This window comes from Actinomadura craniellae, from assembly GCF_003289645.1.
GTDB classification, from domain to species: Bacteria; Actinomycetota; Actinomycetes; order Streptosporangiales; family Streptosporangiaceae; genus Actinomadura_D; species Actinomadura_D craniellae.
Window position 1 is genome coordinate 171,493 of sequence record NZ_QLYX01000012.1, and the last position, 55,723, is coordinate 227,215.

Here is a 55,723-nt window from a genome sequence, read left to right on the forward strand (position 1 = left end):
GCAGGTTGCGCGGGTCCGCGTCGACGCCGATCGGCCTGCCGCCGTCGTCGAGGCGCATCCCGCCGCGCGTCGCGAGAACGACGCCGTCCCGCCGCCCCGCGATCGCCCGGCCGACGAGCCGCTCGACCCTGCCTCCGGCGAAGAAGTCGGCCGTGTCGACCATGATTGTTCCGGTCTCGACCGCGCTGCGAATCACCCGTACGCTGGCGGCGTCGTCGATCGCACCGTAGGCACCGGTGAGCGCGAGCGTGCCGAAGCCCGTCCCGGAGCGGTAGATCGCCGATTTCCGCACACGCTCTGACATTATTTGTTACCTCTGGTCATCTCCACTGTCTGCTTGAGCTGGACGTCACAGGCTGTCGGTGCACGCTCGCGTTTCGTTGGAGGGGCCCTCCGGTCGGAATGTGGCCTGCGGATCGTGTGATACCGACGGGGATAACTTTCGATCGCCTGACTCGACCCTCCGGCTAGTGGGGCGCGACCCTTGGGCCACGTGTCTTGCCGGTTGCTCGTCGCAATGATTAGTTTCGACCTTATCTGCACCGGATCTTGAGTTTTGGGGACCTTATGGATTTCCGTGTGCTCGGCCCTGCAGAAGTACTCGCCAACGGACGCAATATCATCCCTTCCGCGCCCAAGCCCCGCCAGGTGATCTCGCTGCTCATCCTGCGCAGGAACACGGTCGTCCGCACCGACGAGCTCATCGACGAGCTGTGGGAGGGCGGCCCTCCGGTAAGTGCGATGACAACCCTCCAGACCTACATCTACAAGCTCCGTAAAATTCTGCTCGATCATGGTGCCGAGGAAATTCTGGGCACCAGGCCAGGTGGTTATCTGCTGGCAGTTCCGGATTCCGCCATTGACCTGCACCGGTTCGAGCAGGACGTCACCACCGGTCAGGAACTGCTGGAGGCCGGTGAGCCCGTCGAGGCCGCGCGGATCATGAGTGGTGCGCTGGCCATGTGGCGCGGCCAGGCGCTGGCCGATGTCGAGCAGGGACCCCTGCTGTCCTCGTACGCGACCCGGCTCGAAGAGCTCAGATCCCGGACGCTGGAGCTGCGGATCGAAGCCGATCTGCGGCTGGGGCGCCACCGCGAGCTGATCAGCGAGCTCAAGTCCCTGGTCCTGACCCACCAGTTGCACGAGCACCTGCACGCCTCGCTGATGATCGCCCTGTACCGCTCGGGACGGCGGTACGAGGCGCTCGAGGTCTACCAGACCCTGCGCGGAAACATGATCGAGGACCTGGGGCTCGAACCGGGCCGGGAGCTCAAACGGCTCCATCAGGCGCTGCTGACCGACTCTCCACCCGGACAGCCGTTCGACCACGGAGAGCCCGCCACGCCCGGGCCACCCGGCCTGGACGCTCCCGCCCCACGCCCCGCTCCCGCCCCGCGTCCCGCGCCCGCAGCGCCCGCACCGCGGGCCCGGGTCGAACCCGCGCCACCGGCCGCCGGGCAGGCCCGGGGCGAACCGCCGGCGGGCGCCCTCGCCCCGCCGGCGCAGTTGCCCCCCGACATCGCGGACTTCACCGGCCGCAAGCGGATCATCAACGAGGTCCTGGCCGGATTCGCACCGGAGGAGGGCGCGGCCGCCCGCACCGCCACCCCGATCGTGGTGATCTCGGGGATGCCGGGCGTGGGCAAGACCGCTCTGGCGATCCACCTGGCCCACCGGCTGCGTCGCCGCTTCCCGGACGGGCAGCTCTACGCGGAACTGCGCGGCTCGACCGGTGCGCCCCGGGAGGTCACCGGGATCCTCCGCGGCTTCCTGCGGGCGCTGGGAGCCACCGAGGCGCAGATACCGGAAGGGGCGGAGGAACGCGCCGCCCTGCTCCGCTCGATGACCGCCGGCCGCCGGCTCCTGATGGTCCTGGACGACGCCGCGCGCCCGGCCGACCTGTGGCCGCTGCTGCCCGGCGACCCGCGCTGCGCGGTCGTCGTCACCAGCCGGCCCCGGCCGCACGGCATGGCCGGCGTGCGCGACCTCGGCCTGGACGCGATGACCCCGGCGGAGGGCGTCGAGTTGCTGGCCCACATGACCGGGCGGGACCGGCTGGAACAGGCGCCGCACGCGGCGCGGCGCCTGGTCGGGTTGGGCGGCGGCCTGCCGTTCGCGCTGCGCTGCATCGGCAGCCGGATCGCCATGATGCCGGGCCTGGCGCTCGACGAGGTGGCCGGGCAACTGGAACGGGCGCCCCTGGACCTGCTGCGCATCGGGGATCTGGACATCCGGGCCGCCTACGACGCCGGCTACGACCGGCTCCGCCCGATGGAGCAGGGCGTCTTCCGGCTGCTGAGCATGCTGCCCGAGGGCGGCTTCACCACGGAAGAGGCGGCCGGGCTGCTGGGCTGGGAACCCGACGGCGTACGACCGGTCCTCGAACGCCTCGCCGACGGGCATCTGATCGTGGTGGTGCCCCGCGGCGACGGAGAGATCCGCTACCGGTTCCCCACCCTGACGCTGGCCTATGCCCGCGAGCGCCTGACCTCGACGCTGGCACGCGTGCCGCAGGAGTTGCCCGTGCCCGGCCACGAGTCCGTCCGGCCGGGAGGAGGCGAGCGGATCGCCGGATAGCGGACGCTCCTTCGAGCGGGGATCGACCCGCCGTGCGGTGCGGGCCGGTAGACAGCAGACGGGCACAGCGACGGGAACGGGGTGAACGATGACCGTACCGATGACCGGGACCGCCACGGAGGTGGACCCGCGCGATCCGTTCCACCGGCTGGCACGGCTGCTGGACACCGGCACCGGTGTGCCGCTGCACCAGCCGGACGGCAGCGGCGTGCTGACGATGCGCGGGCTGGTGGGCGGGATCGAGGTCGTCGCCTACTGCACCGACGCGACCGTCATGGGCGGTGCCATGGGCGCCGCCGGCTGCCGCCGCATCGCGGCGGCGATCGACACGGCGGTGGCCGAGCGCCGCCCGGTCATCGGCGTCTGGCACTGCGGCGGCGCCCGGCTGGCCGAGGGAGTGGAGTCGCTCGAAGGCGTCGGGCAGGTGTTCGCCGCGATGGTCCGGGCCTCCGGCCGTGTGCCGCAGCTGTCGGTCGTGGTGGGCCCGGCGGCCGGCGGCGCGGCCTACGGCCCCGCGCTGACCGACCTGGTGATCATGGCTCCGGCCGGGCGGGTGTTCGTGACCGGTCCCGACGTGGTGCGCCGGGTCACCGGCGAACAGGTCGACATGGCCGAGCTCGGCGGAGCGGAGGCGCACGGGCGCCGGTCAGGCGTGGTGCACGTGGTGGCCGCGTCCGAGGACGACGCCTACCGCCGGGCCCGGAGCATCACCGGGCTGCTGGGCCGGCAGGGCTCGTTCGACCTGCGGGCGGTGGGCGGCGAGGACGACCTCCGCCGGTTGCTGCCCGACCGGCCCGCCCGCGCCTACGACGTCAAGCCGCTGGTGCGCCGGATCCTGGACCCGGGAGCGGACGGCGCCGCGGCGTTCGAGGAACTCCAGGCCAAGTGGGCGCCGAACGTCGTGGTGGGCCTCGGCCGGCTCGGCGGCCGCACCGTGGGCGTGGTCGCGAACAACCCGCTGCGCAAGGGCGGCTGCCTCGACTCGCTGTCGGCGGAGAAGGCGGCCAGGTTCGTGCGCATGTGCGATGCGTTCGGCGTCCCGCTGCTGGTCGTCGTGGACGTTCCGGGTTACCTGCCGGGCGTGAGCCAGGAGTGGGAGGGCGTCGTGCGCCGCGGTGCGAAACTGCTGCACGCGTTCGCCGAGGCCGTCGTGCCCCGGGTGACGCTGGTGACGCGCAAGTCCTACGGCGGCGCCTATGTCGCCATGAACTCGCGCTCGCTCGGCGCGACGGCCGTGCTCGCCTGGCCGGAGGCGGAGACCGCGGTGATGGGGGCCACCGCCGCGGTGGACATCCTGCATCGCAAGCGGCTCGCCGCCGCCCCCGAGGAGGAGCGCGAGGCGCTGCGGTCGCGGCTCGCCGAGGAGCACGAGCGCACCTCCGGCGGGCTGCGCCGGGCCGTGGCGATCGGGGCGGTCGACGAGGTCATCGACCCGGCGCGGACCCGCCGCCGGCTCGCCGAAGCCTTCGCCGCCGCCCCGGCACTGCGGGGCAGTCACGGCAACATCCCGCTCTGAGCCGGCCCGCCCGTGTTACCGTCAGGAGCCCTGACAGCGAGCGGCCCCATGCGGATGACCTCCATGCACCAGCCGGCCCCGCCCATCGCGTACCTGCTCGCCTGCGCCAGCACGCTGGCCGCGCGCCGGGCCGACGAGAAGCTCCGGCCCCACGGCCTGACGATCCGCCAGTTCGGGCTGCTCCACCAGCTCCGGCTCGAACCGGAACTCACCATGTCCGAGCTCGCCCAGCAGCTCGGCATCGCGCGGCAGTCCGTGCACCAGCTGATCAACGAGCTGGAGCAGGCGGGCCACCTGCGCCGGCTGCCGGGGGCGTCGTACCGGACCAGGCGGCTGGAGGTCACCGACACCGCGCAGTACCTGCTGTCCCGGATGTCCGGGGCGCTGGACGGCGCCGAGACCGGCCTGCTCGGCGGCCTCGACCCCGACGAGGTCGAGACGCTGCGCCTGCTGCTGCGGCGGCTGCTGGCCCATGCCACCGACGACGAGACCTGGATGTCGGACGGCTGACCCGTCCCCGCGACCCCGCCGCGAGAGCGGTTCGAGCACCGCCGCCTAGGTTGGCGCGCATGACGGCCGACGTGACGGGGCGATGACCATGCGGGTGCTGTTCGTGACGGTGGCCGCCGGCTCGCATCTGGGGGCCCAGGTTCCGCTGGCCTGGGCGCTGCGGGCCGCGGGCCACCAGGTGTGCGTCGCCAGCCAGCCGGACCTGGAGGACGAGATCGTCGCCGCCGGGCTCGCCGCGGTGCCGGTCGGCCCGCCGCTCGACCAGGAGGGGTCGGTTGAGGAGCTGCGCCGGCGGCGGGAGGAGGAGGCGCGGCGGCTGGACGGCGAGCCGCCCGACGCGCAGGAGCTGATGCGCGTCGGCGACCTGAGCCCCGACCGGCTCGGCTACGACCGGCTGCACGGGACCGTCACCGTGATGACGTCGGCGATCTTCCAGAACTTCTCCGCCAGGGAGACGGTCGATGACCTCGTGGGCTTCGCCCGGCACTGGCGGCCGGACCTGGTCGTCTGGGACACCATGCTGATGGCCGGCGCGGTCGCCGCGCGGGCCTGCGGCGCGGCCCACGCCCGGCTGCTGTACGGCCTCGACCTCGTCGGCCGGATGCGGGAGGAGTACCTGGCGGAGGTGGCCCGCAGGCCCGCGGACCTGCGCGAGGACCCGCTGGCCGAGTGGCTGGGCTGGACCATGGCCCGGTACGGCGGCGCGTTCGGCGAGGACCTGGTGGTCGGCCAGTGGACCATCGATCCGATCCCGTCGTCGATGCGGCTGGCGGTGGACCACCACTACGTGCCGATGGGGTACGTGCCCTTCAACGGCCGTGCCGTGATCCCGTCCTGGCTGCGCGAGCCGCCCGCGCGCCGCCGGGTGTGCCTGACCCTGGGAGTCTCGTTCCGCGAGGTGATGGGCGGCGACCAGGCCTCGATCGGGGCCCTGCTGGAGGCGCTGGCGGGCCTGGACGTCGAGGTGGTCGCGACGCTGGACGCCGACCAGCTCGCCACGGTGGACCGGGTGCCCGGCAACGTGCGGGTGGTCGACTTCGTCGCGCTGAACGAGCTGCTGCCGAGCTGTTCGGCGATCGTCCACCAGGGCGGGTTCGGGACGGCGCAGACCGCGCTGGCCCACGGCGTCCCCCAGGTCATCGTCCCGAGTGACATGTGGGACGCGATCGCCAGGGCGCAGCGCGTGCAGCGCTCGGGCGCCGGCCTGTGCGTGTCCGACGACGGGCGGCCGCCCGCGGTCGCCGAGCTGCGGGACGCGCTGGTGCGCGTCCTGGCGGAGCCGTCGTTCGCCCGGGCCGCGGCCGGGATGCGCGCCGAGGTCCGCGGCGCCCCGGCCCCGGCCGACCTCGTCCCGCTGCTGGAGAAGCTGACCGCCCGGCACCGCGGCTGACCGTCAGGCGCCGCGGCCCGCCGTGGCCGCGGCCTGGCCGAACCGGCTCAGCGCCTCGTGCAGCGCGCCGCGCCAGTCGCGCAGCGGCTCCATGCCGACGTCCTTCCAGCGGTCGTGCCCGAGCACGGTGTAGGCGGGGCGCGGGGCCGGGGTGCGGTACACCTCGCTGGTGGTGGGCCGTACCCGCGCGGGGTCCGCGCCGACCAGCCGGAAGACCTCGCGGGCGAGGTCGAACCAGGTGGCCTCCCCGGAGTTGGTCGCATGGAAGATCCCGGCCGCGCCCGGCGTGCGGGCGAGCGCGACGACCCGCCCGGCGACGTCGGCCGACCAGCTGGGCTGCCCGTACTGGTCGGCCACGACGTGGACGCTGTCGCACCGGGACTCCAGGTCGATCATGGTGCGGACGAAGCTGCGGCCGTGGGCGCCGTAGAGCCAGGCGGTACGGACGATCGCCGCCGAACCGGGCAGCAGGGCCGACACCGCCCGCTCGCCCGCGAGCTTGCCGCGGCCGTAGGCGTTGCGCGGCGCGGGCGGGTGATCCTCGGAGTAGGGGGTGCGGGCGTCGCCGGGGAAGACGTAGTCGGTGGAGATGTGCACCAGCCGCACGCCGTGCTCGGCACAGGCCACGGCCAGGTTCCGCGGCCCGTCACCGTTGATCCGCAACGCCAGCGACTCGTGGGACTCGGCGTCGTTCACGGCCGTGTAGGCGGCACAGTTGACGACGACCTCGGGCCGGTGCTCGGCGAAGGCCGCGCGCACCGCCGCGAGATCGGTGACGTCCAACCCCGCGCGGTCCAGCGCGGCGACCTGGTCACCGCCGGGGTCACGGTCGGGGTCACCGCCGGGCGCGTCGCCCGCCAGCCGCGCCACCACGTCGCGCCCGAGCAGCCCGCCCGCCCCGGTGACCAGCCACCTCACCGCACCGCCTGGATCTGCGTGCGCAGCTTCGCGCGCGCCTTCAGCGGCTCCCACCAGTCCCGGTTCTCCCGGTACCAGGCGACGGTGGCCTCCAGCCCGCGCCGGAAGTCCTGCCGCGGCCGGTACCCGAGCTCCTCGCGCGCCTTGCGGCAGTCGACCGAGTAGCGCAGGTCGTGGCCCTTGCGGTCCCGTACGTGCTCGACGCTGTCCCAGCCGGCCCCGCAGGCCGCCAGCAGCAGCTCGGTCAGCTCGCGGTTGGTCAGCTCGGTACCGCCGCCGATGTTGTAGATCTCGCCGGCGCGCCCCCGCGTGCGCACCAGCTCCACGCCGCGGCAGTGGTCCTCGACGTGCAGCCACTCGCGGACGTTGGACCCGTCGCCGTACAGCGGGACCTTCCGCCCGTCCAGCAGGTGGGTGACGAACAGTGGGATGATCTTCTCGGGGAACTGGCGCGGGCCGTAGGTGTTGGAACAGCGGGTCACCCGCACGTCCAGCCCGTGGGTGCGGTGGTAGGCCAGCGCGAACAGGTCCGAGGAGGCCTTGGACGCCGAGTAGGGGGAGTTGGGCTGGACCGGATGGTCCTCCGGCCACGAGCCGGTCGCGATGGAGCCGTAGACCTCGTCGGTCGACACGTGCACGAACGGGCCGACGCCGTGCTGCAGCGCCGCGTCCAGCAGGACCTGGGTGCCCAGCACGTTGGTGAGCACGAAGTCCTCGGCTCCCTCGATCGAGCGGTCCACGTGCGACTCGGCCGCGAAGTGCACGATCTGGTCGGCCTCCGACATCAGCTTGTCGACCAGTTCGGCGTCGCGGATGTCGCCCTGTACGAACCGCAGCCGGGGATGGCCGATGGCCAGGTTGGCCGGGTTCGCGGCGTAGGTCAGCTTGTCCAGCACCGTGATCTGCGGCTCGCGCGCGTCGGCGAGCATCATCCGGACATAGGCGGAACCGACGAAGCCGGCCGCTCCGGTCACCAGGAGGTTCACACCAGGCAGGTTGCCGGAGCCCCGTCGAAGACCATCTGAGAACGGGTGGGGTCCCGGGGGGCGCGCCCGCTCCACCGGATCTCGACGCGTTGACGATCGGGGGCGGTGACCCTCGGATACCGGTGAACCCGTTCCACCGCAGGAGGAGCCAATGGCATTGTTCGCCGTGCTGGCGACGCAGGCACCGACCGGGATCAGCGCGGATGAGTTCCGGCGCCGACTGCCCGAGGGATTCGCCTACACCCGGAACCTGGTCGACAAGGGCATCATCAAGCACAACTGGATCCGCGTCGGGGCGTCGGGGGGCCTGCTCATCTACGACGTCGAGTCGCACGAGCGGCTCAACACCCTGCTGTACGAGAACCCGATCAGCCCGCACCTCAGGTTCGAGGTCATTCCGCTGGCCGTGGTCGGCGGCTTCGACCCGAGGGCCTTCGAAAATACCGCAAACACCGAAAACACCGCGGGCGAGCCCGAATAGCCCGCCCTCACTCGCCGAGCATGGCCACCGCGAGGCTCCGGTAGAAGGCCAGGACCCCGGGCTCCTTGGGGCTGAGGTGGCCACGCCCGGCGAACCGCGCCCCGGCGCACCGCTGGACGGCCTCCATGCCCGCCCGGTCCTCGTCGTTGACCACGGCCGCCCCCTCCTCGCTCTCCGCGCGCAGGGCCGCGCGGTCCGCGCCCTCGACCATCGCGGCCGGTAGGAGCGCCCCGCCGCGCACCTGGGTGCGGTCGGCGGTCAGCGGGATCAGGCTGATCCAGATGACCGAGTCCCCGAAGGCCGCGACGCTGCCGCAGGGGAAGACGCAGCAGTTGTACATGTTGGCCTTGTACTCGTCGTCGAGCGCGAGCACCACCGGTTCCATCGGCTCCCGGAACGGGCTGAGCAGGCGGGTCACCCAGCGCGAGTCGGCGCGCACCGCCATGTCGGCGCCGGGCGGCGTGAGGAGCGCCACGGTGTTCGGGTGCAGCCCCATGGCGTGGTAGTTCTCGTGCGCGTTCTGCACGGCCAGCTTCCAGTTGCAGCGCCATTCCTCCAGCCAGCCGCCGACCTGGACCATCTCGTCCAGCCGGTGGCCGGCCAGCTCCGCCCCGACCCGCGCCAGGTGCGGGGCCAGCGGTTCGGCGCCGGCGTCGAGGTTCACGAACACCAGCCCGTTCCACTGCTCGACCCGGGGTGCCGGCCGGCGGCGGCCGGGCGGCGTTCCGCGCAGCGCGCCGTCGTCGCCGCGGACGACCTCCACCGGCTCGCCCGCCACCGACAGCGCCACCCGGGACCCGGGGGCGGCGAGCTCGTCGGCGTGCGCCACCAGCACCCACGACCGCCCGAACACCCGGGCCCGTTCCAGCTCCCACAGCTCCGCCGAGACGAACGCCCTCGGCGGCAGGCTCAGCGCGGGCGCGCCGGGTTCGCGGTAACGTCCCAGCTCCGCCAGGAGCGCCGAGGTCTCCGCGGTCATGATCGTCATGTTTCCTCGCGATGTGCGGCGGTCAGTTTCTCGATGGCCGGGACGGCGTCGTTCGGCGGGTCCATGGCCAGGATCTCCTGCCGCAGCCGCCGCGCGTTCTCGGTGAAGGACGGCTCGGTCAGCACCCGCACGACCTTCTCGCGGAACAGTTCGGCGCTGAACTCGCGCAGCGGGATGGCCAGCAGCGTGCCCTGCTCCTCGTAGGCGTGGCCCATGGCCTCGGAGACCCACTCCCAGCCGGTGAGGACGACCTGCGGGACGCCGTGGAACTCCCCGGTGGCCTTGGTCTGGTAACCGGCGTGGTGGATCACGAGAGCGCAGGTGGGCAGCAGGTCGTTCATCGGTACGAAGTCCACGACGCGGACGTTCTCTCCGAGCTCGGGGAGGTGCTCGCGCTGCTCGGCGGCGATCGCCGCGACGACCTCGACGTCCAGTTCCGCCAGCGTCCGCAACATCGCGGCGAGCAGGGAGCCGAGGTCCCACAGCCGGTACTCGTCGGTGATGCTCACCCCGAGGGTGAGGCAGACGCGGGGCCTGGCCGGCGGTTCGCGCAGCCAGCGCGGGACGACGCTGCGGCCGTTGTAGGGGAGGTACCGCACCGGCACGGTCTCCAGGCCGAGGTCCTCGCGCTGGCTCGGCGGCCTGGTGTCGATCGTGAACTGGCCGGTCAGCATCGTCTCGTCGAACCGGCGCGCGGACCCCAGCCGCTCCAGCGTCCAGTCCAGCCACTCGGCGGTGGGGTCCTCGCGGTGCTCGGGCTCCTGCTCCAGCGCCCGCCGGAGGAAGTGCCGCCTGGTGGTGATCTGCATGGCCTGCTCGGGCCCGGAGACCAGGCGGGCGTGGGCCGCGCCCACGGCCACCGCGGCCACCGCCCCGGCGATGCACAGGGTCTCCCAGATCACCAGGTCCGGCCGCCAGGCGCGGGCCAGACCGACCAGCTCGTCGATCATTTCGTCGGAGTTCAGCGGCATGTTGAGCGCCGGGGTGATGATGGTCTCGTAGGCCAGGTGGTCTTCCCAGCTCTCCTCGGCCTCGTCGACCCCCGTCGTGTCGAGCGTGTTGTAGTAGGCGATCGCCTCGTGGTGGAACTCGCCGAGCAGCTCGTGCCACGGCGGGCACTCGATCGGCTCGGCGGCCAGCCCCGCCCGGGTGACGGTCTCCACCAGTTCGGGCTTGCAGGCCGTCCTGACCTCGTGGCCGGCGGTCCGCAGCGCCCAGGCCATCGGCACCAGCAGCTGGAAATGGCTGCCTTCGAGCGAGGTGATCAGGATTCTCATCCTGACCTCAGGCCGGGCGGATGAGCGGGAACTTCTCGCCCGCGACCGGCTCTCCCGGCCGCAGGTGCGCGACGGGATGGTCCTGGACCCCCGGGCGGTAGGTGGCGTCGGCGTCCATGTAGACGACGCCGTAGGCCAGGCGCCGTTCGGAGTCGGTGTTGACCCCGGCCAGGTGGACGGTGCGGAAGTGGTGGAAGATGACGTCGCCCGCCCGGGCCGGGACGGTGACCCGCGGCGCGTACGGGAAGTCCGGCCAGACCTCCTCCATGGGCCGGTAGTGCTCGAAGCCCGCCAGGTGCACCTGCCGCTCGGTCTCCGGGCGCAGGTGCGAGCCGGGAACGTAGATGAGGCTGCCGCGGTCCGCCGGGACGTCGACCAGCGGGGTCCAGGCCGTCAGCGTCCGGGACAGGCCCGCCAGCGGGAGGCCCGGCTCGTCGTCGTGGATGACGGTCGGCAGGTGCACGTGCGGGTCCTTCTTCAGCACGTCGGTGCCGTAGAGGCGCAGCGGCCCGCCGGAGAGCCGCTCGGCGATCTCCGTGATCACCGGGTGCAGGGCGAGCCGGCGCAGGTCCGGGTGCTTGAGCCAGGCCGCCTCGACGTAGTGGACCTGGGTCTCCTCCGCCGAGGCGCCCCAGATCTCCGGGCCCTCCTTGTCCAGCAGTTCCTCCGCGGCCGCCCGGAAGGTCGCCACCTCCTCCGGGGAGAGGACCTGGGGGAGGTGGACGAACCCCCGGTCGTGGTAACTGCGGACGGTCTCGTCGGTCAGGGATTCGGCCGTGGTCGGGTCGCCGAGGGCCACCATGTCGCTCATTCCTCGTGTCCTGTGGGGTGTCCTGTGGGGTGTCTCGTGGATGTCTCGTGGGCGTACCGGGCGGGCGTCAGCGGGCCAGGCCGGCCAGCCGGGCCACCAGGTCGGCCGGGGCCGGCATCGACAGCAGCTCGTCGCGCGCCTGCCGGGCCGCGTCCCGCAGCGCCTCGTCCTTGAGCAGGGTCTGGCATTCGGTGACCCCCACCGACTCGGGCTCGGAGACGATCCCGATGCCGCGGCGGGGTAGCAGGTCACCGCCGGTCTGCTGGTAGGAGCCGCGCGGCAGCACGCACTGCGGTATGCCGGCGGCCACCGCGGTCATCGTCGTCCCGCTGCCGCCGTGGTGGATGACGGCCGAGCAGGTCTCCAGCAGGACGTCGAGCGGGGCCCACTCCACGATGCGGACGTTGGGCGGCAGTTCGCCCAGCAGCGCGGCGTCGCCGCCGCCGAGTGTGACCGCGAACTCCGCGTCCACCCCGCCGGCCGCCGCCAGCAGCGGGGCCAGCATCGCGATGCCGCCCCACTGGGCCTCGATGGTGCCGAGGGTGACCGCGATCCGCGGCTTCTCGGCCGGCCGCAGCAGCCAGTCGGGCAGGACGGCCCCGCCGTTGTAGGGCACGTACCGCATCGGCCAGGCGCCGGGCGAGCGCCGCTGCTCGGGCAGCAGCGCCTGGAAGCTGGGCGGGAACATCGTGATCTGCGCCCGCGCCCGCGGCTCGCCGGTGACGCCGTGCCGGTCGTAGTGCGCGGCCATGGCGGCGCGGACCGTCTCGGCGAGCCGCGCGCCGCTGTCGTAGGAGCCGAGCCTGAGCTCGACGTGCGGCAGGTTCAGCGCGGCCGCGACGAGCGGCCCCGCCCCCTGGAGCGGCGGGGAGATGACCAGGTCGGGAGACCAGGACCGGGCCGCCGCGAGCGTGCCGTCGACCATGACCCCCGAGACCCGGCCGAACAGCTTGGCCAGGGCGAGGTCGTCGGGGTCGTCGGCGAACATCGGGTTGGCGGCATCGGCCTCGCCGTCCGCCTCGTCGGGCATGTAGACCTTCAGGTAGTCCAGCCCGGGCGTGACGTCCATGACGTCCAGCCCGGCGTCCGAGACGGCCAGGCTTAGCCCGCCCGTCGCGTAGCGGACCTCGTGCCCCGCCGCGCGGAGCGCCTGTGCCAGCGGCACGGTCGGAAAGAGATGGCCGAGCCCGGGAGAGGTGACGAACAGTGCACGCATGATTGCCCCACCAAAAAGACGCCTTGGTTCCGACACCGCGTCACCGTGCCAGGCGGCCCTCTCACCGGGATCGACGGACGCTGGAGACCCGGTCACCGCCGGGCACCGACGAACAGCCCGCGGCCGGAGTGCAGGCCCGCGACGTACTCCACGGCGAACCCGGCGGCGTCGAAGGCCGCCTCGTACTGCGCCCGGGTGTACAGCCTGATGAGGTGCGTCTCGGCGAAGTGCCGCGCGCCCGACCGCGCATCGGCGACGACGTAGTGCACGTTCATCCGGGAGGCGTCGCCCTCGCGGGTCGAGTGGGAGACCCGGGCGACGGTCCGCTCGTCCACGGTCGTCACGTCGGCGGACACGTATCCGTCGAGGTAGGTCTCGGAGAACCACCAGGGGTCGATGGCGACGACCCCGCCGGCCGCCAGGTGCCGCGCGAACCCGCGCAGCGTCGACTCCAGCTCGGTGACGCCGGCGGTGTAACCGATCGACCCGAACATGCAGGTGATCACGTCGAAGGTCCGGCCGAGGTCGAAGGCGCGCATGTCACCGGCGTTGACCGTGACGCCGGGCAGCCGCCCGCGCGCCGCCTCGACCATCGGGTCCGACAGTTCGAGCCCTTCCACATGGTCGAACAGCCCGGCGAAGTGCCGCAGGTGCGCGCCGGTGCCGCAGGCGACGTCCAGCAGCGACCGGGCCCCGGGCAGCAGGGATCGCGCCCGCCGGGCGATCTCCTCGGTCTCGGCCTGGTAGTCCTTGCCGCGGCCCTGGTGGATCAGTTCGTAGATCTCGGTGATTTCGGTGCCGTACATGAGGGGGACGGTGCGCCGTCCGGCTGGAGGACGCCCGGGCATCCGGTGGAGGGCGTTCCAGCGATCCTGCACCGGTTCACCAGCGGCGGCGGGCAGTGTCGGCGGCGGACCGAACCCGAGCCCACGAGGGGAGCCCGGCCATGACCGCTGCGGACACTTCGGCGCTGCTGGACGAGCTGGGGGACTACCTGCGGGAGGACGCGCCGGCGCTGAGCCTGCCGCCGGAGGCGTTCGTGTCGCCGGAGCTGTGGGAGCTGGAGCGGACGCGGGTGTTCGGGCGGTCGTGGGTGCTGGTGGCGCACGCCGACGAGCTGGCCGAGCCGGGCTCGTACGTGGCCCTGTCGGTGGCCGGTGAACCGGTGGTGGTGACCCGGGACCGCGACGGCGAGCTGCACGCGCTGTCCCCGATCTGCCGGCACCGGATGATGCCGGTGGTGGAGGAGGGGTCCGGCCGCGCCGACTCGTTCACCTGCCCGTACCACCTGTGGCGGTACGGGCTGGACGGGCGGCTGATCGGGGCCACGTTCATGAAGGGCAACCCCGACTTCGACCCGAAGACCTGCCGTCTGCCGCGGTTCGCGGTGGCGCAGTGGCAGGGGTTCGTGCATGTCAACCTGGATGCCGGCGCCGAGCCGCTGGCTCCGCACCTGGCGCGGGTCGGCGAGGACCTGGCCAACTACCGGCTGGACGAGATGGTGCAGGTCGGCGGCTGGGTCGAGGAGTGGAACTGCAACTGGAAGGTCGCCGTCGAGAACGCCCACGAGAACTACCACGTCCTGGGCTTCCACCCGGAGACCCTGCAACCGTCCACCCCCGGCGGGGCCGAGACGTCGGTGCGGGCCGACTCGCCCTGGGCGAACATCATGCGCGTCCGCTACACCGAGCCCCTGGAGGCGGCGATCCTGCCGCTCACCGAGGAGGAGAAGGCGCATCTGTACGCCTTCTTCGTCTTCCCGTCCGGCAGCCTCGCGGCCTCCGGTGAGATGGTGGTCTGGCTCAGCCTCATCCCGCAGTCCATCGACCGCACCCAGGTGCGCGGCGGCGTGCTCATGCCCGCCGCGCTGATCGAGGGCGCCGATCGGGACACGATCCGCAAGGAGAGCGAGGGCTACGCCGCCATGATCAACGCCGAGGACCGGCACGGGCTGGAGGCCGTGCAGCGCTCGGTGGGCTCGCGGTTCGCCGGCCGCGGCCACCTCAGCCCCAAGGAGCCGGGCGTGCTGCTCTTCTACCAGAACCTGGCGCGGGCCCTGCTGCGCGAGGACGGGGCGTGGCCCGGCCAGCTCTGAAACACCGCGGAACACCGCCGGACGCGGCGCCCCCACGGGAGGGGGCGCCGCGTTCAGCGGTACTCGGCCGTCAGCCTCTCCAGCACCGGGACGAGCTCGCGCGGCGACGGGGTGCCGAGCATTTCGGCGCGCACCCGCGCCGCGTTCCGGGCGAAGGACGGCTCCTCCAGGACGCGCGTCACCATGGTCCGCAGCCGGTCGGCCGTCAGCTCCTCCGGCTCGCAGCACAACGCGATCCCCGAGTCCCGGGCCAGGTCCGCCCGCGGCCCGTTGCACCACATCCTGGTCGGCACGATGACCTGCGGAACCCCGTGCGCCAGGGCGGTCATGAACGTGCCGGAACCGCTGTGATGGATGATCGCCGAGCAGCTCGGCAGGAGCAGGTCGAGGGGGACGAAGTCGACCGCGCGCACGTTGTCCGGGAGCCCGCGCGCCGCGTCGAGCTGCTCGGCGTTCAGGGTCGCCACCACCTCGACGTCCAGGTCGGCGACGGCCTCCAGCAACTCGTTGACCGAGGCCCGGTCACCGCCGGCGACCTCGCGGAACGAGACGCCCAGGGTGAGGCAGACCCGGCGCCGCCCGGGCGCCTCGCGCAGCCAGCCGGGGACCGTGGTCCGGCCGTTGTGCGGGACGTACCGGACCGGCAGGTACGGGTGCCGCACCGGCAGCCGCAGCGAGGACGGCACGGGGTCGATGGTCCACTGGCCGACCACCATGTCCTCGGTGAACTCCAGGCCGTACCGGTCGAGCGCGCGGCCCAGCCACTCCTCCAGCGGGTCGTCGCGCAGCTCCGGCGGCAGCCGGTCCAGCCGCCCCCGGTAGTGCTCGCGCATCAGGCCGACCAGGTCGAGGCCGAACATCAGCCGCGCATGCGCCGCGCCGCAGGCCCGCGCGGCCACCGGCCCGGCGAAGGTCATCGTGTCCCAGACCACCAGGTCCGGACGCCAGCGCCGGGCGAAGTCGACCAGCTCGTCGATCATCGCGTCCGGGATCGTGTTCTGGTACACCATCGGCGTCCACGCGGCGAAGAGGGCCTGGAGATGGTCGTGCGGCGGCGGGTCGAGGCCGATCCGGCCGGGGTCCAGGACGCCGAGCCAGGACTGGTCCCGGATCTCCTCGATCTCGTCGCCGTCGTCCGGGTTCATCTTGGCGCCCACGTCGAGCGTCTCGCCGACCGGCACCGCGGTGAGGCCGGCGCGCGTGATGTCGTCCACGACGTCCGGCTGGGCGGCGACGCACACCTCGTGCCCGGCGCTGCGCAGCGCCCACGCCAACGGGACCTGCGTGTTGACGTGGGTGCTCGCGGCGAAGGGCTGGAACAGGACCCGCATCGGCTCAGGTGAGGGACAGCGCGCCGTCGACCGGCAGCACCATCCCGTTGGCGTAGGCGGCCTCCGGGCTCGTCAGCTGCACGATCCACCAGGCGACCTCTTCGGGGGTGCCGACGCGCCCGGCCGGCGCCTGGGTGCTGATCTGCTGGAGGAAGCCCGCGTACTGCTCCGGCGTCATGCCCATCTGGGGGCCCGAGGCGGTGTCGATGACGCCGGGGGCGATGCCCACCACCCTGATGCCGCGCGGCCCCAGCTCGACGGCCCAGGTCCGGGTGAGGAAGTCGAGCGCGACCTTCGCGGCGCCGTAGAGGCTGTTGTTGGGCCAGGACCGCAGGCCGAGCGAGCCGGCCGTGCTGAGGTTCACCACGGTCCCGCCGGTGGCCTCCAGCGGGTCCAGCGCGCGTTGCGTCAGGAAGATCGGCGCGACCAGGTTGGTGCCCAGCTGCCGGTCGGCCAGGTCGCGGTCGATGTGCGGCAGCGGCCGGTAGCCGAGCACGGCGGCGTTGTTCACCAGGACGTCGAGCCGGCCGAACTCGCGCACCGCGGTGTCCACGACGAGCCGGGGGACCTCGGGGTCGGTGATGTCGGCGGCGAGCACCCGGATGCCGGGATGCTCCTTGGCGGTTTCGATCAGGGTCGATTCGGTGCGCCCGACGATGAGTACCTGGGCGCCCTGCCGGGCGAAGGCCCGGGCGGTCGCCCGGCCGATGCCGGTGCCGCCACCGGTGACGATCACGCCGCGTGCCGCGGGGTCCTCGGATGTCGCAGTCATGCCCGCACCGTAGGCGCGGGCACTGGAGCCGGGGTGGTCCGGCCACGGGCGCCGCGCGACGGGGGATCGAGCACCGTGCGAGCGGCACCGGATACGGTGAACGGCGTTCAGCCCGCGGCCAGGCGCTCCAGGGTGCCGACGAGTTCGGCGGGGGTGGGGGCCGCCATGATCTCCTCGCGGAGCTTGCCCGCGGCGGCCTGGTAGGAGTCGTCGTCGAGCAGGGCCCGTACCCCGGCGCGGATGCGCTCCGGGTCGGCCTGGTCGCCCGGGAGGTGCAGGCCCACGCCCGAGGCCGCGACCCGCCTGCCGGTGACGGCCTGCTCGGCGGCGAAGGTCGCGATGAGCTGCGGGACGGCCGACCACAGGGAGGTCAGCGAGCTGCCGCTGCCCCCGTGGTGCACGACGGCCGCGCAGCCGGGCAGGAAGGTCGCCAGCGGTACGTGTTCCACCGCGCGCGCGTTCGCGGGCACGTCGCCGAGGGCGGCCACGTCGTGTGCGGTGGCGGTGACGACGACCTCGCAGTCCAGGTCGCCGAGCCCCTGGAGGATCGCGGGCAGCAGGTAGGAGCCGGGTCCGGAAACCGTTGACAGCGCGGTCGACCAGGTCACGCAGACCCGGCGCCGGCGCGCCGGCTCCAGCGTCCAGGCCGGCACCGGCTTGGACCCGTTGTAGGGCACGTACCGGACCGGCAGCCGGGTGGCGTGCACCGGCACGTCCAGCGAAGGCGGGTTCGGGTCCACCACGTTCTCGATCATGTCGAGCGCGAACTCGCCCAGGCCGTGCCGGGGGAAGGCGCCGCTGTGGTCGGTCGGCACGATGCGCATGTGCTCGGGGTCGTGGACGCTCGCCGGACCCCACAGGCACAGCGCGGCCGGAACCCCCGTCGCCCTGGCCGCCAGCAGCCCTTCCAGGCTGCCGGGGTCGTGCAGGACGAGTTGGGGGCGCCAGCCCCGGGCGAACTCCACGGCCGCGTCGAAGGACCGGTCCGCCCGCTCGGCGAGGGCCGGGGCGACGTCCGCGTCGAAGCCGGCCGGGTCGAAGTCGGCGAGGTCGTCCATGGGCTCGCCCGTCAGCGGGTGCGGCGGCAGCCACGTGTACGGCCAGATGCCCGTCACGGCCTCCCAGTAGTACTGGAGACGGAGCCGCATGACCTCCTCCATGCCGTCCAGGACGGGGACGGGGAGCAGGCCGGCCTGGCTGACGGGCCCCACCTGCGAGGCGGCGCACAGCACCCGCACCTCGTGGCCGGCCGCCTGCAGGGCCCAGCCCAGCGGCACCATCGCCGAGTACTGGGTGGGCCACGAGGACACGGTGAAGAGCACGCGCACGGCGGTTCCTTCCAGGTTTCCGGCGGGGTTTCCGGTCGGTTTACTCGGCTTACTTGGCGCCCAGCGCCTCCCAGGCGTCGGCGTGCATCCACGCGGGGAGGGTGTCCTCGCCGTTGACGCCTTTCTCCACGAAGGCGATGTTGTGGTAGACGTGCAGGCCCGTCACCGTGCTCTGGGTCAGGTTGGGCTCGGCGCCGTCCTCCGTCGCGTGCTCCTGGAAGTGCACGTCGTCCAGCAGGGCCTTGAGGAGGCCGATCGAGGTGTGCGGCTCGGCGACCCCGCCGGAGCTGCCGCCGAAGTCGGAGAAGTAGGCGGTCTGCAGGTCCTCCACCACGTAGAGCCCGCCGGTGCGCACGTAGGGGAAGAGCGCGCGGAACGAGGTGTGCACGTGGTCGTTCATGTGGCTGCCGTCGTCGATGATGATGTCGAACGGGCCGTGCTCCTCGGCCATCGCGACCAGCGCGCCGGGGTCGCCCTGGTCGCCGGTCAGCGCGGTCAGCCTGGTCTCGTTCAGCGCCGACTTGTCGTAGAGGTCGAGGCCGAAGATCAGGCCCCGGTGGAAGTAACGCTTCCACATCTTGAGCGACGGGCCGCCCAGGTCGTCCTCGTACCCGCCGATCCCGATCTCCAGTACCCGGACGGGCCGGTCGCGGTACGGCGCGAAGTGGCGCTCGTAGTGGGGGGTGTACCAGTGGAAGCTCGCCCACTTGTCCGAGCCGTACCGGATCGACAGGTTGCCCAGTTCCCCGCACCGTGCCGAGCAGCCGGACATGACGGTGTGCGTCGCCTGGGCCGCCGCGCGCATCAGCGTGTCCAGCTTGAAGTACATCGCCTGCAACTGGGCGCGGTCCTCGGGCGCCGGCACGAAGGAGTTGTGGAAGTCCCCGGTCCGCCGGCTGTCGGCGGGCCCGAACAGCCGGCGCAGCAGGTCGGCCGCGCTGATGCCGATTTTCGACCACACCGTGGCGGACTCCTCCTCGACCACGGTGACCGCCGCACCCTGCGCCACCCGCAGCACGCTGGTGTGGCTCTCCTTGCCGTACGTGACCTCGAGCGCCACGTCGATCGGCATCGTGTTGGCGGGTTCCGGGCAGCGGAAGACGATCTCCTCGGTGAGCGCCTGGACGAACCGGGGCAGGCCCACGTCGTCCAGCAGTACGGCGATCTCCTCGTCGGAGCCGGTTCCGGCGCGGATCAGTCGCTGGATCAGGTCGGTTCGAACATCCACCATGGCGGCGCTTCCCCATCGGTCCGCGGAAAGGTCCCGCCCAGCGTGGGCGGGACCTCTCGACGCGGGCTTGAACGCGGCTGAAGCGGTCAGAAGTCCGCTCGGTGGTCGGCCACCCACTGCGCGAAGGTCCGCGCCGGCCGCCCCGTGACCCGCTCGGCCGTCGGGCCCACCGGCACGTCCACCGGGTCCTGGAGCAGCCAGTCGACGGCCTCGGGCGGCATGCCCTGCGCGAGGTACAGCTCCCGGGCCTGCGGCACCGTCAGCTCCTCGAAGCGGATCTCCCGCCCGAGCACCTCGCCCATGATCCGGACGTGCTCGCGCCTGGTCAGCGACTGCGGCCCGGCGAAGGTGTACGCGGCTCCGGCGTGGCCGTCCTCCGTCAGCGCGGTCACCACCACATCGGCGATGTCGGCCTCGTGCACCATCGTGCACCTGGTGCCGCCGAACGGGGCGCGGACCGTGTCGTCCGCCCGGACGGACGGCCCCCACTGGCCCAGCAGGTTGGCCATGAACTCGCCGGGGCGGACGTGGGTCCATTCGGCCCCGGAACCCTCCACCGCCTGCTCCACCTCCCGGTGGTAGTCACCGCTGTAGTCGCCGTCGGCGTACTCGGCCGACACCGACGACAGGGTGACGATGCGTTCCACCCCGGCCTTCCTGGCCAGCCCGGTGAAGTCGGCGGCCGTACCGGGCAGCGGGAAGAGGTAGACCCGGTCGACCCCGTTGAGGGCGGTCGCCACGGTGTCGGGCTCGGTGAGGTCGCCGCGGACCGTCTCGGCCGCCGCGGGCAGGCCGGCCCTCTCCGGTGCCCGCGTCATGGCCCGCACCTGCTCGCCCGCGCGCAGCAGCCCGGCGACCACGTGCCGTCCCACGTTCCCGGTCGCTCCTGTCACGAGCACGGTCATCGCCACCACTCCATCCCGATCTTGACGTTGCAGTCTGCCGAGACTTCCGTCCCGCGGTCTCGAAACACTCGAAAGGAGGGGTCCAGCGCGTGTTGAGCGGCCGCTGTCACCCTCAGGCGGATCACGCGCTTTGCCGAAAGTAACGTTCCGGGAGGGGCCATGTCCAAGACGGACGGGCGACACGCTGTCATCACCGGCGCCACCAGCGGGATCGGGTTGGCCGTCGCGCGCCTGCTCGGCGGGAGCGGCCTGCGGGTCTTCCTGTGCGCGCGGAGCGCCGACGACGTCTCCGACACCGTCAAGCAGCTGCGCGACCAGGGCGTCGAGGCCGACGGGCAGGCCTGCGACGTGCGATCCACCGAGGAGGTGCGCGGGTTCGTCGGGGCGGCGGTCGACCGCTTCGGGCCGATCGACGTGCTGGTCAACAACGCGGGCCGCAGCGGCGGCGGCCCCGCCGCCGGGCTGACGGACGAGCTCTGGCTGGACGTCATCGACACCAACCTCAACAGCGTCCTGCGGATGACCCGGGAGGCGCTGACCACCGGCGGCATGATCGAGCGGGGTACGGGTCGAATCATCAACATCGCCTCCACTGGCGGGAAACAGGGTGTGGTGCTCGGCGCGCCGTACTCGGCCTCCAAGCACGGTGTGGTCGGGTTCACCAAGGCGGTCGGGCTGGAGCTGGCCAAGACCGGCGTCACGGTCAACGCGGTCTGCCCCGGCTACGTCGAGACGCCGATGGCCCAGCGGGTCCGGCAGGGCTACGCCGGCGTGTGGGACATCACCACGGACGAGGTGCTCGAACGGTTCGAGGCCAAGATCCCGCTCGGCCGGTACACCACGCCGGAAGAGGTCGCGGGCCTGGTCGGCTACCTGATCACCGAGGCGGCCGCGCCCATCACGGCGCAGGCGATCAACGTCTGCGGCGGGCTGGGCAACTACTGAGCGGGCCGGGGGACCGGGGTGCCGGGCACCCCGGTCCCGCCGGTTCACAGGGTCACGCGGGTCATGGCGCGGCCGCCGAGGTACAGGCCGACCGCCGCGATGCCGACCGAGGCGATCGCCCCGTACAGCACCGAGCTGTCGCCGAAGTCCCCGACGAACAGGGCCCGCTCGGCCTCGACGAGGTAGGTCGCCGGGTTGAAGCGGCTGATCGTGTGCAGCCAGCCCGGCGCGACGTCCATGGGCAGCAGCACGCCGGAGAGCAGCACCAGCGGGAAGTTCGTCATCTGCTGCACCCCGTAGAACACGGTCTGGCTCTTGGAGACGGCCGCCAGGGTGAAGGACAGGGCGCCGATCCCGACCGCGAACACCGAGAGCATGACCAGCCCCACCAGGGTGCCCAGGAAGTAGAGCCGGAAATCGGTCGGCAGCAGGATGAGGATGAGCAGGAGGGCCTGCGCGTTCAGCGTGACGATCTCCTTCAGCGTCCGCCCGAGCAGCATCGCCAGCCGGTTCATCGGGGTGACCAGCAGCCGCTCGAACGACCCGCTGAGCGACTCGTTGAGCAGGCCGGCGCCCGCCCCCGCCGTTCCGGTCAGGGCGAGCAGGACCACGATCCCCGGCAGGAACCACTGCCAGGGCGACGCGCCCGGCAGCCCGACCTCCAGTCCCGGCACGCCGGTGAGCAGCGGGCCGAACAGCCCAAGGAAGATCAGGGGCGTCATCATGCTGAGGACGATGGTGGTGGGGTACCGCAGCTCGGGAGTGATCTCCCGGGTGAACGCGATCCCGGTGTCGGTGACGAGTCTTCTCATCTCAGGCTCCCTGCCAGTCGGAGGTGTCGGCCTGGTCGTCCTCCAGCTCGCTCTCCCGCAGTGTCCGGCCGGTGAGCGCGAGGAAGACGTCGTCGAGCGTGGGCCGCCAGAGCTCGGCGGTGAGCGCCTTGACGCCGGCGGCGTCCAGCGCGCGGACGAACTCCGGCAGGACCGCGTCCCCGCGGCTCATCCGCAGGGTGACTTTGGTGCCGTCGACGGTGACCTCGCGGGGGGCCTCCATCCGCTCGGCGATCTCCGCGGCGTTCTTGGCGTCCTCCGGCGTGCCGACCGTGATGGTGATGCGGTCACCGGCCAGGTTCGCCTTGAGGTTCTCGGGGGTGTCGTCGGCGATCACCAGTCCCTGGTCGATGACCAGCACGCGCTTGGCCCACTGGTCGGCCTCCTCCAGGTAGTGGGTGCTGAAGAAGATCGTCGTGTCGAACTCCTCGTGCAGCCGCCCGATGTGCCCCCAGACGTCGGCGCGGCTCTGCGGGTCCAGCCCCGTGGACGGCTCGTCCAGGAAGAGCAGTCCGGGCCGGTGGACGAGGGCGATCGCGATGTCGAGCCGGCGGCGCTGGCCGCCTGACAGCTTGCCGGCCTCCCGGTTGGCCAGCGGCCCCAGGTCCAGCGATTCGAGCAGCTCACCGCTGCGGCGGCGGGCTTCGGACCGGCTCAGCCCGTAGATGCGTCCCTGGGTGAGGAGCTCGTCGGTGACCCGGTAGTCGCGCCCGGCCCCGTTGCCCTGGCCCAGGTAGCCGATCCGGCCGCGCACGGCCACCGGGTCGGCCTGCACGTCCCGCCCGGCCACGAGCGCGGTTCCCGAGGTCGGCGGCAGCAGGGTGGTCAGCATCCGGAAGCTCGTCGACTTGCCCGCGCCGTTCGGCCCGAGAAAGGCGACCAGTTCCCCCTGCTCGATATCGATGTTGAGGCCGCGGACGGCTTCTACGGATTTCTTCCGCTTGACGCGGAAGCTCCGGGTCAGGTTGCGCGTGTGAATCATGCAATCCGCTCCAAGCTCACATTTGGCAGACGGACATGGCCCTCCCGAAATCAGGAAGGAGGGCTTGACTGGACAAGGCTAAGGCGGTTTCATACGTCACTGTCAGGAAGCCTGACAAGTGTTTCTCACCCATTGCGGCACCCCGTTCAGCGGCCTTCGAGCCCGCCGCGAGACGCCACCTCCACGCTGTGTTCCGCAGGTCCCGCGGGATGATGGGTGGTGGGTGTACGTGGAGGTATCGCGCCGTGCGCTGATCGGAGGCATGGCCGGGACCGGCGGTGCCGCGCTGCTGGGCGGACCGGCGCTGGCCGCGCCCGCGGGCGTGCGGGCCGGCGGCGCATCCCCGCCGCTGGGGCCCGTCGTGATCGGAAAGGACGACCCCCGCTACGGCTACCTGACCACCCGCGGCGCCAACGGCCGGTTCACCGGACGGCCGGACTCGGTCCGGTTGGTCGGATCACCCGACCAGGTCGTCCAGGTGGTGGGAGAGGCGATGCGCGGGGGCGGGCGCGTCGCGGTGCGCAGCGGCGGCCACTGCTTCGAGAACTTCGTGGACGACCCGGCCGTACGCGTCGTCATCGACACGTCCGAGATGAACGCGGTGTACTTCGACCCGCGGTACCAGGCCTTCGCCGTCGAGACCGGCGCCACGCTCGGCGAGATCTACCGGACCCTCTACCTGGGGTGGGGGGTCACGATCCCCGGCGGCGCGTGCCCGAGCGTGGGAGCCGGGGGGCACATCGCGGGCGGCGGCTACGGCGCGCTCTCCCGGAGCCACGGCGTGGTCGCCGACCACCTCTACGGGGTGGACATCGTGGTCGTCGACCGGTCCGGCAACCCCCGGCGGGTCGTGGCGACACGTGACTCCACCGGCCCCGAGCGGGACCTGTGGTGGGCGCACACCGGTGGCGGCGGCGGGAACTTCGGGATCGTCACCCGCTACCTGCTGCGGTCGCCGCAGGCCCGTGGCCGCAACCCCGCCGACCTCCTTCCCAAGCCCCCCCGGACGTACCGCTACTGCTCCATCACCTGGCAGTGGGACGACATGAACGAGGCGGACTTCAGCCGGCTCGTCCGCAACTTCGGCGCCTGGCACGAGAAGGACGCCGCGGGCCCCTCCCCCTACGACGGCCTCGGCGGCGGCATCACCCTGAGCCACCGGGAGAGCGGCCAGCCGATCATGGTCTGGGTGCATCTGGACGAGGCCGTGCCGGACGCCGACCGGCTGCTGCGGCGTTACGCCGAGGCGGTCACCAAGGACGTCGGCGCTGCGCACCAGTCCGGGTTCGGCTCCCAGCAGTGGATCGACTCCGCGCTGTACCAGGGATCCAGCTGGGGGAGGGTCGAGTTCAAGACCAAGGCCGCCCTGCAGCGCAAGGCCTGGACGGACGCGCAGATCGGGGCCGTCCACCGCTTCCTGACCGAGGGCGGCGGCACCCGCTGGGGCACGCTGGTGTCGCTCAGCCTCTTCGGCGGAAAGATCAACACTGTTCCGTCCGCCGCCACCGCGATGGCCCATCGCGACGCGCTGTTCATGGCCCTCTACGACACGGCGTGGGTGGACGCCGCGGAGCGGGACCCGCAGCTGGCGATGATGCGCCGGCTGTACAAGGAGATGTACGCGGGGACCGGTGGCGTCCCCGCACCGGGCCCGGTGAACAGCGGCGCCTACATCAACTATCCCGACGTCGACCTCGCCGATCCCGAGTGGAACACCTCGGGCGTCCCCTGGCACGCCCTGTACTACCGGGACAACTACCGGCGGCTCCAGCAGGTCAAAGCGCACTGGGATCCGCGGGACGCCTTCCGGCACGCCCTGGCCATCCGCCCGTCCAACTGAGTCCGGCTCCGAACGGAGGAACGGAAGAACATGGTGCAACCCGAAGTCCACGAGGCCGAACACCAGATCATGGTGTCGGCGCCGGCGCAACGGGTCTTCGACCTGGTCGCCGACGTCGGCGCATGGCCCCGCGTCTTCCCGCCGACCGTGCACATCGAGCACGTCGAGCGCGGCGAGACCGAGGAGCGGATCAGCATCTGGGCCACCGCCAACGGCGAGGTGAAGGGCTGGACCTCGCGCCGGCACCTCGACCGCGGCGGGCTCAGCGTCCGCTTCCGGCAGGAGGTCTCGCAGCCCCCGGTGGCGAGCATGGGCGGGGAGTGGGTGATCGAACCGGTGGGGGAGACGCAGTCCCGCGTCCGCCTGCTCCACGACTTCCGGGCGGTGGGGGACGACCCCGAGAAGGTGGCCTGGATCCGGCAGGCGATCGACCGCAACAGCGACGCCGAGCTGGCCGCGCTGCGGTCGGCGGCCGAGCAGGGGAACGGGCCCGACGAGCTGCTGCTGTCCTTCGCCGACTCGGTGCGGGTCGCCGGGCCGGCCAAGGACGCCTACGACTTCGTCTACGACGCGGCGCGCTGGAAGGAGCGGCTGCCGCACGTCTCCCGGGTGGTGCTCGGCGAGGACACCCCGAACGTGCAGTCGCTGGAGATGGACACCCGGGCCCCCAACGGCTCGGTGCACACCACCATGTCGGTGCGGATCTGCTTCCCGCACGAGAAGATCGTCTACAAGCAGCTCCGGACGCCGGCGCTGCTGTCCGTGCACACCGGGCAGTGGACGTTCGAGGAGGACGCGGACGGAACGCTGATCACCTCGGCCCACACGGTCGTCATCGCCCCCGCGGCGGTCACCACGGTCCTCGGCGAGGGCAAGACGGTCGCCGACGCCCGCGCGTTCGTCCGCGACGCCCTCGGCCGCAACAGCACGGCGACGATGAACCACGCCAAGGCCCACGTGGAGGCGGCCACCGTCTGACGGGCGCCGCATACGAAGACCACCGCGCACCCGGCCGGGTGCGCGGTGGTCTTCGTATGACCGGCCCGGAGGTTCAGGCGCTGCGCCGCCAGTAGCACGCGACCTGGTCGATGGGCGTGAGCTCGTCCTCGATGCCGTGCCGCTCGCGGAAGTCGTGCACGGCCTGCGCGCAGGCCGGAAGGATGTAGTCGTCCACGATGACGTAACCGCCGACGGACAGCTTGGGGTAGAGGTGGGTCAGGCTGTCCATGGTGGACTCGTAGAGGTCGCCGTCGAGCCGGAGCACGGCGACGCGCTCGATCGGCGCGTCCGGCAGCGTGTCCTTGAACCAGCCGGGCAGGAACCGCACCTGGTCGTCGAGCAGGCCGTAGCGCTCGAAGTTCCGCTCGACCTCCTTCATCGGCACGGCCAGCACGTCGTTGTGCTCGTGCAGCTTCATCTCCTGGTCGAGCGAGTTGCTGCCCTCGTCGGTCGTCGGGATGCCCTCGAAGGAGTCGACGACCCACACGGTGCGATCGGTGACGCCGTGCACGGAGAGAACCCCGCGGGCGAGGATGCACGTGCCGCCGCGCCAGACCCCGGTCTCGACGAAGTCGCCGGGAACGCCGTCGGCGAGCACCGACTCCAGGCACTCCTGGACGTTGTCGAGCCGGGCCAGCCCGACCATCGTGTGGGCGACGGTCGGCCAGTCGAAGCCCGTGACCCTGGCCTCCCGCTCGTAACCGGGGTCCGGCAGGCCCCAGTGCGGGAAGCGGTCATCCTCGTAGATGACGTTGGTCAGGACCTTCTTGAGCAGACCCAGGTAGTGGTCTGCGCCGCTGCGCGGCACGGTCATCGTGGTGTCCCTTCACCGTCGGTCGGCTGCTCGGGTTGCGTCAGGTTGCGGGATCGAGCGGGCGCTCACCCGGCGTGATCGAACGTCGTGTCGCTCAGGTAGTCCACGGCGTCCGGGTAGGTGAAGGGATGCATGAAAGCGCCCGCGCGCACGTCCCGGTAGTACCGCGACAGCGGGTTGCTCGCCACGTACGAGGCGCCCCCGATCACCGTGAGGCAGTTGTTGACGATCTCGGGGGCCAGGTGGTTGACCATGAGCTTGGCGCGCTGGAAGTCGAACATCATGCGACGGCCGCGCTCGGCCGGATCGCCGGTGAACTCGCTGTTGTAGTAGTCGGCGGAGGCGAGCGTGGCGGCGACCGTCGTGCGCAGCGCGTACAGCCGGGCCTCGATCTCCGTCACGAGCGTGCGCGTCGCCGCGCCGGGCGTGCCCCGCCGCCGCAGCGCGTGGACCGTGAAATCCCGTGCGGCCTGCGCGATGCCGGTGTAGATCCCCAGCATCGTGATCGAGCTGACCGTCTGCCCCGCCAGGGTGGCGTCGTCGCGCTCGCCGACGGGCCCGCGCAGGAAGACGTCGCCGGCGGCGATCGGGCACTCGTCCAGCACGATGTCGACGCTGCCGGAGGAGCGCATGCCGAGCCCGTCCCAGCGGTCGGTGACGGTGAGGCCGGGGGTCTGGCGGGTCAGCATCGCGGCGGCCGACCGGTGCGGCCCCTCCGCCGGTTCCGCCCTGGCCGACACCACGAAGTGCGTCGCGATCGGCGCCATGCTCGCCAGGATCTTGCGGCCGGACAGTACCCAGCCGCCGTCCTCGGCGGGCGTCAGCCGGGTGACGACGCGACCGCCGCCGGGGTCCTTGACCGTGGTGCACACGACCGCCTCGCCCGAGGCCATCGGGCGCAGCAGGCGCTCGGCCAGCGACCGTGCGGTGTCGCCGCCGTGCCGCCACTCGTGCGTCAGCGTCAGCCCGCGGCTGAGCTGCATGTGCAGGGCGAGCGCGGTGGAGGCGTCGGCCTCGGCCACCGACATGAGCGCGAGGCAGACGTCGTACAGGGAGTCGACGCCCAGGCCGCCGAGCTCGACCGGGACGGTGGCGCCGAGCACACCGTCCTTCTGCAGGCCGGTGAAGACGTCGACCAGCATCGTGCTGTTGCGATCGTGCTCCTCGGCCTCGTCCCGGATCTGCTGGAAGTGTCCGGCGAGGAGGTCGAGCAGGGCGCGGCCGGCAGGAGTCACCGGCTCGCGGAACTCCCGTACGGCCGCCGGGTCGCTGCTGTGCACCGCCATTGCGTTCCCCGTCTTCCTCTCACATGCCCGGTCGCCTGGTGCGATCGCGGTCGACGTCGATGCTGTCCGGCGCGGTTCGAGGTCCGCTAGCGTGCCGCTTCCGGCCGCGCGTCCAGCGATGCTCCACGGCTTCTCCAGCGGGCGGCCCGGGGCCCGCGATCAGGGGTGGGTCTCCTTCACCGGGCCCGTCTCGTTCAGGTAGCGCTCGATGGCGTGCCGGTGGTAGCCGGGGCCGAAACCCATCTCGGTGACCTCGGGGATCAGCTCGCGGAGCTTGGCCACGGAGGGGCAGTGGGAGACGCTGTCGTCGGCGACCGTCTGCCGCTCCGCGGTGACCCCGAGCCGGTACTCGATGTACTTGATGATCTGGACGATGTCCACGCAGTCGCCCGAAGCGACGTTCACGATCTGGTTGCGGACCTTGGCGTCCAGCAGCCGATCCATGATCGTCACGAAGTCGGACACGTAGAGCATGTCGCGGCGCGACCCGGGCTGGACCCGGACGCGCCCGGAGACGATCTGCCTGACCAGCGCCGGGATCAGCCGGAACTCCGGCCCGCCGGGCCCCAGCACGTAGCTGAGGCGCAGGATCAGATGGTCGACCCCGGATTCCCGGATCACCGTCTCCAGGTCGTACTTGTGCTGGCCGTACCGGGTGGACGGGACGACGGGATCGTCCTCCCGGCCCTGGCAGCCGGGGCCGCCGTACATGCTCGCCGTCGAAAAGAAGACCAGCACCCGGCGCTCCCGCAGGCAGCGCTGGATCGTCTCGGTCACCAGCGCCGCCTCCCGGCGATGCTCGGAGTCCGGCAGCTTCTGCCGGGGTACCCCGGCCGCCAGAACGACCGTGTCGGGATGCGCGCCGTGCAGCGGCCGGAGGTGGCGCGCAATGAACCCGCTGCCGATGATCTCCATTCAGCCAACCTGACGTCCCATCGAGGTCACGGCCTCCAGCTAAGAGTGGCGGCGCGGCGAAATCCTCGCGCCCCGGTCGAACGGCCGGGTCGAGCGAGCCGCGAGAAGATGTCGCGAGCATCGGGCCCGTCGTCCCAGAGGAGGAGTCATGCGGGTCCTGTTCGTGACGTATCCGGCCAAGGCGCACGCGTATCCGCAGGTCCCGCTGGCGTGGGCGCTGCGCGCGGCGGGCCACGAGGTGTGCGTGATCAGCCAGCCCGACGTGGTGGACGACATCACCGGCTCCGGCCTGACCGCGGTGCCGATCGGGGAGATGCTCAACCTGGAGGAGAGGATCCAGGAAGAGGAACGGGCCAAGGAGCGGGACCGGGAGTCCGGCGCCGGGTTCGCCCTGGAGCCCGGCGAGGAGCCGGACCCGGAACTGCTGATGCGGCTGGACGAGCTCCAACCCGAAAAGATCACCCTCGACTACATGCAGGGCATGTTCACCGTCATGGCGAGCCTGGCCTTCGACAGCGTCACCGAGGAGCACGCCCTCGACGAGCTGGTGGCGTTCATGCGCGGGTGGGGCCCGGACCTGGTGATCTGGGATCCGCTGGTCTTCGCGGGCGGGGTGGCGGCGCAGGCCTGCGGTGCGGCGCACGCCCGGATGCTGTACGGCCTGGACCTGGTCGGCTGGATGCGGGGGCAGTACCTGGCGGCGGTGGCGGATCGCCCGGCGCTGCTCCGCGACGACCCCATGGCCGAGTGGCTGGACGGGGTGGCGGGCCGCTACGGCGGCGAGTTCAGCGAGGACCTGGTGATGGGGCAGTGGACCATCGACCCGATGCCGGGGTCGTTGCGGCTGCCGGTGAACCACCACTACGTGCCGGTGCGTTACGTGCCCTACAACGGGCCCGCGGCGATGCCGGAGTGGTTGCGCGAGCCGCCCAAGCGCCCCCGGGTGTGCTTGACCCTGGGGCTGTCGTTCCGCGAGGTGATGGGCGGCGACAAGGTGTCGATCGGCGAGCTGCTGGGCGCGGCGGCCGACCTCGACGTGGAGGTGGTGGCGACGCTGGACGCCGAGCAACTGGCCACCGCCGGCCGGGTGCCGGACAACGTGCGCGCGGTCGACTTCGTCCCGCTGAACGAGCTGCTGCCCACCTGCTCGGCGATCGTCCACCAGGGCGGGTTCGGTTCCACCCTGACCGCCCTGGCCCACGGGGTTCCGCAGGTCATCATCCCCGCCGACCTGTGGGACACCGAGGCCAGGGCGCAGCTGATGCACCGGTCGGGCGCGGCGCTCCACCTGCCCCGCACCGCGGAGATCTCCGCCGCCGGGCTGCGGGACCTGCTGGTACGCGTGCTGGAAGAGCGGTCCTTCCAGGAGAGCGCGGCGCGGCTGCGGACCGAGGCGCTGGGCACCTTGGGCCCCGCCGACCTCGTCCCGGTGCTCGAAAGGCTGACCGCGATCAGTAGGTGAACGCGTCCCACATGGCCCGCACCGACTCCCACGGGCTGATCTCCGGCCGCCAGCCCAGCAGTTCCGCCGCGAGCCGGATGTCGGCCCTGGTCCAGTCGCCGCCGCCACCCCTGTTGGGCACCTGCTCGTCCCTGACCTTCAGCATGTCGAGGGGGAGGCCCGCGGCGCTGAACAGCAGCGTGACCAGTTCGTGCATCTCCATGGCCTCGCCCCGGCCGATGTTGACGACCCGGCCGACGACCGGGGCCGCCGCGGCCTTCACCACCGCCTCGGCCACGTCCCGCACATCGACGAAGTCCCGCCGGGCGGGGGCGATGCTCACCTCGATCACGCCGCCCGACGTCGCCCCGTGCAGCTTCCGCAGCAACGCGGCCAGGAAGGTCTCCTGCGGCGGGTGCGGTCCGTAGATGTTGACCGCGCGCAGCACGACACCGTCCATCCGGCCCGCGCGGGTGGCGTCGAGCACGGCCGTGGAGCCCGCCAGCTTGGTCCGCGCGTACGCGTTGCTCGGGTTCGGCGCGATCGACTCGTCGATGAGCGTGCCGGCCGGCACCGGGCCGTACTCGTGCACCGAGCCGAGGTGCACCACCCTGGGCCGCCCGGGCAGCAGGTCCATCGCCGCCACCAGCCGCTCCACGAGCCCGCCGTGGGAGTGCACCATCTCCGCCTCGGTCGGCCCCCAGCGGCCCGCGGCGTTGACCACCACGTCCACCCGCTCGGCCTGGAGGGTGCGCGCGGTCTCCTCGGGTTCGAGGGCGGCGATGTCGAGCGGCAGGAACCGGTAGCTGGCGATGTGCCGGGCCGGGTGCCGGGCGATGGCGAGGACCTCGTGGCCGCGGCGGGCGAAGGCGGGGCAGATCTGGCGTCCGACGCAACCGGTCGCGCCGACCACCGCCACCCGCCCCATGGCTCCCCCTCGGCTGTCCGATCGCCCGCTGCGATCGCGGTCGTCCCGATGCTGTCCGGTGCGGTTCGAGGTCCGCTCGCGCGGCTTCCGGCGCGGCGTCCATCAGTGCTCCACGGCTTCTCCAGAGGGGACCGTGATCCTCGGATGGATCGTTTCCGGGAGGTGGGGTGGGCGCATGCGGGTCCTGTTCCTGACGGTGGCGGAGAAGGCGCATGCGTATCCGCAGGTCCCGCTGGCGTGGGCGCTGCGTGCGGCGGGTCATGAGGTGTGCGTGGTCGGCCAGCCCGACGTGGTGGACGACATCACCAGGGCCGGCCTGACCGCGGTGCCGATCGGCGCGTCCCTCGACCTCGCGCAGCGGGTCCAGGAAGGCTCGACCGCCGAGCGGCAGGACGACGCCGGGCAGCCTGCCGGCGTCGAGGCCGCGGAGGACGCCGAGGAGTTTCCCGACCCCACGGTCGAGATGCCGCTGGACGAGCTCCGCCCCGAGAAGCTGACCCATGACCACATGCAGGGCCTGTTCGCCACCTGGGTCATGATTTTCCAGGAGATGTCGAACCCGGACCTGACCGATGAGCTGGTGGAGTTCGCCCGCGGGTGGGGTCCGGACCTGGTGATCTGGGATCCGTTGCTGTTCGCGGGCGGGGTGGCGGCGCGGGCGTGCGGCGCGGCGCACGCCCGGATGCTGTACGGCCTGGACCTGATCGGGCGGATGCGGGGACGCTTCGTGGCGGCGCTGGCCGAGCGTTCGGCGCTGGTCCGCGACGACCCGATGGCCGAGTGGCTGGATCTGGCGGCGGAGTGTTACGGCGGCGGGTTCGGTGAGGACCTGGTGATGGGGCAGTGGACGATCGACTCCTTTCCGGGGTCGATGCGTTTCCCGGTCGATCACCACTATGTGCCGGTGCGTTACGTGCCCTACAACGGGCCGTCGGTGCTGCCGGGGTGGTTGCGTGAACCGCCGAAGCGCCCCCGGGTGTGCCTGAGCCTGGGCCTGTCGTTCCGCGAGTCGCTCGGCGGCGACCGGATGTCGGTCGGCGAGCTGCTGGAGGCGGTGGCGGGTCTGGACGTGGAGGTGGTGGCGACGCTGGACGCCGAGCAGCTGGCCACCGTCGCCCGGGTGCCGGACAACGTGCGCGCGGTCGACTTCGTGTCGCTGAACGAGCTGCTGCCCACCTGCTCGGCGATCGTCCACCATGGTGGTTTCGGCAGCTCGCAGACCGCTCTGGCGCACGGTGTCCCGCAGATCGCGCTGCCGTCCGAGGTGTGGGACATCGAGGTCAGGGCGCAGCGGATCGAGCAGGCGGGCGCGGGGCTCTGCGTACCCCGGTCCCAGGTCGAAGAGATCACCGCCGATCGGCTCAAGGGCATGCTGGTGCGGGTGCTGGAGGAGCCCTCGTTCGCGCGGAACGCGGCCCGGCTGCGCACCGAGATGCGCGGCACCCCGGCCCCCGCCGACATCGTCCCCCTGCTCGAGAAGCTGACCGCGGAACACTCGCGTCCGGAGGGGTCATGCGGGTCCTGTTCCTGACGGTGGCGGAGAAGGCGCATGCGTATCCGCAGGTCCCGTTGGCGTGGGCGCTGCGTGCGGCGGGTCATGAGGTGTGCGTGGTCGGCCAGCCCGACGTGGTGGACGACATCACCAGGGCCGGCCTGACCGCGGTGCCGATCGGCGTGCCGGCCGACCTGGAGACGAGGATCCAGGACGGGGCGGAGCCCGAGCCGCAGGACGAGGCCGAGGAGTTCACCGGCGAGATCCTGGATCCGGCGACCGAGATGCCGCTGGACGAGTTCCGCCCCGAGAAGCTGACCTACGACCACATGCAGGGCCTGTTCGCCACCTGGGTCATGATCTTCGAGGACATGTCGGGGCGGGACCTGACCGATGAGCTGGTGGAGTTCGCCCGCGGGTGGGGTCCGGACCTGGTGATCTGGGATCCGTTGCTGTTCGCGGGCGGGGTGGCGGCGCGGGCGTGCGGCGCGGCGCACGCCCGGATGCTGTACGGCCTGGACCTGATCGGGCGGATGCGGGAGCGGTACCTGCGCGCGGCGGCGGACCGCCCGGCGCAGCTCCGCGACGATCCGATGGCCGAGTGGCTGGACTGGCTGGCGGGCCGCTACGGCGGCGGGTTCGGTGAGGACCTGGTGATGGGGCAGTGGACGATCGACTCCTTTCCGGGGTCGATGCGTTTCCCGGTGGACCATCACTATGTGCCGGTGCGTTACGTGCCCTACAACGGGCCGTCGGTGCTGCCGGGGTGGTTGCGTGAACCGCCGAAGCGCCCCCGGGTGTGCCTGAGCCTGGGCCTGTCGTTCCGCGAGGTGATGGGCGGGGACCAGGTGCCGGTCGGCGAGCTGCTGGAAGCGGTGGCGTGCCTGGACGTGGAGGTGGTGGCGACGCTGGACGCCGGGCAGCTGGCCACCGTCGCCCGGGTGCCGGACAACGTGCGCGCGGTCGGCTTCGTCCCGCTGAACGAGCTGCTGCCCGGCTGCTCGGCGATCGTCCACCAGGGCGGCTTCGGCACGGCACAGACCGCCGCGGTCCACGGCGTCCCGCAGGTCGTCGTGCCGAGCCGGGAATGGGACGCGGCGTTGAAGGCGCGGCGGCTCCAGGAGTCGGGGGCGGGGCTGGCCTGGACCGACCTCCCCGCCGGGGAGGTCTCCGCCGCACACCTGCGGAACATGCTGGAGCGGGTGCTGGCGGAGCCCTCGTTCGCGCGGAACGCGGCCCGGCTGCGCACCGAGATGCGCGGCATGCCCACCCCGGCCGGCATCGTTCCCCAGCTCGAAAGGCTGGCCGCGGAACACCGCGCCGCCACGGGCTGAGCCCCCGCTTCGGAGACGTCTCGCGGCGCGGTCGAACGGGGCCCGGCGGCCCGGCCACCAGGTCGAGCGAACCGCGAGCGGCGGTTGCCACGCTGCGGCACATGGCGACCAAGACCGACAGCGAACTGGGACGGGCGCTGCTGACCTACCGCGGCATCCAATGGATCATCGGTACCAAGGGCGACCCCTACGCTCTCCTGCTCCGGGTGGCGAGCGACGACCCACACGAGCTCGGCCGGCAGATCAGGGACCGCGGGCCGCTGTACTGGAGCAGCGCCGGCGTGTGGGTCACGGCCGACCACGAGCTCGGCGCGGCCGCGCTGCGGGACTCCCGGCTCGGCTCCCGGCCGCCGACCCCCGATCCGCCCGCCGGCGAGGCGGAGGACGAGCCCATGCCCTGGGACGTGCCCGTGCTCCGGGACGTGCTCCCGCTCGGCGGCCTGCCCGTCGAGCGGGACCGGGCCGAGTACACCCGGCTGCACCGCCTGGTCGAGCCGCTGGCCGGCGGGGACGCCGCGCAGCGCCGCACCGCGGACGTCACCGACACCTACCAGCGGCTGGCCGCCGGCCTGGACGAGCGGTTCGACCTGATGACCGACCTCGCCCGCCCGGCCGCCGCCGCGTTCGCCGGCGCCCTGCTCGGGCTGCCCCCGGAGCGGCACGCCCGGTTCGCCGAGCTGCACGAGGGGGCGGTGGGCCTGCTGGACGCCACGCTGATCCCGCCGAACCTGCGCTCGGCCCGGGCGCTGACCGCCGCGCTGTCCGGCATGTCGGAGCTGCTCGAAGAGCACGTCGAACCCGGGCGGGACGGCCTGCTCGGGCTGCCGTCGCCGGAGCCGGGCGACGTCCTCGCGGCGTCCATGCTGTTCGCGGTGGTCGGCGCCGAGACCGCGGCGAACCTGGTGTGCAACGCGCTGGCCGCGCTGCTCGACGACCCCGCGCAGTGGAAGCTGCTGCGGGACGACCCCGGCCTGGCCCCCGCCGCCGTCGAGGAGACGCTGCGGTACGCGCCGCCGATCCGGCTGCGCCGGCTGTACGCGACCGAGGACTTCGAGCTGGCCGGCCGCCAGGTCGAGACCGGGAACGAGCTGGTCGTGGTCGTCGAGGCCGCCAACCGGGACCCCCGCGTCCACACCGACCCGGACCGTTTCGACATCCAGCGGACGTCCCGGGCCGAGCACCTGTCGCTGTCCGGCGACGACCTCTACCCGGGGATCATCGCTCCGATGGTCCGGATGCAGGCGGCCGCCGGCGTGCGCGCCATCGCGGCCGCCTGGCCCGAGATCGCCCGCACCGGCGACGTGCTGCGCCGCCTGCGCTCGGCGATCACGGCCGGGGTCCTTCGCTTCCCGGTCTCCGGTAAGTGAGCCAGAACGCCAGGCCCTACGAATCGAGGGAAGAGTCCATGCGCTGTCGTGTCTGCGACGGATCCATCACCCAGCTCTTCGACTTCGGGCGCCAGCCCCTGTCCGATGCGTTCCTGAGCCCCGACGACATCGAGCACGAGTTCTTCTTCCGGCTCGCCGTGGGGGTCTGTGACTCGTGCACGATGACCCAGCTCCTCGAAGAGGTGGCGCGGGACCGGATGTTCCACGCCGACTACCCCTACCACTCGTCCGGCTCCGAGCACATGCGCCGGCACTTCGAGCAGACCGCCGGCGCCTTCCTCCAGGAGCACCTGAGCGGCCCCGACCCGTTCGCGGTCGAGATCGGCTGCAACGACGGCGTCATGCTCCGGACGCTCGCCAAGGCGGGCGTCCGGCACCTGGGCGTGGAGCCGTCGGGCGGGGTCGCCGAGCTCGCCCGGTCCAACGGGGTGCGGGTGCGCATCGACTTCTTCGAGGAGTCGGTGGCCGCCGAGATCGTGGCCGCCGAGGGGCCCGCCGACCTGATCTACTCGGCCAACACCATCTGCCACATCCCCTACATCGGCTCGGTGCTGCGCGGCGTGGACGCGCTGCTCGCACCCGACGGCGTCTTCGTCTTCGAGGACCCGTACCTGGGTGACATCCTCGAGCGCAACACCTTCGACCAGATCTACGACGAGCATTTCTTCTTCTTCACGGTCCGCTCGGTGCAGGCCGCGGCGCTCCGGTTCGGGTTCGAAGTGGCCGACGTGCAGCGGCTCGCGGTGCACGGCGGCGAGCTGCGCTACACGCTGGCCCGGGCCGGCCGCCGCGAACCCACCCCCGCGGTGGCCGAACTGCTGGCGGAGGAGGAGGCGCGGGGGCTGGGCACGCCCGCGGCGTTCGCGCCGTTCGCCGCCAACATCGAGAGCATCTCCACCGACCTCATGAAGCTGCTGCGGGAGCTGCGCGCGGACGGCAAGCGCGTCGTGGGCTACGGCGCGACGGCCAAGAGCGCCACCGTGACGAACTACTGCGGGATCGGGCCCGACCTGGTCTCGTTCGTCTGCGACACCACTCCGGCCAAGCACGGGCGGCTGATGCCGGGCTCGCACATCCCGGTCCGTCCCCCCGAGGCCCTGGCCGAGCCGTATCCGGACTACGCGCTGCTGTTCGCGTGGAACCACGCGGAAGAGATCATGGCGAAGGAGCGCGCCTTCCACGATTCCGGGGGCCGCTGGATTCTGTACGTTCCCAAGGTCCACATCGTCTGACCGTGACCCGTTACGAGCATCAGTGAGGACGGCCCCAGTGCAGTCGCGAAAGCTCGCCGTGGACGGCGCATTCGAGTTCAAGCCGCAGACCTTTGCCGACGAACGCGGAATCTTCACGTCGCCCTTCCAGGAGACGGCGGCGCGCAAGGCGCTGGGGCACGGTCTCTTCCCGGTGGCCCAGACCAACCACAGCCGCTCGCGCCGGGGGTCGATCCGCGGCGCCCATTACACGCTGACCCCGCCGGGCACCGCCAAATACGTCTACTGCGCGCGCGGCAAGGCCCTCGACATCATCATCGACATCCGGGCCGGCTCGCCGACGTACGGGCGTACCGATTCCGTGCTGCTCGACACCGAGGAGTTCCGGGCGGTCTATTTCCCGGTCGGCGTCGCGCACGCCTTCGTGGCGCTGGAGGACGACACGGTGATGTCGTACATGCTCTCCGGCGAATACGTCAAAGAGAACGAACTGGCGCTGTCGGTTTTCGACCCGGCGCTCGACCTGCCCATCCCGGACGACATCGACCCGATCATGTCCGAGCGTGACCGCGCGGCGCCCACGCTGGCGATGATCGAGAAGGACGGCACGCTGCCGGACTACGCCCGGTGCCTGGAGCTGGAGCGGGCGCTGTACCCGCCGGACCGGTGAGCGGCATGGGCTCCGTCGCGGTGCTGGGCGCCACGGGCTGCGTGGGCGGCGGGGCGGCGGCCGCGTTCGCCCGGGCCGGCCACCGCGTGGTCGCCGTGGCCCGCGGGCGCGCGCCGGTGGCCCGCGCCGACACGTTCGTCCCGCTCGACGTCGCCGCGGCGGCGCCCGGCGACCTGGCCGGGCTGCTGGAGTCCGAGGGCGTCGACGCCGTGGTCAACGCCACCGGGGGCTGGCTGTCCGGGGACGCGGAGAACGAGCACGCCCACGTGCGGCTCGTCGAGAACCTGATCGAGGGCCTGGCCCTGCTGCCGCGCCCGGTCCGCCTGGTGCAGCTGGGTTCCATCCACGAGTACGGCCCGGTGCCCGAGGGCAGGCCCATCGACGAGTCCGTGGAGCCCCGGCCCGAAACCGCGTACGCGCGCACCAAGCTCGCCGGCGCCGAGGCCGTGCTCCGGGCGACACGGGCGGGCCGGATCGACGGCGTGGTGCTCCGGGCCGTCAACATCTGCGGGCCCGCGGTGACGCCGGCGAGCTTCCTCGGCGCGGTCGTGCGCCGGCTGCGCGCGGCGCCGCCGGGGGAGCCGGTCGAGCTGGAGGTCGTCCGGGCCCGGCGCGACTTCCTCGACGTCCGGGACCTGGCGGCGGCGGCGGTGAAGGCCGCCACCCTGCCGGTCACCGGCCAGGTCATCAACGTCGGCCGGGGCGAGGCACCGACCATGCGCGAGATCATCGCCCTCCTGTTCACCGCCGCGGGGTTCCCCGCGGACGGCGTGCGGGAGCGGGCGGGGCGGGTCGAGTCCAGGGGCGGCGACTGGGTGCTGGCCGACATCACGCTGGCCGGGAAGGTCCTGGGCTGGGAGCCCCGGATCGGCCTGCCGGACTCGCTGAAGGACATGTGGGAAGCGTCCGCGGACACCGAGGAGCCTTCATGACGGACCGTTCCGCGCTCCTGTCGTCAGAGAGCAGCCCGACGCCGCTGCGGATCGCGGAGTCCGTGCGCGCCGGCGACGACGGGGTGACCTCGCTGGCGGACTTCCACCGCTGGTACGAGGACGTCGGGAAGCGCTCGTACGCGCGGGTGGACCGCGTCCCGCTGGACGAGCTCACCGGGTGGGAGACCGACCCCGGCACCGGCAACATCCGGCATCACACCGGGCGGTTCTTCACCGTCGAGGGCCTGGAGGTGCGGATCCCCGCCAACCGGGTCGGGGCCTGGAGCCAGCCCATCATCAACCAGCCGGAGGTGGGCGTCCTCGGGATCCTGGTCAAGGAGTTCGACGGGGTCCTGCACTGCCTGATGCAGGCCAAGGTGGAGCCCGGCAACAGCAACGGCCTCCAGCTCTCCCCGACGGTGCAGGCGACGCGCAGCAACTACACCCGGGTGCACGGCGGCCGGCCCGTGCCCTACCTGGAGTACTTCCAGGACCCGGCGCGGCGCCGGGTGCTGGCGGACGTCCGGCAGTCCGAGCAGGGGTCGGCCTTCCACCGCAAGCGCAACCGGAACATCGTCGTCGAGGTCCCCGAGGACGTCGAGGTCGCCGACGGCTTCCGCTGGCTGACGCTGGGCCAGCTGCACCGGCTGCTCGCGGCCGAGGACCTGATCAACATGGACGCCCGCACGGTGCTGTCCTGCCTGCCCTTCGCGCACGGCGAACTGGCCTCGGTGCTGGAGCCGGCCGCCGGCGACTTCCACCCCGCGCTGCTGCGCTCGTGCGACCCGGGCGGGGGCAGCCTGCACTCCACCGGCGACATCCTCAGCTGGATCACCGAGGCCCGCACCCGGGCCGAGGTGCACACCCGGCGGGTGCCGCTGGCCGGCCTGCCCGGCTGGCGCCGCGAGGAGGGTCGGATCTCGCACGAGAGCGGGGCCTTCTTCGACGTCATCGGGGTGCGCGTGGAGGCCGGCGGCCGCGAGGTGGGCCGGTGGACCCAGCCGATGGTGGACCCGATCGGCATGGGGGTCGTCGCCTTCCTGGTCCGGGAGATCGGCGGGGTGCTGCACGTGTTGATGAACACCCGGATCGAGGCCGGCTACATGGACGTGGTCGAGCTGGCGCCGACCGTCCAGTGCACTCCCCACAGCTACGAGCACCTGCCGCCGGAGGCGCGGCCGCTGTTCCTGGACACGGTGCTGGACGCCGCCCCGGAGCAGATCCGGTTCCAGACCGTCCTCTCGGAGGAGGGCGGGCGTTTCTACCACGCCCGCAACCGCTACCTCATCGTGGAGTCCGACGTCGACGTCCGGTTCCAGCACCCCGAGTTCCGCTGGATGACCGTGCAGCAGCTCGTCGAACTGCTGCGGCACAGCCACTACCTGAACATCCAGGCGCGCAGCCTCGTGGCATGCCTGCAGAGCCTGCTCATGCCGCCGGACGAGGCGCCGGCCGCCGAGAGGGAGGTCCGCTCGTGAACGTGGGAGAGAGCGCCCGGCAGGTCACCGGGTGCCGGGTGTGCGGAGGGTCGGACTGGCAGGACGTCGTCTCCTTCGGGCCGGTGCCCCTGGCCAACGGGTTCCTGCCGCCGGCGGAGTCGTACGAGGACGAGCCCTACTACCCGCTCGGCGTCATCTCGTGCCGCTCCTGCCGGCTGATGAGCGTGACCCACGTCGTCGACCCCGAGGTGCTCTACCGCAGCTACTCGTACGTGACCTCCGACTCCGAGACGATGACCCGGCACATGGGCCGCGTCGCCGAGACCTGCTGTAAGCGGGGCGGGCTGGCCGCCGGCGACCTGGTGGTGGAGCTCGGCAGCAACACCGGCCAGCAACTGGCGGAGTTCCGGCGGGCCGGGATGCGCGTGCTGGGCGTCGACCCGGCCCGCAACCTGGCGGAGGTCGCGAGCGAGCGCGGCATACCGACGCTGCCGGAGTTCTTCTCCGCGGAGAGCGCCGGGACGGTACGCGCGGAACACGGCCCCGCCCGGCTCATCCTGGGCCGGCACGTCTTCGCCCACATCGACGACCTGGCCGGGGTGCTCGCGGGCGCGCGCGCCCTGCTGGGCCCGGGCGGGATCTTCGCGATCGAGGTGCCGTACGCGGTGGACCTGCTGGAGCAGGCCGCCTTCGACACGATCTACCACGAGCACCTGTCGTACTTCCTGGTGCGCACCCTGGCGACCCTCTTCGAGCGGCACGGGCTGTGCGCCCTCGACGTGGAACGGTTCCCGGTCCACGGCGGCTCGATCCTGGTCTTCGCGGGACGCTCCGAGGACGGCCTGACCCCGGGCCCCGCCGTCGCCGACCTGATCTCCCTGGAGGAGCGGGCCGGGCTGTTCGACGACGCCGCCTACCGGGACTTCGCCCGGCACACCGACCGTGTCCGGCGGGAACTCCCCGTCCTGGTGCGCCGGCTGGTGGCCGAGGGGAAGCGCGTCGCCGGGTACGGGGCGTCGGCCAAGGGCACGACGATCCTGAACATCTGCGGGCTCGGCCCGGCCGAGGTGGAGTTCTGCATCGACACCACGGTGCTCAAGCAGGACAAGGTGCTGCCGGGCACGCACATCCCGGTGCACAGCCCCGACCACGTCGAGGTCCGCCCACCGGACTACTTCCTGCTGCTGGCCTGGAACTACGCCACCGAGATCTTCCAGAAGGAGGCCGGGTTCCTGGCCTCGGGCGGCCGGTTCATCGTGCCGTTCCCCACTCCCACGGTCGTCTCCGCCGAATCTCTCGGCTGACCGGGGAACGCGACGCGGGCGGGCCGTGAGCGGCCCGCCCGCGTCGTCGTGTCACGTCGTCGTGTCACGGCATGTCGTCGCGGGTGACGCGGCGCTCGCGGACCCGGAACCCGTCGCCCGCCAGGACCAGCACGTCCTCGCACACGCACATCAGGTGCAGGCGGGCCTGGCCGCCGTGCGGCGTGGCGATGACCTGCGTGTAGCTGCGGGCGAACAGGGAGCCGTCGGGCCGCGGCGTCACGTCGACCGTGGTGAGCACGTGCCGGTGCGTCTCGCCGGCCTCCGCCAGCCGCGCCGCCGACTCGCGCACGCCCGCCGCGATGGCGGTGCGGCCGCGGACGGGTTCGGTGAGCGACGGGGAGAGGAAGGTGCCGTCCTCGGTGAACGTCTCCGCCCACTCCTCCGCCGCCCCCGTGTCCAGGAGGTGCATGTGCCGGGCGTAGAACTGCTGGAGTTCGGCGTAGAGCGTCGCGAACGGCGGGTTCTCAGTCTGGACCGACACGGCCTTCTCCCTCTGGGCGATCGTCGCTGCTGCCGACGATGCTGCGGCGGAGCCGTCGAGAGCCGCTAGAGGCGGCGCCGCCCTGACCGCCGGGGCCGTCGAGCCGATGCCCACCGGTTCTCCGGCGCCCCCGGTCACGATCGAGGTGATCCATGACGTCGGCTTCGGGAGATGTGGCGTGCGGTTCATTGACCTGTCGTCGCCGGTGGACGCCGCGTTCGACGAGCCCGACCCGGTGCGGCACGAGATCCTGACGCCGCGCGAGGGCGCGGTGCACATGAGCGAGGAGATGCGCGAGCACTTCGGCATCGACTTCGACCCGGACGAGCTGCCCGACGGCGAGTTCCTGTCGCTGGACCGGCTCTCCCTCACCACGCACACCGGCACACACGTCGACGCCCCCTCGCACTACGGGTCGCGGGCGGCGTACGGCGACGGCGTGCCGCGGAACATCGACCAGATGCCGCTGGAGTGGTTCTTCCGCCCGGGCGTGGTGCTGGACCTGACCGACGCCGGCACCGGTGCCGTCGGTGCGGCGCGGCTGGAGAAGGAACTGGCGCGGATCGGGTACACGCCGCAGCCGCTCGACATCGTCCTGCTGCACACCGGCGCCGAGCGCCACCTCGGCACCCGGCGGTACTTCACCGACTTCGCCGGGCTGGACGGCCCCGCGGTGCGGATGCTGCTCGACCTCGGGGTCAAGGTGATCGGTACCGACGCCTTCAGCCTGGACGCGCCGTTCGGGAACATCATCGAGCGCTACCGGAAGACCGGTGACCGCTCGGTGCTGTGGCCCGCGCACTTCGAGGGCCGGCAGCGGGAGTACTGCCAGGTGGAACGCCTCGGCAACCTCGGCGCGCTGCCCGCGCCGACCGGCTTCCGGGTCGCCTGCTTCCCGGTCAAGATCACTGGCGGTGGGGCCGGCTGGACCCGAGCGGTCGCCCTCGTCGACGACTAGTTCGAGGGAGACATGATGTTCGGTGCCGAGCTCGCCGACGTGTACGAGCTGATCTACCGCAGCCGCGGCAAGGACTGGGCGGCCGAGGCGGCGGACGCCGCCCGGATCGTCAGGGAGAGGTACCCGGAGGCGGACTCGCTGCTGGACGTGGCGTGCGGTACCGGCGCGCACCTGGAGACCTTCCGGACGCTGTTCGGGCACACCGAGGGAGTGGAGCTGTCCCCGGACATGCTCGACGTGGCGGCCCGGCGGCTGCCCGGCGTGCCCCTGCACGAGATGGACATGCGGGACTTCTCGCTGGGGCGCACGTTCGACGCGGTGACCTGCCTGTTCACCGCCATCGGGTACCTGCCGACGCTGGCGGGCATGCGGGCCGCCGTGCGTTGCATGGCCCGGCACCTGGTGCCGGGCGGCGTCATGGTCGTGGAGCCCTGGTGGTTCCCCGACCGGTTCATCGACGGCTACGTCGCGGGGGACCTGGGCGGCGACGGGGAACGCACCGTCGCCCGGATGTCCCACTCCACCCGGGAGGGCCGGACGACGCGCATGGAGGTGCGGTTCCTGGTGGGCGACGCCAAGGGCATCACCGAGTTCACCGAGGTCGACCTGCTGACGCTGTTCACCCTGGAGGAGTACCTGTCGGCGTTCGCCGACGCGGGCTGCCCGGCCGAATACGTGGAATCCGGCTGGACGGCCCGCGGCCTGTTCATCGGGCGGCGAGAATGATCCGCGAGCTCACGCCCCGACGAGCTCGTCGGCGATGGTCATGACGTACCGGCCGTAGTCGGAGTTGCCGATCTCGGCCCCGAGCCGCCGGCACTGCTCGGCCCCGATGAACCCCATGCGCAGCGCGACCTCCTCGATGCAGGCGATCCGCACGCCCTGGCGCTCCTCCAGCGTCCGCACGTAGTGCCCGGCCTGCAGGAGCGCCTCCGGGGTCCCGGTGTCCAGCCAGGCGAACCCGCGGCCGAGGTCGACGAGCCTGGCCCGCCCGCGCTGGAGGTAGGCGAGGTTCATGTCGGTGATCTCGAGTTCGCCGCGGGCCGACGGGCGCAGGTTCTTGGCGATGTCCACCGCGTCGTTGTCGTAGAGGTACAGCCCGGTGATCGCGCGGTTGGAGCGGGGCCGGGCCGGCTTCTCCTCGATGGAGAGGAGCTTCCCGTCCGCGTCGGTCTCACCGACCCCGTAGCGCTGCGGGTCGTTGACCGGGTAGCCGAAGAGCGTGCAGCCGCTCAGGCCGGCGCTCTCGCGGAGCAGGACGTCGGAGAAGGAATTGCCGTGGAAGATATTGTCGCCGAGCACCAGGGCGACCTGGTCGTCGCCGATATGGTCCGCGCCGATGATAAACGCCTCGGCGATTCCGCGCGGCTGGGACTGCGTCGCGTAGGAGATGTTCAGCCCCAGCCGCGACCCGTCCCCGAGCAGCTCCTGGAATTGCGCGAGGTGGCCCGGTGTCGTGATGACCAGGATATCGCGGATGTCGGCGAGCATCAGCACGGAGAGTGGGTAATAGATCATCGGCTTGTCGCCCACCGGCAGCAACTGCTTGGAAACCGCGAGCGTTATCGGGTACAGCCTGCTGCCGGTTCCGCCGGCCAGAATTATCCCCTTCATGGCTTCAGGTTATGGAGCCACGGGCACGCGGGACAAGGCCGATATCGTGGAATTGAAGAGGTATCGAGAGGGCTACGAGTCAGATACGTTGTGCTGACTTCCAGCTCGCGCGATATCACAGGGATCGCCTGGGATCACAGGATGGTGGTAAACGCTTATGACGACTCGGGTGTGGGACTATCTCGACGAATACGCCAATGAACGCGACGACATCCTCGACGCGGTCGAGACGGTGTTCCGCTCGGGGCAGCTCGTACTCGGCCGAAGCCTGCGGGAGTTCGAGGCCGAGTTCGCCGCCTACCACGGGATGTCGCACTGCGCCGGCGTCGACAACGGCACCAACGCGCTCAAACTGGGTCTCCAGGCGCTGGGGGTCGGCCCCGGCGACGAGGTGATCACCGTGTCGAACACCGCGGCGCCCACCGTGGTGGCGATCGACGCCGTCGGAGCGACCCCGGTGTTCGTGGACGTGCACCGGGAGAACTACCTGATGGACACCGACCAGGTGGCCGCCGCCATCACCCCGCGCACCCGCTGCCTGCTACCCGTGCACCTGTACGGGCAGTGCGTCGACATGGAGCCGCTGACGGCGCTGGCCGCCAAGCACGACCTGGTGATCCTGGAGGACTGCGCCCAGGCGCACGGCGCCCGGCACCACGGCCGGCTCGCGGGGACCATGGGCGACGCCGCCGCGTTCTCGTTCTACCCGACCAAGGTGCTCGGCGCGTACGGCGACGGCGGCGCCACGATCACCGACAACGAGCAGGTGGACCGCAACATGCGGCGGCTGCGCTACTACGGCATGGAGGACCGCTACTACGTGGTCGCCACGCCGGGGCACAACAGCCGGCTCGACGAGGTGCACGCGGAGATCCTGCGCCGCAAGCTCCGCCGGCTCGACGACTACGTCGCCGGCCGGCGCGCCGTGGCCCAGCGCTACGCCGAGGCCCTGGCCGACACCGACCTGGTCCTGCCGAAGACCGTGCCGGGCAACGACCACGTCTACTACGTCCACGTGGTGCGCCATCCCCGGCGCGACGCCATCCTCGAAGCGCTCAAGACCTACGACATCCACCTGAACATCAGCTACCCGTGGCCGGTGCACACCATGACCGGCTTCGCCCACCTCGGCTACGCCCGGGGTTCGCTTCCGGTGACGGAGGAACTGGCCGGGGAGATCTTCTCGCTGCCGATGTACCCGGCACTGTCCCCGGACACCCAGGACAAGGTCATCAGCGCCCTCCGCGAGGTGCTGGCGAACCTCTCCTGAGGCGCCGGAGACGTGGCCGGTCACGTACTTCGGCGGGATTTCAGGCGACCTCGGTGACGGCGCCGTTCACCAGCGAGAGCAGCTCCCGCGGTGTCTCCGACTCCGTCACCTGGTCGTCGTCCAGCCGCACCCCGTAGTCGCGTTCGATGCGGGCGGCGGTCTCCAGCAACGCGAGCGAGTCATAGCCCAGCAGCTCGAACGTGGTGTCCGGGAGGCCGTCGCCCGCCGCCGCCACGCCCTCGCCCTCGCCGGCGCACTCGCGCATGATCTCCATGAGCTCCGTCACGGTCAGCTTCGTCATTGCGGTACCTGCCTCTCTGTCGGGGCCTCGCCTCATCGAGGCCCGCGTACGACCATCGCGGCGTTGAACCCCCCGTGCCCCCGGGCCAGCACGAGCGCCACCGACAGCCGGGCCCGCCGCGGGGCCGACACGAGGTCGAGCTCGTACTCCGGGGCCGGGCGCGGCACGTTGACCGTCGGCGGGATCACGCCGTGCCGGATCGCCAGCAGCGCCGTGGCCAGGTCGAGCGCCGCGCCGCCCGCGCCGAGCCGTCCCGTCATCGTCTTCGGCGCGGTGACCGGCACGCCGGACGGGCCGAAGAGCGCCCGCAGGGCGTCCGCCTCGATCGCGTCCAGCTCGGGCACCCCCGCCGCGTCGGCGAAGACCACGTCCACCTCCCGGGCCGTGACGCCCGCGTCCGCCAGGGCCAGTTCGGCGGCGCGCCGCAGGGTCGGCGGGCGGTCCGTACCGGGCGGGGGGTCGAAGGTGGCCGCGTAGCCGGAGATCTCCCCGTACACCGTCCGCGCGCCGCGGGCCCGGGCCCCGTCCGCGCTCTCCAGCACGAACAGCGCGCCGCCCTCACCGGGGACGTGTCCGGTCGCGCCGGCGTGGAACGGCCGGTACGCCCGGTCCGGTTCCTGCTCGGTGCTGACCCGGCCGGTGGACTGCTGGGCGACCCAGCCCCAGGGGCAGGGCGAGCCGTCCACCCCACCGCCGATCATGAAGGGGATGCCGCCGCGTACCTGCCGCCTGGCCTGCGCCAGGGAGTCGAGCCCGCCGGCCTGCTCGGTGACCAGCACGCCGCTGGGCCCGCGCAGGCCGTGCCGGATCGAGATCTGGCCGGTGTTGACCGCGTAGAACCAGGCGAAGGACTGGTAGGCGCTGACGTGCTCGGGCCCCTTGCTCCACAGCTTCTCCAGCTCGCGGTGGCCGAACTCGAAGCCGCCGGCCGTGCTCGCGGTGACCACGCCGACCGCGTACTCGGGTAGTTCGGACGGCTCGACACCGGCGTCCGCCAGCGCCTCGTCCGCCGCGACGAGCGCCAGCCGCGTCATGTGGTCGGTCTGCGGCAGCAGCCGGCTGGGCAGGTGGTCGCCCGGCTCGAACCCGGCGATCTCGCCGGCCAGCCGGCTGCTGTACGGCTCGGGGTCGAACCGCGTGATCGGCCCGATCGCGGCGTCCCCGCGTACCGTCGCGGCCCAGTGCCGGCCGGCGTCCATGCCGGTCGGCGCCATGACGCCGATCCCGGTCACCACGGTGGCGGCGGTCATGCGGCCGATACCTCCGGCCGGGTCAGGACCATGGCGCTCTGGAAGCCGCCGAAGCCGCTGCCCACGGTGAGCGCGGCGCGCACCGGCTGCGCGCGGGCGTGCAGCGGGACGTAGTCGAGGTCGCACTCCGGGTCGGGCTCGTGCAGGTTGGCGGTGGGCGGGATGACGCCGTGCTCCATCGCCAGCGCGCACGCCGCGATCTCCAGCGAGCCGATCGCGCCGAGCGAGTGACCGATCATCGACTTGATGCCGCTGACCGGGACCCGGTAGGCGTAGTCGCCGAGGCTGCGCTTGAAGGCGGCCGTCTCGTGCCGGTCGTTCTGCTTGGTCCCGGAGCCGTGCGCGTTGACGTAGTCCAGGTCCGAAGGGGAGAGCCGGGACTGCGCCAGGGCCGCGTCGATGGCCTCGGCCATCTCCCGCCCGTCGGGGCGCAGGCCGGTCATGTGGTAGGCGTTGCTGCGCGAGGCGAACCCGCCGATCTCCGCGTAGATGTGCGCGCCGCGCCGGCGGGCGTGCTCCAGCCGCTCCAGGACGAACACCGCGGCGCCCTCGCCCAGCACGAAGCCGTTCCGGGTGCGGTCGAACGGCCGGGACGCCCGTCCCGGTTCGTCGTTGCGGGGCGTGGTCGCCTTGATGGCATCGAAGCACGCCATCGTGATCGGCGAGATCGGCGCGTCGCTGGCCCCGGCCACCATCACGTCCGCCGACCCCTCGCGGATCAGCCCGACCGCGTGTCCCACCGAGTCGAGCCCGGAGGTGCAGCCGGTGGAGACCGTGGAGACCGGGCCCTCGGCGCCGACCTCCCAGGCCAGCTCGGCGGCGATCGAGCTGGGCACGTAGTGGTTGAACAGGTGCGGTACCGCGTACGACTCGTCCACGAGCCACTTGCGCCCGCCGTCGCTGACGACGACGTACTCCTCCTCCAGCCCCATCGTGCATCCCACCGCGCTGCCGATGACCACCCCGGTGCGGGCCGGGTCGAGGTCCTCGCGGTCCAGGCCGCTGTCGTCGAGGCATTCCCGGGCGCTCACCACGGCCAGCTGGGTGACCCGGTCCATGCGCCGGACCTGCTGCGGGGACAGCCCCTCGCGCAGCGGGTCGAAGTCGCACTCCGCGGCGACCTGCGAGCGGAACGGGGAGGGGTCGAAGAAGGTGATGCGCCGGGTCGCCGGACGGCCGGCGGCCAGCAGTTCCCAGTACCGCTTGGTGCCGATGGAATCGGGGGCGACGACACCGATTCCCGTGATGACCACGCGATGGTTCATGGGAGGTCTCGACCGGCTTCGTCGCCCGCGGGCCCCGCGGAAAAACTCCGGCGCGGCGCGTACAGGTTGGGTTCGCTGGCGCTCAGCCCACGCAGTGTCATGGCGTGCGGCTTGAATGCCGGATGGGCCAGCGCCTTCCGGAAACTGGCGGCGTCGCGCCAGTGCGCGATGTTGATGAAACTGTGCGGCTCATCGACGTGCTGGAGCAGTGTGTTGCGGAGAAAGCCGTCCTGGCGCGTCATGAACTCCGAGACCTCCGCGAAGACGCGCTCGAATTCCTCGGGGGAGGCGTGGACGGTGAATCTGTTCACAAAAGTGACCTCGCCACTCGTGTTGGCGCCATCGGTCGACATTCCGACCCACCCTTTGCAGTGACAATGCGGTAGCGACGGGTCAAACCTGCTCAACGGCTCTCGCAGCACCCTTGACGATGACTGGACCGACCGCTTCGAGCCGCCCTCGACGGACCACGCTCGCCGCACCTGCTGCACGTCCGGCGACACACTTTGACGTGGTGATTGCGTCATCGTATCGTTCGGTCATGTTGTTTCCCGTCCCGAGCCTGGACGCCGCCGACCGCCGGGTGCTCGACGAGGTCGAGTCGATGCGGCACGAGTTGCGGCACCAGGTACGTGCGGTGCCCGTCAAGTGGGCGGAGGGGCTGCGGAAGTTCCTCACCGCGGACGCGGTGGCCGCGTCGAACTCCATCGAGGGGTTCCGGGTCTCCACGGTCGACGTCGCGGACCTGATGGAGGGGGAGCGCGACGTCGAGGTCTCGGAGGAGAACCGGGAAGAGACACTCGCCTACCAGCGCATGATGACCTATATCCAGACCTTGCATGACGTGCCGGACTTCTCGTACGGCAAGGGGCTGCTGAACGGCCTGCACTGGATGCTCCAAGGGCATCGCCACACCGCGGGAAAACCCGCCGGGCAGTGGCGCAGGGGGCCGGTGTACGTCACCGATGCCCGCGATCCGAGCATCGCCGCCTACACGGGGCCCGACGCGCACGAGGTGCCCGGCCTGATGGCGGAACTGGTCGACTGGCTGAACGCCGCCGACGAGGCGCACCCGCTGGTGCGCGCCGCGATGGCGCACCTGCACCTGGTGTCGATCCACCCCTGGAGCGACGGGAACGGCCGGATGTCCCGCTCCCTGCAGACGCTCATGATCGCCAGAGAGGGGGTCCTGGCACCGGAGTTCTCCTCGATCGAAGCGTGGCTCGGCCGCCCCGGGAACACCTGGGAGTACTACCGGGAACTCGGCGCCCGAGGCCCGGCCTACCGCCCCGACCAGGACGTCTCCGGCTGGATCCGCTTCAACCTCGTCGCCTACCACCAGCAGGCCCAGACGGTCCGCAACCGCCTGCGGAGATCCGGCCAGGTCTGGACGGCCCTCGCGGACTTCGCCGCGGGCGGGCGCCTCGACGAACGCGTGATCTCGGCGCTCCACGAGGTCGCGCTGAGCGGCCGGGTCCGGCGGCTCCGGTACGAGCACGCCGAAGGGCTGAGCAAACAACAGGCACAACGAGACCTCCGCGACCTCGTGGCCGCGGAGGTACTCGAATCGGTGGGCCGGACCAGAGCCCGCTACTACACCCCCGGCCCCCGCTTCCCGACCGGGGCGCTGGAGGTGGCACGGACCCCGATGAGCCTCATCGACCCCTACCGGACCTGAGCTCTCCGCCTGACCGTCCACCGGCTTCAGCGGTGCACCCCGGACCGGCGACATCAGCCACGGCGAGCAGCTCACGTGCGCCGGCCTCGATTTCGGCGGGGGAGACGCCGGCGTCATGGAGCTCCCGCTCCAGGGTTTCCCAGTCCTGCGGGATGCGCTTGGGCACGGTCACTCCTCCTCGAACTCAAGGCCAGCCTTAACCTAGGCTCTCCGGTCGCACGGTGGAGGTGGGTCGGTAGAACCGGCCTGGTCAGGGTCCCACGTGCCCGGCGTCGATCGTGCGGCCCCAGGTGGTCTCCACGACGACGGACGAGCCGGCGGGGACGACGCCCCGGAGGCGGGCGCGCAGGTCCGGGATCGGAGGCAGCGCCGCGGAGGTGCGGACGGAGATGTGGAAGGTCGTCGATCGTGCCTGGACGTCGGTGACGGTGGCGTGCGGTTCGGCCGCCAGCCACTCGGTCGCGACCCGCTCCACCCGGGTCTCCCAGACGGCGAAGAGGTAGTTCGCCGCCGTGCTCAGGACCAGGGGCACCGCCACGAGCAGGCCGAGCCCGCCGAGCGCCAGGACGGTCCGGGTGCGCGAGACGGCGGGGGCGGGGACGGCGTAGCCGAGGGCGGCGAAGACGAACGTCCCGGCCAGCACGAGCGATAGCATGTTGGACAGGAACAGCACCAGCGCGCCGGCCGCGAGCATCGGCGCGCCGTCTCCGAGGCAGACGCCGGCCACGACCAGCGGCGGCACGAGTGAGATCGCGATCGCCACCCCGGGCAGGACCGCGGCCACGTCGCGGCGGGCGAGGGCGACGGCCCCCGCGAGGCCGGTCGCCAGTGCAGAGAGCAGGTCCGCCAGGCCGGGTGACGTCCGCCCGGAGATCTGGGCGTTGGACAGTAGCTCGTACGACCTCGGCACGGCCAGGGACGCCACCAGCCCCACGGCGACGACCGTGGCCGCGCCGCCGAGGGCGAACCGCCCCGCGCCGGTTCTGGAGCGTTTCACCAGCCCCAGCGCCACCCCCATGATCGGCGTCGACAGCGGGGCGATGATCATGGCGCCGATGACCGTCGCGGTCGAGTCGGACAGCACACCGGCGGCGGCGATCACCGAGGACAGGACGAGCATCGTCCAGAACGCCGAGTGCTTGGACGCGCGGTCGCCGGTGCGCAGATCGAGATCGTCGGTGAGCTCCTCCAGCGTCCGCCGCTGCGCCACGGGAACGAGCCGGCTACGTACCTGCGCAAGCATGTCGCTTCCGTCTCGGGCCCGGGATCCTCGGGGCGGGCGGTTCCGCGGGCACGACGCCCGGGGGGCTCAGGGGGTGACGATGTCGAAGTCGCGGTCGCCGCGGTCGAGGAGGCCGAGCAGCGTGCCGAGTGCCTGCCGGTCGCCGTCGAGCCGGGTCCCGTCCAGGTTCCCGGTGGTGGCCAGGGCGAGCAGTTGCGGTCTGGTGAGGGTCACGGTCAGGTCGGCCGGGGTGCCGTCGTGGGCGCGCGTCCGGGTGAGGACGCCGTTGGCGAGGCTGAGCCGCACCTCCTCCTTGAGGTCGGTGAGGTTCCAGTCGATGATCAGGTGGACGTCCCAGGCGCGCGGGCCGTTCACCCGGATGGCCAGGGAGTCGAAGATCTGGTCGGTGCCGAGGGCCTGGAGGACGTCCGGGCTGGTGCTGTCGATGGTGCTGACAGGTTTGTGGCCGCGCAGTTCGGCCGCCCCCTGGAGGTAGAAGTTCCGCCAGGTGCCGTTCTCGCTGCCCTGGCCGAGCCGGTCGTAGACCTCGGCGAGGAGGTCGCGGGCGGCGGTGTCGCCGGGGTCGGCGAACACCAGGTAGTTGAGCACCTGGGCGGCCCAGCGCAGGTCGCCGGCCGCGGCGGCCGCCCGGGCCTTGGGCAGGACGGCTTCGGCGCCGCCCATGAACTCCACGTGCTTCCTCGCCGACTCCTGCGGCGGCAGCTCCCACAGGTGGGCGGGGTTGCCGTCGAACCATCCCATGTACCGCTGGTAGACGGCCTTGACGTTGTGGGAGACCGAGCCGTAGTAGCCGCGGGCGTGCCAGGCCCCCTCCAGTGCGGGCGGCAACCGGATCAGCTCGGCGATCTCGGTGCCGGTGTGGCCCTGGTTGAGCAGCCGCAGGGTCTGGTCGTGCAGGTAGGCGTACAGGTCGCGCTGCTGCCGCAGGAAGCCGGTCAGCTCGGCGGTGCCCCAGGTCGGCCAGTGGTGGGAGGCGAACAGCACGTCGGAGCGGGCGGCGAACAGTTCGATCGCCTCGGTGAGGTAGCGCGCCCACACCCGCGGGTCGCGCACCGGGGCGCCGCGCAGCGTCAGCACGTTGTGCAGGTTGTGGGTGGCGTTCTCGGCCATGCACAGCGCGCGCCGCCCGGGGATGTGGAAGTTCATCTCGGCGGGCGCCTCGGTGCCCGGGGTGAGCTGGAACGCGATCCGGACCCCGTCGATCACCTCCTCCTGGCCGGTCTCGTGCACCGACAGCGTGGGCGCGATCAGGGAGATCGTGCCGGCGGAGGTGGTCTGGCCGAGCCCGGTACCGATCTGCCCGGCCGGTCCCTTGGGCAGTTCGGTGCCGTACATGTAGATCGCGCGCCGGTTCATCGCGGTGCCGGCGTAGACGTTCTCCGAGACCGCGTGCTCCATGAACTCCGCCGGGGCCACGATCGGGACGTCCTCGGTCCCGTCGAGGACACCGCGGACCCCGCCGAAGTGGTCGGCGTGGGAATGGCTGTAGATCACCGCCGTCACCGGGCGCCGCCCGCGGTGCTCGCGGTACAGGGCCAGCGCCGCCGCCGCGCATTCGGTCGACAGCAGCGGGTCCACGACGATGACGCCCCGGTCGCCCTCGATGAAGGAGACGTTGGACAGGTCGAAGCCGCGCACCTGGTAGAGACCATCGGTGACCTGGTAGAGGCCGTGCTTGGCGGTGAGCCGGGACTGCCGCCACAGGCTCGGGTTCGCCGTCTCCGGGCACTCCGCGGCGAGGAACGCGTAGGCGTCCAGGTCCCAGACGACCCGGCCCGCGGCGTCCTTGATCTCCCGGTGTGCCGCCGAACCGACGAAGCCCCGGTCGGCGTTCTCGGCATCGGTCCGGTCCTCGGGTGGTGGCTGGACGTTCACGGCTTCTCCTCGGGACGCGTGCCGGCGGCGCTGCCGGTCACCTCCCCCGGCCCGGCCCAGTTCAGCGCAACGAAAAGGGCAAAAGGCCATATCCGGCGACGTACGTCAGCGCGGGGCGGGGCCGGTGGACCGGCGGATGGCCAGGTGGGAGGGCAGGACGACCTGGTTGCGGGCGGGGCGGGCGCCGTGGCGGTCGCGCATGGCCAGGAGCATGTCGACGGCGGTGCGGCCGGACTCCTGGAACTGGCCGGCGAGGGTGGTCAGCGGCGGGGAGCAGAAGTCCGCGCCGAAGATGTCGTCGTAGCCGACGACGCTGAGGTCCTCCGGCACGGCCACGCCCCGCTCGGCGCAGCGCCGCAGGACGCCGATGGCGAGCAGGTCGTTGTGCGCGACGGCGGCGGTGGCGCCGGTGCCGAGTGCGGCGTCGGCGGCGGCGCCGCCACCGGCCAGGGTGGGCGGGAAGGGGCCGATCCGCTGGGCGGAGACGCCGTGCCGGCCGGCGGCGGCGGTCAGGGACTCCCAGCGGCGCGCGCCCAGCCAGGAGCGGGGCGGCCCGGCGAGGAAGACGATCGAGCGGTGCCCCAGCGAGGCGAGGTGCTCGACGATCTGGCGGGTGCCCTCGGCGTGGTCGACGATGACGCTGGGCACTTCGGCGACCTGCCGGCTGACGAGGACGAGGCGGTGCCCGGCCGAGAGTTTCGTGATCTCCTCGTCGGACATGCGGCTGGCCGCGATGACGAACCCGTCGACGGACGGCCCGAGCCGTTCGATGTTGCGCGCCTCGACCTCGGGTGACTCCTCGGTGTCGCCGACGATGAGCGTGCAGCCCGCGGCGCGCGCCTGGTGCTCGGCCCCGCGGATGACCCCGAAGAAGTGGGGGTTGGTGATGTCGGAGACGAACAGCGCCAGGGTGTCGGTCCGGCCGGAGGGCAGCGCCCGGGCCAGGGGGTTGGTGCGGTAGCCGAGCCGGGTCGCGGCCTCGATCACCCGGGCGACGGTGGCGGCGTTGACGCGTCCGGGGTTGGACATCGCGCGCGACACCGTGGAGGGCGACACTCCCGCCTCCTTGGCCACGTGGTAGATCGTGGGCCGCCCGCTGCCCGCTCTTCCCGTTGCCATGTGACCTCCGCTCGACCCGTCAGCGCACAGGACAGTTTCCCATGATGGAAAGTTTTGGCAACCGCTTGCCATGCGCTGAACGGCAGATCTAGTGTCAACGGAACATTCCGGACATGTGGCGGGGGTCACAGTGACCCCCGTCACTCATGAGCGAGGAACGAACCACATGCGGGCAATCGTCCTGACGGGACCCCGGCGCGCCGAGGTCATCGACTCCTGGGCGGAGCCGGAACCCGGGCCACATGACGTGGTCGTCGCGATGCGCGCGGTCGGCCTGTGCGGATCGGACCTCGGCGTCTACGACGGCACCCGCCCCACGCCCGCCCTGCCCTGGGTGATGGGCCACGAGGGCGGCGGGCGGATCGTCGCTACCGGCTCAGCCGTGCGCGACCGCCGGATCGGGCAGCACGTGGCGATCGAGCCCAACTACTGCTGCTTCTCCTGCCCGCCGTGCACCCGCGGCATGACCTCCGGCTGCGAGAACAGGCTCAGCCCCGGCATCACCGTGCCGGGGCTGCTCGCCGAACGGGTCGCCGTCCCCGCACGGTTCGCCTGGCCGCTGCCGGCCCCGGCCGGCGCCGAGGTCCTGGCGTGCGTCGAGCCGTTCGCGGTCGCCCGGTCGGCGGTCCAGCGGGCCGGCGTGCGCCCCGGCACCGACTGCCTGGTCGTCGGCGCCGGATCGCAGGGGCTGCTCACCTGCCTGTCGCTGCTGGCGGCCGGGGCCCGGGTGTCCGTCACCGACCCGCGCGCCGACCGGGTCACGACCGCCGAACGGCTCGGGGCCCGGGCCGCCGAGCCCGACGGCAAGCGCGACTTCCCGTTCGTCTTCGACACCGCCGGAACCCCCGCCGCCTGGGAGACCTCGACCCGCGCGGTCGCCACCGGGGGGACCGTCATGGTGATCGGGATGGGCCACGAACCGGTCGGGCTGTCGACGATGGAGCTGGCCCGGCGGCAGCTCCAGGTGCGCGGCTCCCTCATCTACGACCATCCGGACGACTTCGCCGCGACCGTCGCCGCGGTCGTCGGCGCGGCTCCCCGGCTCGCCGGCCTGCTGCGTCCCGGAGTGCCCCCGGAGGAGGCCGAGCGGGCCTTCGCCGAGGCCCGGACGGCTCCCGGCAAGTCCTGGATCGACCTGTCCACCTGGGAGGAGGACCACCGATGACCCATGGCACCGCCCCGCCCCCGGGGCGCCGGCCCGGCCGCGTCCTGCGGGGGCTGTCCCTGGCCGAGGCCACCGTGGGCGGCCTTCTGCTGGCGCTGCTCGGCGCCCTGATGCTGCTCCAGGCCGTGCAGCGCTACCTGCCCGGTGGCGGCTGGGTGTGGACCGGGGAACTCGCGCGGTTCTCCTTCGTCTGGCTCACCTTCGCCATGTCGGGCTACCTCGCGGCACGCGACGGCCACATCTCCCTGAAGCTGGTCGACATCGTGGCCGGGCCCCGGCTGCTGCGCGTCGTCGGCGCCGCCGCCAACGCCACCGTCGCGATCGTCTGCCTCAACCTCGCCTACGAGGCGTGGGTCCTGGTCACGGCCGGCGGCGAGCAGACCTCGCCCGCGCTCGGCATC

Annotated in this window: 52 protein-coding genes (2 of these 52 running past the window's edge); 24 read left to right on the plus strand and 28 right to left on the minus strand. The window is 72.1% G+C overall.

Annotated elements, in window-relative coordinates:
- Positions 1-304, minus strand: partial view of an aldo/keto reductase gene (locus DPM19_RS24150; RefSeq protein WP_111870294.1) — the beginning only. Its footprint begins 659 nt before the window's first position; 304 of the gene's 963 nt are visible here — the first part of the coding sequence; it begins with the start codon at positions 302-304; the stop codon falls past the left edge of the window.
- Between the two features lie 263 nt (positions 305-567).
- Here DPM19_RS24150 and DPM19_RS24155 point away from each other — a divergent pair, with 263 nt between their 5' ends.
- The 4 genes from DPM19_RS24155 (at position 568) to DPM19_RS24170 (ending at position 5,993) form a co-directional block, all read left to right on the plus strand.
- On the plus strand, positions 568-2,577 hold the full coding sequence (locus DPM19_RS24155) for an AfsR/SARP family transcriptional regulator (protein ID WP_111870295.1): 2,010 nt from the start codon (positions 568-570) through the stop codon (positions 2,575-2,577).
- 88 nt (positions 2,578-2,665) lie between these two features.
- On the plus strand, positions 2,666-4,093 hold the full coding sequence (locus tag DPM19_RS24160) for an acyl-CoA carboxylase subunit beta (RefSeq protein ID WP_111870296.1): 1,428 nt from the start codon (positions 2,666-2,668) through the stop codon (positions 4,091-4,093).
- 63 nt (positions 4,094-4,156) lie between these two features.
- Positions 4,157-4,603, plus strand: coding sequence for a MarR family winged helix-turn-helix transcriptional regulator (locus DPM19_RS24165; RefSeq protein WP_111870378.1), 447 nt, complete (start codon positions 4,157-4,159; stop codon positions 4,601-4,603).
- Positions 4,604-4,685: 82 nt separating this feature from the next.
- Positions 4,686-5,993 carry an activator-dependent family glycosyltransferase gene (locus tag DPM19_RS24170; RefSeq protein ID WP_325050276.1) on the plus strand — a complete coding sequence of 436 codons (1,308 nt, stop codon included), beginning with the start codon at positions 4,686-4,688 and terminating at the stop codon, positions 5,991-5,993.
- A 3-nt stretch (positions 5,994-5,996) separates the two neighbouring features.
- Here DPM19_RS24170 and rfbD read toward each other — a convergent pair whose 3' ends face one another.
- The gene (gene rfbD, locus DPM19_RS24175) at positions 5,997-6,911 is read right to left on the minus strand and encodes a dTDP-4-dehydrorhamnose reductase (RefSeq protein WP_111870297.1); all 915 of its coding nucleotides are present in this window, start codon (positions 6,909-6,911) and stop codon (positions 5,997-5,999) included.
- The gene (rfbB, locus tag DPM19_RS24180) at positions 6,908-7,897 is read right to left on the minus strand and encodes a dTDP-glucose 4,6-dehydratase (protein WP_111870298.1); all 990 of its coding nucleotides are present in this window, start codon (positions 7,895-7,897) and stop codon (positions 6,908-6,910) included. The genes rfbD and rfbB overlap by 4 nt, the downstream gene beginning before the upstream one ends.
- A gap of 151 nt (positions 7,898-8,048) precedes the next feature.
- Here rfbB and DPM19_RS24185 point away from each other — a divergent pair, with 151 nt between their 5' ends.
- Positions 8,049-8,378 carry a muconolactone Delta-isomerase family protein gene (locus DPM19_RS24185; protein ID WP_111870299.1) on the plus strand — a complete coding sequence of 110 codons (330 nt, stop codon included), beginning with the start codon at positions 8,049-8,051 and terminating at the stop codon, positions 8,376-8,378.
- A 7-nt stretch (positions 8,379-8,385) separates the two neighbouring features.
- Here DPM19_RS24185 and DPM19_RS24190 read toward each other — a convergent pair whose 3' ends face one another.
- The 5 genes from DPM19_RS24190 to DPM19_RS24210 all read right to left on the minus strand — a co-directional run bounded on the left by DPM19_RS24190 (position 8,386) and on the right by DPM19_RS24210 (position 13,476).
- Positions 8,386-9,366, minus strand: coding sequence for an SRPBCC family protein (locus DPM19_RS24190; protein ID WP_199485259.1), 981 nt, complete (start codon positions 9,364-9,366; stop codon positions 8,386-8,388).
- Positions 9,363-10,643, minus strand: coding sequence for an activator-dependent family glycosyltransferase (locus DPM19_RS24195; protein WP_111870300.1), 1,281 nt, complete (start codon positions 10,641-10,643; stop codon positions 9,363-9,365). The genes DPM19_RS24190 and DPM19_RS24195 overlap by 4 nt, the downstream gene beginning before the upstream one ends.
- 7 nt (positions 10,644-10,650) lie before the next feature.
- Positions 10,651-11,454: a phytanoyl-CoA dioxygenase family protein gene (locus tag DPM19_RS24200; RefSeq protein WP_199485260.1), complete on the minus strand. Its 804-nt coding sequence runs from the start codon at positions 11,452-11,454 to the stop codon at positions 10,651-10,653.
- A gap of 67 nt (positions 11,455-11,521) precedes the next feature.
- Positions 11,522-12,670 carry a nucleotide disphospho-sugar-binding domain-containing protein gene (locus DPM19_RS24205; RefSeq protein WP_111870302.1) on the minus strand — a complete coding sequence of 383 codons (1,149 nt, stop codon included), beginning with the start codon at positions 12,668-12,670 and terminating at the stop codon, positions 11,522-11,524.
- Between the two features lie 92 nt (positions 12,671-12,762).
- On the minus strand, positions 12,763-13,476 hold the full coding sequence (locus DPM19_RS24210; protein WP_111870303.1) for a class I SAM-dependent methyltransferase: 714 nt from the start codon (positions 13,474-13,476) through the stop codon (positions 12,763-12,765).
- A gap of 140 nt (positions 13,477-13,616) precedes the next feature.
- On the opposite strand from DPM19_RS24210, the gene DPM19_RS24215 reads away from it, so the two are divergent.
- Complete coding sequence (locus tag DPM19_RS24215) at positions 13,617-14,765, plus strand: aromatic ring-hydroxylating oxygenase subunit alpha (protein ID WP_111870304.1); 1,149 nt, start codon at positions 13,617-13,619, stop codon at positions 14,763-14,765.
- A gap of 53 nt (positions 14,766-14,818) precedes the next feature.
- On the opposite strand, the gene DPM19_RS24220 is transcribed toward DPM19_RS24215, so the two are convergent.
- The 5 genes from DPM19_RS24220 to DPM19_RS24240 all read right to left on the minus strand — a co-directional run bounded on the left by DPM19_RS24220 (position 14,819) and on the right by DPM19_RS24240 (position 20,332).
- Entirely contained in the window at positions 14,819-16,096 is a 1,278-nt protein-coding gene (locus DPM19_RS24220; protein ID WP_111870305.1) for an activator-dependent family glycosyltransferase, read from the minus strand.
- 4 nt (positions 16,097-16,100) lie between these two features.
- Positions 16,101-16,868: an SDR family NAD(P)-dependent oxidoreductase gene (locus DPM19_RS24225; RefSeq protein ID WP_111870306.1), complete on the minus strand. Its 768-nt coding sequence runs from the start codon at positions 16,866-16,868 to the stop codon at positions 16,101-16,103.
- Positions 16,869-16,975: 107 nt separating this feature from the next.
- Positions 16,976-18,196, minus strand: coding sequence for a nucleotide disphospho-sugar-binding domain-containing protein (locus tag DPM19_RS24230; RefSeq protein ID WP_111870307.1), 1,221 nt, complete (start codon positions 18,194-18,196; stop codon positions 16,976-16,978).
- 49 nt (positions 18,197-18,245) lie between these two features.
- Positions 18,246-19,427: a class I SAM-dependent methyltransferase gene (locus DPM19_RS24235; protein ID WP_111870308.1), complete on the minus strand. Its 1,182-nt coding sequence runs from the start codon at positions 19,425-19,427 to the stop codon at positions 18,246-18,248.
- Positions 19,428-19,513: 86 nt separating this feature from the next.
- On the minus strand, positions 19,514-20,332 hold the full coding sequence (locus tag DPM19_RS24240) for an NAD(P)H-binding protein (protein ID WP_111870309.1): 819 nt from the start codon (positions 20,330-20,332) through the stop codon (positions 19,514-19,516).
- A gap of 159 nt (positions 20,333-20,491) precedes the next feature.
- Between DPM19_RS24240 and DPM19_RS24245 the strand changes: the two genes are divergently transcribed.
- Positions 20,492-21,277, plus strand: coding sequence for an SDR family NAD(P)-dependent oxidoreductase (locus DPM19_RS24245; RefSeq protein WP_111870310.1), 786 nt, complete (start codon positions 20,492-20,494; stop codon positions 21,275-21,277).
- 44 nt (positions 21,278-21,321) lie between these two features.
- Here DPM19_RS24245 and DPM19_RS24250 read toward each other — a convergent pair whose 3' ends face one another.
- Together DPM19_RS24250 and DPM19_RS24255 are read right to left on the minus strand one after the other, a co-directional pair.
- Complete coding sequence (locus tag DPM19_RS24250) at positions 21,322-22,089, minus strand: ABC transporter permease (protein ID WP_111870311.1); 768 nt, start codon at positions 22,087-22,089, stop codon at positions 21,322-21,324.
- Between the two features lies 1 nt (position 22,090).
- A complete protein-coding gene (locus tag DPM19_RS24255) occupies positions 22,091-23,089 on the minus strand; it encodes an ATP-binding cassette domain-containing protein (RefSeq protein WP_111870312.1) in 999 nt (332 codons plus the stop codon).
- Between the two features lie 229 nt (positions 23,090-23,318).
- Here DPM19_RS24255 and DPM19_RS24260 point away from each other — a divergent pair, with 229 nt between their 5' ends.
- The gene (locus DPM19_RS24260; RefSeq protein ID WP_199485261.1) at positions 23,319-24,929 is read left to right on the plus strand and encodes an FAD-binding oxidoreductase; all 1,611 of its coding nucleotides are present in this window, start codon (positions 23,319-23,321) and stop codon (positions 24,927-24,929) included.
- 30 nt (positions 24,930-24,959) lie between these two features.
- A complete protein-coding gene (locus DPM19_RS24265; protein WP_111870313.1) occupies positions 24,960-25,907 on the plus strand; it encodes an aromatase/cyclase in 948 nt (315 codons plus the stop codon).
- A gap of 73 nt (positions 25,908-25,980) precedes the next feature.
- Here the strand turns inward: DPM19_RS24265 and DPM19_RS24270 are convergent, their stop codons facing one another.
- The 3 genes from DPM19_RS24270 to DPM19_RS24280 form a co-directional block, all read right to left on the minus strand.
- Positions 25,981-26,742, minus strand: coding sequence for a TylF/MycF family methyltransferase (locus DPM19_RS24270; protein WP_111870314.1), 762 nt, complete (start codon positions 26,740-26,742; stop codon positions 25,981-25,983).
- A 65-nt stretch (positions 26,743-26,807) separates the two neighbouring features.
- Entirely contained in the window at positions 26,808-28,028 is a 1,221-nt protein-coding gene (locus DPM19_RS24275) for an acyl-CoA dehydrogenase family protein (RefSeq protein ID WP_111870315.1), read from the minus strand.
- A 159-nt stretch (positions 28,029-28,187) separates the two neighbouring features.
- Complete coding sequence (locus tag DPM19_RS24280; protein WP_111870316.1) at positions 28,188-28,943, minus strand: NAD-dependent epimerase/dehydratase family protein; 756 nt, start codon at positions 28,941-28,943, stop codon at positions 28,188-28,190.
- 148 nt (positions 28,944-29,091) lie between these two features.
- On the opposite strand from DPM19_RS24280, the gene DPM19_RS24285 reads away from it, so the two are divergent.
- Positions 29,092-30,405, plus strand: coding sequence for an activator-dependent family glycosyltransferase (locus tag DPM19_RS24285; protein WP_111870317.1), 1,314 nt, complete (start codon positions 29,092-29,094; stop codon positions 30,403-30,405).
- On the opposite strand, the gene DPM19_RS24290 is transcribed toward DPM19_RS24285, so the two are convergent.
- Complete coding sequence (locus tag DPM19_RS24290; protein WP_111870318.1) at positions 30,395-31,312, minus strand: NAD-dependent epimerase/dehydratase family protein; 918 nt, start codon at positions 31,310-31,312, stop codon at positions 30,395-30,397. The genes DPM19_RS24285 and DPM19_RS24290 overlap by 11 nt on opposite strands.
- A 175-nt stretch (positions 31,313-31,487) precedes the next feature.
- Between DPM19_RS24290 and DPM19_RS24295 the strand changes: the two genes are divergently transcribed.
- From DPM19_RS24295 to DPM19_RS24330, 8 genes are all read left to right on the plus strand, one after another.
- On the plus strand, positions 31,488-32,843 hold the full coding sequence (locus DPM19_RS24295) for an activator-dependent family glycosyltransferase (protein ID WP_111870319.1): 1,356 nt from the start codon (positions 31,488-31,490) through the stop codon (positions 32,841-32,843).
- Positions 32,825-34,138, plus strand: coding sequence for an activator-dependent family glycosyltransferase (locus DPM19_RS24300; protein WP_111870320.1), 1,314 nt, complete (start codon positions 32,825-32,827; stop codon positions 34,136-34,138). The genes DPM19_RS24295 and DPM19_RS24300 overlap by 19 nt, the downstream gene beginning before the upstream one ends.
- Before the next feature lie 101 nt (positions 34,139-34,239).
- A complete protein-coding gene (locus DPM19_RS24305) occupies positions 34,240-35,505 on the plus strand; it encodes a cytochrome P450 family protein (RefSeq protein WP_111870321.1) in 1,266 nt (421 codons plus the stop codon).
- 38 nt (positions 35,506-35,543) lie between these two features.
- The gene (locus DPM19_RS24310) at positions 35,544-36,758 is read left to right on the plus strand and encodes a class I SAM-dependent methyltransferase (RefSeq protein ID WP_111870322.1); all 1,215 of its coding nucleotides are present in this window, start codon (positions 35,544-35,546) and stop codon (positions 36,756-36,758) included.
- Positions 36,759-36,795: 37 nt separating this feature from the next.
- Positions 36,796-37,407: a dTDP-4-dehydrorhamnose 3,5-epimerase family protein gene (locus DPM19_RS24315; RefSeq protein WP_111870323.1), complete on the plus strand. Its 612-nt coding sequence runs from the start codon at positions 36,796-36,798 to the stop codon at positions 37,405-37,407.
- Between the two features lie 5 nt (positions 37,408-37,412).
- Entirely contained in the window at positions 37,413-38,339 is a 927-nt protein-coding gene (locus tag DPM19_RS24320) for an NAD-dependent epimerase/dehydratase family protein (RefSeq protein WP_111870324.1), read from the plus strand.
- On the plus strand, positions 38,336-39,817 hold the full coding sequence (locus DPM19_RS24325; RefSeq protein ID WP_111870325.1) for an NDP-hexose 2,3-dehydratase family protein: 1,482 nt from the start codon (positions 38,336-38,338) through the stop codon (positions 39,815-39,817). The genes DPM19_RS24320 and DPM19_RS24325 overlap by 4 nt, the downstream gene beginning before the upstream one ends.
- On the plus strand, positions 39,814-41,082 hold the full coding sequence (locus DPM19_RS24330; RefSeq protein ID WP_233510691.1) for a class I SAM-dependent methyltransferase: 1,269 nt from the start codon (positions 39,814-39,816) through the stop codon (positions 41,080-41,082). The genes DPM19_RS24325 and DPM19_RS24330 overlap by 4 nt, the downstream gene beginning before the upstream one ends.
- Before the next feature lie 64 nt (positions 41,083-41,146).
- Here DPM19_RS24330 and DPM19_RS24335 read toward each other — a convergent pair whose 3' ends face one another.
- Positions 41,147-41,584 carry a nuclear transport factor 2 family protein gene (locus tag DPM19_RS24335; RefSeq protein ID WP_233510698.1) on the minus strand — a complete coding sequence of 146 codons (438 nt, stop codon included), beginning with the start codon at positions 41,582-41,584 and terminating at the stop codon, positions 41,147-41,149.
- Positions 41,585-41,762: 178 nt separating this feature from the next.
- On the opposite strand from DPM19_RS24335, the gene DPM19_RS24340 reads away from it, so the two are divergent.
- Together DPM19_RS24340 and DPM19_RS24345 are read left to right on the plus strand one after the other, a co-directional pair.
- Positions 41,763-42,542 carry a cyclase family protein gene (locus tag DPM19_RS24340; protein ID WP_111870328.1) on the plus strand — a complete coding sequence of 260 codons (780 nt, stop codon included), beginning with the start codon at positions 41,763-41,765 and terminating at the stop codon, positions 42,540-42,542.
- 12 nt (positions 42,543-42,554) lie between these two features.
- Positions 42,555-43,268 carry a class I SAM-dependent methyltransferase gene (locus DPM19_RS24345; RefSeq protein ID WP_325050277.1) on the plus strand — a complete coding sequence of 238 codons (714 nt, stop codon included), beginning with the start codon at positions 42,555-42,557 and terminating at the stop codon, positions 43,266-43,268.
- Positions 43,269-43,277: 9 nt separating this feature from the next.
- Here DPM19_RS24345 and rfbA read toward each other — a convergent pair whose 3' ends face one another.
- Positions 43,278-44,156 (minus strand): glucose-1-phosphate thymidylyltransferase RfbA, encoded by an 879-nt coding sequence (rfbA, locus tag DPM19_RS24350; protein WP_111870329.1) that lies wholly within the window; start codon positions 44,154-44,156, stop codon positions 43,278-43,280.
- A gap of 157 nt (positions 44,157-44,313) precedes the next feature.
- Here rfbA and DPM19_RS24355 point away from each other — a divergent pair, with 157 nt between their 5' ends.
- The gene (locus tag DPM19_RS24355) at positions 44,314-45,426 is read left to right on the plus strand and encodes a DegT/DnrJ/EryC1/StrS family aminotransferase (RefSeq protein ID WP_111870330.1); all 1,113 of its coding nucleotides are present in this window, start codon (positions 44,314-44,316) and stop codon (positions 45,424-45,426) included.
- Positions 45,427-45,466: 40 nt separating this feature from the next.
- Here the strand turns inward: DPM19_RS24355 and DPM19_RS24360 are convergent, their stop codons facing one another.
- Genes DPM19_RS24360 through DPM19_RS24375 form a run of 4 tightly spaced genes read right to left on the minus strand, consistent with a single transcriptional unit; the run spans position 45,467 to position 48,595 of the window.
- Positions 45,467-45,727 carry an acyl carrier protein gene (locus DPM19_RS24360; RefSeq protein ID WP_111870331.1) on the minus strand — a complete coding sequence of 87 codons (261 nt, stop codon included), beginning with the start codon at positions 45,725-45,727 and terminating at the stop codon, positions 45,467-45,469.
- 32 nt (positions 45,728-45,759) lie between these two features.
- Positions 45,760-46,977, minus strand: a complete 1,218-nt coding sequence (locus DPM19_RS24365) for a ketosynthase chain-length factor (RefSeq protein WP_111870332.1) — start codon at positions 46,975-46,977, stop codon at positions 45,760-45,762.
- Complete coding sequence (locus DPM19_RS24370) at positions 46,974-48,242, minus strand: beta-ketoacyl-[acyl-carrier-protein] synthase family protein (protein WP_111870333.1); 1,269 nt, start codon at positions 48,240-48,242, stop codon at positions 46,974-46,976. The genes DPM19_RS24365 and DPM19_RS24370 overlap by 4 nt, the downstream gene beginning before the upstream one ends.
- Complete coding sequence (locus DPM19_RS24375; protein ID WP_111870334.1) at positions 48,239-48,595, minus strand: antibiotic biosynthesis monooxygenase family protein; 357 nt, start codon at positions 48,593-48,595, stop codon at positions 48,239-48,241. Before DPM19_RS24375 ends, DPM19_RS24370 begins: the two co-directional genes overlap by 4 nt.
- 188 nt (positions 48,596-48,783) lie before the next feature.
- Here DPM19_RS24375 and DPM19_RS24380 point away from each other — a divergent pair, with 188 nt between their 5' ends.
- Positions 48,784-49,920: a Fic family protein gene (locus DPM19_RS24380; RefSeq protein ID WP_111870335.1), complete on the plus strand. Its 1,137-nt coding sequence runs from the start codon at positions 48,784-48,786 to the stop codon at positions 49,918-49,920.
- A 250-nt stretch (positions 49,921-50,170) separates the two neighbouring features.
- On the opposite strand, the gene DPM19_RS24390 is transcribed toward DPM19_RS24380, so the two are convergent.
- From DPM19_RS24390 to DPM19_RS24400, 3 genes are all read right to left on the minus strand, one after another.
- Entirely contained in the window at positions 50,171-51,163 is a 993-nt protein-coding gene (locus DPM19_RS24390; protein ID WP_111870336.1) for a DUF389 domain-containing protein, read from the minus strand.
- Positions 51,164-51,229: 66 nt separating this feature from the next.
- Entirely contained in the window at positions 51,230-53,038 is a 1,809-nt protein-coding gene (locus tag DPM19_RS24395; RefSeq protein ID WP_233510706.1) for an alkyl/aryl-sulfatase, read from the minus strand.
- Positions 53,039-53,143: 105 nt separating this feature from the next.
- Complete coding sequence (locus DPM19_RS24400; protein WP_111870338.1) at positions 53,144-54,157, minus strand: LacI family DNA-binding transcriptional regulator; 1,014 nt, start codon at positions 54,155-54,157, stop codon at positions 53,144-53,146.
- Between the two features lie 166 nt (positions 54,158-54,323).
- Between DPM19_RS24400 and DPM19_RS24405 the strand changes: the two genes are divergently transcribed.
- Positions 54,324-55,322 carry a zinc-dependent alcohol dehydrogenase gene (locus DPM19_RS24405; protein ID WP_111870339.1) on the plus strand — a complete coding sequence of 333 codons (999 nt, stop codon included), beginning with the start codon at positions 54,324-54,326 and terminating at the stop codon, positions 55,320-55,322.
- Positions 55,319-55,723: the 5' portion of a TRAP transporter small permease gene (locus tag DPM19_RS24410; protein ID WP_111870340.1), read on the plus strand. 180 nt of this gene lie beyond the right edge of the window; only the first 405 of its 585 coding nucleotides appear in the window; its start codon is at positions 55,319-55,321; its stop codon lies off the right edge, out of view. Before DPM19_RS24405 ends, DPM19_RS24410 begins: the two co-directional genes overlap by 4 nt.

Excerpts from the sequence above, each read along its gene's own strand:
- DPM19_RS24155 (WP_111870295.1), top strand. The coding sequence starts at position 568 with ATGGATTTCCGTGTGCTCGGCCCTGCAGAAGTACTCGCCAACGGACGC.
- DPM19_RS24160 (WP_111870296.1), top strand. The coding sequence starts at position 2,666 with ATGACCGTACCGATGACCGGGACCGCCACGGAGGTGGACCCGCGCGAT.
- DPM19_RS24165 (WP_111870378.1), top strand. The coding sequence starts at position 4,157 with ATGCACCAGCCGGCCCCGCCCATCGCGTACCTGCTCGCCTGCGCCAGC.
- DPM19_RS24170 (WP_325050276.1), top strand. The coding sequence starts at position 4,686 with ATGACCATGCGGGTGCTGTTCGTGACGGTGGCCGCCGGCTCGCATCTG.
- DPM19_RS24185 (WP_111870299.1), top strand. The coding sequence starts at position 8,049 with ATGGCATTGTTCGCCGTGCTGGCGACGCAGGCACCGACCGGGATCAGC.
- DPM19_RS24190 (WP_199485259.1), bottom strand. The coding sequence starts at position 9,366 with ATGACGATCATGACCGCGGAGACCTCGGCGCTCCTGGCGGAGCTGGGA.
- DPM19_RS24195 (WP_111870300.1), bottom strand. The coding sequence starts at position 10,643 with ATGAGAATCCTGATCACCTCGCTCGAAGGCAGCCATTTCCAGCTGCTG.
- DPM19_RS24200 (WP_199485260.1), bottom strand. The coding sequence starts at position 11,454 with ATGAGCGACATGGTGGCCCTCGGCGACCCGACCACGGCCGAATCCCTG.
- DPM19_RS24205 (WP_111870302.1), bottom strand. The coding sequence starts at position 12,670 with ATGCGTGCACTGTTCGTCACCTCTCCCGGGCTCGGCCATCTCTTTCCG.
- DPM19_RS24210 (WP_111870303.1), bottom strand. The coding sequence starts at position 13,476 with ATGTACGGCACCGAAATCACCGAGATCTACGAACTGATCCACCAGGGC.
- DPM19_RS24215 (WP_111870304.1), top strand. The coding sequence starts at position 13,617 with ATGACCGCTGCGGACACTTCGGCGCTGCTGGACGAGCTGGGGGACTAC.
- DPM19_RS24220 (WP_111870305.1), bottom strand. The coding sequence starts at position 16,096 with ATGCGGGTCCTGTTCCAGCCCTTCGCCGCGAGCACCCACGTCAACACG.
- DPM19_RS24225 (WP_111870306.1), bottom strand. The coding sequence starts at position 16,868 with ATGACTGCGACATCCGAGGACCCCGCGGCACGCGGCGTGATCGTCACC.
- DPM19_RS24235 (WP_111870308.1), bottom strand. The coding sequence starts at position 19,427 with ATGGTGGATGTTCGAACCGACCTGATCCAGCGACTGATCCGCGCCGGA.
- DPM19_RS24240 (WP_111870309.1), bottom strand. The coding sequence starts at position 20,332 with ATGACCGTGCTCGTGACAGGAGCGACCGGGAACGTGGGACGGCACGTG.
- DPM19_RS24245 (WP_111870310.1), top strand. The coding sequence starts at position 20,492 with ATGTCCAAGACGGACGGGCGACACGCTGTCATCACCGGCGCCACCAGC.
- DPM19_RS24250 (WP_111870311.1), bottom strand. The coding sequence starts at position 22,089 with ATGAGAAGACTCGTCACCGACACCGGGATCGCGTTCACCCGGGAGATC.
- DPM19_RS24255 (WP_111870312.1), bottom strand. The coding sequence starts at position 23,089 with ATGATTCACACGCGCAACCTGACCCGGAGCTTCCGCGTCAAGCGGAAG.
- DPM19_RS24265 (WP_111870313.1), top strand. The coding sequence starts at position 24,960 with ATGGTGCAACCCGAAGTCCACGAGGCCGAACACCAGATCATGGTGTCG.
- DPM19_RS24270 (WP_111870314.1), bottom strand. The coding sequence starts at position 26,742 with ATGACCGTGCCGCGCAGCGGCGCAGACCACTACCTGGGTCTGCTCAAG.
- DPM19_RS24275 (WP_111870315.1), bottom strand. The coding sequence starts at position 28,028 with ATGGCGGTGCACAGCAGCGACCCGGCGGCCGTACGGGAGTTCCGCGAG.
- DPM19_RS24280 (WP_111870316.1), bottom strand. The coding sequence starts at position 28,943 with ATGGAGATCATCGGCAGCGGGTTCATTGCGCGCCACCTCCGGCCGCTG.
- DPM19_RS24285 (WP_111870317.1), top strand. The coding sequence starts at position 29,092 with ATGCGGGTCCTGTTCGTGACGTATCCGGCCAAGGCGCACGCGTATCCG.
- DPM19_RS24290 (WP_111870318.1), bottom strand. The coding sequence starts at position 31,312 with ATGGGGCGGGTGGCGGTGGTCGGCGCGACCGGTTGCGTCGGACGCCAG.
- DPM19_RS24295 (WP_111870319.1), top strand. The coding sequence starts at position 31,488 with ATGCGGGTCCTGTTCCTGACGGTGGCGGAGAAGGCGCATGCGTATCCG.
- DPM19_RS24300 (WP_111870320.1), top strand. The coding sequence starts at position 32,825 with ATGCGGGTCCTGTTCCTGACGGTGGCGGAGAAGGCGCATGCGTATCCG.
- DPM19_RS24305 (WP_111870321.1), top strand. The coding sequence starts at position 34,240 with ATGGCGACCAAGACCGACAGCGAACTGGGACGGGCGCTGCTGACCTAC.
- DPM19_RS24310 (WP_111870322.1), top strand. The coding sequence starts at position 35,544 with ATGCGCTGTCGTGTCTGCGACGGATCCATCACCCAGCTCTTCGACTTC.
- DPM19_RS24320 (WP_111870324.1), top strand. The coding sequence starts at position 37,413 with ATGGGCTCCGTCGCGGTGCTGGGCGCCACGGGCTGCGTGGGCGGCGGG.
- DPM19_RS24325 (WP_111870325.1), top strand. The coding sequence starts at position 38,336 with ATGACGGACCGTTCCGCGCTCCTGTCGTCAGAGAGCAGCCCGACGCCG.
- DPM19_RS24345 (WP_325050277.1), top strand. The coding sequence starts at position 42,555 with ATGATGTTCGGTGCCGAGCTCGCCGACGTGTACGAGCTGATCTACCGC.
- rfbA (WP_111870329.1), bottom strand. The coding sequence starts at position 44,156 with ATGAAGGGGATAATTCTGGCCGGCGGAACCGGCAGCAGGCTGTACCCG.
- DPM19_RS24355 (WP_111870330.1), top strand. The coding sequence starts at position 44,314 with ATGACGACTCGGGTGTGGGACTATCTCGACGAATACGCCAATGAACGC.
- DPM19_RS24360 (WP_111870331.1), bottom strand. The coding sequence starts at position 45,727 with ATGACGAAGCTGACCGTGACGGAGCTCATGGAGATCATGCGCGAGTGC.
- DPM19_RS24365 (WP_111870332.1), bottom strand. The coding sequence starts at position 46,977 with ATGACCGCCGCCACCGTGGTGACCGGGATCGGCGTCATGGCGCCGACC.
- DPM19_RS24370 (WP_111870333.1), bottom strand. The coding sequence starts at position 48,242 with ATGAACCATCGCGTGGTCATCACGGGAATCGGTGTCGTCGCCCCCGAT.
- DPM19_RS24375 (WP_111870334.1), bottom strand. The coding sequence starts at position 48,595 with ATGTCGACCGATGGCGCCAACACGAGTGGCGAGGTCACTTTTGTGAAC.
- DPM19_RS24380 (WP_111870335.1), top strand. The coding sequence starts at position 48,784 with ATGTTGTTTCCCGTCCCGAGCCTGGACGCCGCCGACCGCCGGGTGCTC.
- DPM19_RS24390 (WP_111870336.1), bottom strand. The coding sequence starts at position 51,163 with ATGCTTGCGCAGGTACGTAGCCGGCTCGTTCCCGTGGCGCAGCGGCGG.
- DPM19_RS24400 (WP_111870338.1), bottom strand. The coding sequence starts at position 54,157 with ATGGCAACGGGAAGAGCGGGCAGCGGGCGGCCCACGATCTACCACGTG.
- DPM19_RS24405 (WP_111870339.1), top strand. The coding sequence starts at position 54,324 with ATGCGGGCAATCGTCCTGACGGGACCCCGGCGCGCCGAGGTCATCGAC.